Consider the following 57,541-nt stretch of genomic DNA (forward strand, 5'->3'; position numbering starts at 1 on the left):
TGGCGGTCGATCCGGGTGCGGCGCAGCCGGTGCTGGACGCCGCCACCGCGCGGGGCTGGACGATCACCGCGATCTGGAACACGCACTGGCACCCCGATCATGTCGGCGGCAACGCCGCGATCAAGGCGGCGACCGGCGCCAAAGTGACCGGGCCGGAGGCGGAGCGCGGCAAGATCGCCGACATGGACAATGGCGTGGGCGAGGGAGCGATGCTGTCGGTCGGCGACGCGCAGGCGACCGTGTGGGCGGTGCCGGGGCATACTGCCGGCCATGTCGCGTTCCACTTCGCCGACGCCGCCGTGCTGTTCAGCGGCGACACGCTGTTCGCCATGGGCTGCGGCCGGTTGTTCGAAGGGACGGCGGCCGAGATGTACGGCAATATGCGGCGCTATGCCGAACTGCCCGCCGAGACGCGGGTCTATTGCGGGCACGAATATACGCTGTCGAACGGCCGCTATGCGCTCACCGCCGAGCCGGACAATGCGGCGATCGTCGAGCGGATGGCGGCGGTCGAGGCGCTGCGCGCCAGGGGCGAGCCGACCGTGCCGACGACGATCGGCGCCGAGCTGGCGACCAACCCGTTCCTGCGCAGCCGTTCGGCCGAGGAACTGGCCCGGCACCGTGCGGCCAAGGATATGTTCTGATCGAGTTGAGGAGAGGCACGATGAAGCGAATGGCATGGACCGCGGCGCTGTTGCTGGGCGCATGTGCGACCCCGCAGCAACAGGCGGAAACGCAGGCGAAGGGCGACCGGGAGCTTGCCAAGATGCTGGAGGGGCGTGTGGCGGGCAAGCCCGAGAATTGCATCCCGACCGGCTTCGTCGACGGGCCGCAGGTGGTGGGCGATTCGCTGGTCTATCGCCAGACCGGCAAGCGGTTGTGGCGGACGCAGGTGCGCGACCGCTGTCCGTTCCTGCGTGACGACCAGATCGTGGTGTCGATCCTGTACGGGGCGCAGGTTTGCCGCAACGACCGCTTCCGGCTGGTCGATCGCGGGTCGCCGATCGCGTCGGCCGACTGCACGTTCGGGGAGTTCGTGCCGTATGACAAGGTGGGGTGAGGGGTAGCCTTTTCCCCCTCCCGTTTGGTTCGAGCTTGTCGAGAACCGAGTGCCACAAGCAACCCGTTCTCGACGGACGCTTCTCGACAAGCTCGAAGCTGCTCGAACCGCACGGGGTGGGAAGTTTCCCCGGTGAAACCCGTCCAGTTCGAGCCTGTCGAGAACCGCTTACAGCACGTAGCGGCTGAGGTCGGTATTCCGGGCGATGCTCGCCAGTTGCTTCTCCACATAGGGCGCGTCGATCGTCACCGCTTGCCCTGCGCGGTCCTCGGCGTCGAAGCTGACTTCCTCCAGCAGCTTTTCCATGACCGTCTGCAGGCGGCGGGCGCCGATATTCTCGACCTCGGCATTCACCTCCGCCGCGATGCGGGCGATGGCGGCGATGCCGTCTTCGGTGAAGGTGACCTCGACCGATTCGGTGCCGAGCAGCGCGCGATACTGGGCGGGCAGCGACGCCTTGGTATCCGACAGGATCGCGATGAAATCGGCTTCGGTCAGCCCCTCCAGCTCGACCCGGATCGGCAGGCGGCCCTGTAGTTCGGGCAGCAGGTCGCTGGGCTTGGCGACATGGAACGCGCCGCTGGCGATGAAGAGGACATGGTCGGTCTTCATCGGACCATATTTCGTCGCGACGGTCGTTCCCTCGATCAGCGGCAGCAGGTCGCGCTGCACGCCTTCGCGGCTGACGCTACCGCCGCGCACGTCGCTGACCGCGATCTTGTCGATCTCGTCGAGGAAGACGATGCCGTTCGCCTCGGCATCGGCCAGCGCGGCACGGCTGACCTCGTCCTGGTCGAGGCGCTTGTCGGCCTCTTCCTCGACCAGCTTGTCCCACGCGGCGCGGACGGTCAGCTTGCGGCGCTTCTGCTGCCCGCCGCCGAATGCCTTGCCCATCATCGCCGACAGGTCGAGCATCTGCGGCTGCGCGCCGGGGATTTCGAACGGCATCTGCGGGGCGGCGTCCAACTCGATCTCGATTTCCTTGTCGTCCATATGGCCGTCGTGGAAGCGCTGGCGGAAGGCTTCGCGGGTCGCTTCGCTGGCGCCCTTGCCGGTCAGCGCGTCGAGCAGGCGGGCCATCGCCGCCTCCTCCGCCTTGTCCTTCACCGCGACGCGGCGGCGTTCGCGCTCCAGCCGGATCGCTTCCTCGACCAGGTCGCGGGCGATCTGTTCGACGTCGCGGCCGACATAGCCGACCTCGGTGAACTTGGTCGCCTCGACCTTCACGAAGGGCGCGTCGGCGAGGCGTGCGAGGCGGCGGCTGATCTCGGTCTTGCCGCAGCCGGTCGGCCCGATCATCAGGATGTTCTTCGGGGAAACCTCGTCGCGCAGGTCGGGGCTAAGCTGCTGGCGCCGCCAGCGGTTGCGGAGCGCCACGGCGACGGCGCGCTTGGCGTCCTGCTGGCCGATGATGTGCGCGTCCAATGCGGCGACGATCGCCTTCGGAGTCAGATTGTCTTGCATGGAATGTCCGTCAGTTCGCGCTGTCGAGCGCTTCGAGGGTGACGCGATCGTTGGTGTAGACGCAGAGTTCGGCGGCGATGGCGAGCGCCTTGCGCGCGACCTTTTCGGCGTCGCCTTCATAGTCGGAGAGGGCGCGGGCGGCAGCGAGGGCGAAATTGCCGCCCGATCCGATCGCGGCGATGCCTGCTTCGGGTTCGAGCACGTCGCCATTACCGGTGACGACCAACGTCACGTCCTTGTCGGCGACGATCAGCATCGCCTCCAGATTGCGGAGGAACTTGTCGGTGCGCCAGTCCTTGGCCAGTTCGACGGCGGCGCGCAGCAGCTGGCCCTGATGGCGCTCCAGCTTGGCCTCCAGCCGTTCGAACAGGGTGAAGGCGTCGGCGGTGGCGCCGGCGAACCCGGCGATTACCTTGCCATCGCCCAGCGGGCGGACCTTGCGCGCATTGGGTTTCATGACCGTCTGCCCGGCCGAAACCTGCCCATCTCCCGCGATCACCACACGACCGCCGCGACGCACGGATACAATCGTGGTGCCGTGCCACACCGTCTCTTTGCTCATGGGCGCGGATATGGGGAGGGGTAAGGGCGGCGCAAGGTCCTCCCCGGAACGGGGAGGGGGACCAGCGAAGCTGGTGGAGGGGGTGGGCCTCGCAGCACGACGGTTCCGTATGTGGATGCCCCCCTCCACCATGCTTCGCATGGTCCCCCTCCCCGTGCCGGGGAGGAGCTTTTACTTTTCCACCCCCTTGGCCTTGCCCCAGGCGCGGGCGGCGGTGTAGCCGAGATAGCCGGTGCCGAAGAGGGCGTAGAGTTCCTCCGGGATGCCGCGCAGGTACGCGGTCATGCCGCGCGCGATGCCGGCGGCCATGTCGGGCTGTACCGCCGAGATCAGCCCCATCGGGATCGCCCAGAGCAGCAGCGCGTACATGACGTAGAGGAAGCCGGGCCTTGCGCGCGAGGTCCAGGGGTCGGTCGACTGCGCCTCCGCGACGATTGCCGATAATTGCGCCTTTACCCGGTCGAGATCGGCGGCGGATTCGAGCTTCAGCAGTTCCAGCTTGGCCGCATCGCGGGCCTTGGGATCGGGGATCAGCTTGTCGAGCAGCGCCGCGATCGGCGCGATCAGGGTGTTGAGCATCTTGTTCATCCTGTCGTGGAAGTTGGCGAAGGTTGGGCGAATCAACCGATGCGCTGCGCCAGCCAGCCGTAGAGAAAGGCTTCGTTGGCGGGGCGGGTTTCGGCGAGGTGGAGATAGCGTTCGCCTTGCAAGGCATTGATCGCCTTGACCAAAACCGCTTCTGCCGAAGGGCCGCGCGTGGCGAGCAGCGTATCGAGCGCGTGCAGCGTCCGGGCGCCGATGTTGGCGTCGACCGCGAGATCGCCCCAGTCGCGCTGCTGGCGGTTGAGGGCGTTGAGGACGCGCTGGAGAAAGGTCGCGGCGATGGCCGGCCCCATGTTGACGCCGGTGTCGAACAGTTCGGCGGCAAGCAGCGGCGCACGGGTCGCCACGCGGTCGAAATTCGGGACCTGCCAGTAGCGGCGGCGATAGATGCGCGCGGCGAGCGGGCGCGGCAGGTCGCGGATGGTGCCGGTGTAACCTTCGGCGCGGGCGACAGCCTGCGTGATGCCGAAGCGGGTCGGTCCGCCGCGGTCGGCGGGGTGATCGACATAGCCGCCTTCACGGTCGATCACGTCTTCGACGAGTTGGGTTGCGTCCATTTCTACCTCCTGCTGGAGGGAGAACGTAACCAGAACGGTTCGTTGTAGGAAAGTTGGATTGTGCGGCCGTCAGGCCGTGCGATCCAACTCCCGCGTCGGCGGGGGCGCGGGGTTTTGGTGGCGACGGCTGCGTTCGTGGCTCTGGACCCCCGCCTGCGCGGGGGGACGGGTGGAGGGCTTCACCATTTCCGTTTGGTTCGAGCAGCTTCGAGCTTGTCGAGAAGCGGCAGTCGAGAACTCGGTGTTTGGGGCGGGGCCTTCTCGACTTCGGTTCTCGACAGGCTCGAACCTGCGCTCGAAGCGAACGGGTTGTGGGGAGGGGAAGGGGGGCGACGTTACGCCGCCCCCCTTCCGGGTCACTTGAGGTCGAGCATCACCACCGACTTGGCCGGCAGCGTCACCGACAGCGTGCCGTTGGCCAACTGCGCGCCGGTGAACGCCGCCGGGGCGATCGCGTTCGGATTGTCGAAGTCGTTGTGCGCGTTCATCGTCGGGGCGGTGAGGACCCGGCCGGTGATGGTCGTGCCGGCCACGCCGGTCAGCGCGACGTTGATCGGGGTCGCCCGGTTCGGATCGGCGTTCGACAAGGCGATATGCACCGCGCCGTCCTTGCCGCGCACGGCCGAGGCCGACACCGCCGGGATCGCCCATTTGTCGCGCGAATAATAGGGGCTGTCGATCGTGATCGGCAGGACCGTGCCGTCCATGAACGGCTTGTACATTTCGAACACGTGATAGGTCGGCGTCAGGACCATCTTCGGCCCGTCGGTCAGGATCATCGCCTGCAGCACGTTCACCATCTGGGCGATGGCGGTCATCTTCACCCGGTCGGCATGTTTGGCGAAGATGTTCAGGTTGATCGCGGCGACCAGCGCGTCGCGCAGCGTGTTCTGCTGGCGCAGGAAGCCCGGCGTCGTACCCGGATCCTGCCCGTACCAGGTGCCCCATTCGTCGACGGCCAGCCACACCCGCTTCTGCGGATCATATTTGTCCATGATCGCGCTGTGCTTGGCGATCAGTTCGTCCATCTTCCACGTCAGCCCGAGCGTTTCGGCCCATGCCGATTCGTCGAACTCGGTCGGCGACGCCTTGGGCGCCCAGCCGCCGGGGACGGTGTAGTAATGGAGCGAGACGGCATCGATGTGCCGCATCGCTTCGCGCATCATCACCTCGGTCCAGTTATAGTCGTCGGAATTGGCGCCCGACGCGATCTTCAGCACGCGGCTGCCCTCGGGCGACTTGATGAAGGTCGCGAAGCGCTTCGTTTCGTCGGCACCATATTCGGGGCGCATGTTGCCGCCACAGCCCCAGAGTTCGTTGCCGATGCCGAAATAGGGGACCTTCCACGGTTCCTTGCGGCCATTGCGGGCGCGTTCGTCGGCCAGCGTGCCGGCGCGCTGGGTCATATATTCGACCCACTCGGCCATTTCGCGAGCCGAACCGTTGCCGACATTGCCCGAGATATAGGCTTCGGCGCCGACCTGTTCGGTCAGGTCCATGAATTCGTGCGTGCCGACGGCATTGTCCTCGGTCACGCCGCCCCAGTTGGTGTTGATCTTGACCGGGCGCTTGGCCTTCGGCCCGATCCCCTCGCGCCAGTGATATTCGTCGGCGAAGCAGCCGCCGGGCCAGCGGATGACCGGCACGCCAAGGCGCTTCAGCGCGGCGACGACGTCGTTGCGGAAGCCGCGCGTGTTGGGAATGCGGCGGTCGTTGCCGACCCACAGGCCGCCATAGATGCCGTTGCCGAGATGTTCGGCGAACTGGGTGAAGATGCGCCGGTCATAGGTGGGGCCGGCCTGATCGCCGCGAATGGCGATCCGTGCGGGCTGACCCGGCTGCGGCGTCGGGGCCGGCGGTGGCGTCGTCTGGGCGGCGGCGGTCGCCGCGATCAGCAGCGATGCGGTGCCGAGCGCAAAGGCGCGCGCCCGCTGGCGCAGCTTGTGGCGCATGGTGGTCCGGCCGGTCATGGGATCAATCCCCCCTATGTCAGTTTTTGTCTGACTAATGCGTAGCGGCAGCGCGGGGCGCGATCAAGTGCCGATCGGGACGCTTTGCAGCCGGGAGCGGTCGGGGTAAGAGAGGGCGTTCCCTCCACTTTATCGACAGGTCCTGATCTTTTGACGTCTTCCCCCCAGTCGTGCGGCCTTGTCGCGATCCTTGGTGCCCCGAATGCGGGCAAGTCGACATTGGTCAATGCGCTGGTCGGGCAAAAGGTCGCGATCACCAGTCCGAAGGCGCAGACGACGCGCACCCGGTTGATGGGCATCGCGATCGAGGGCGATACCCAGCTGCTGCTGGTCGATACGCCGGGCATCTTCGAACCGAAGCGGCGGCTGGACCGCGCGATGGTGTCGGCGGCATGGGAAGGCACGGCGGGGGCCGATGCGATCGCGGTGGTGGTCGACGGCAAGGGCGGGATCGGGCCGAAGGTCCGCGCGATCGTCGAGCCGCTGGCCGGCCGGAAAGAGCCGAAGCTGCTGATCCTGAACAAGGTCGATATCGCCGACAAGCCGCGTCTGCTCGACCATGCCGCGCGGCTGCACGAGATGGCGGCGTTCGAGGAAACCTTCTTCGTCAGCGCGCAGACCGGCGACGGCCTTGCAGAAATGAAGGCGGCGCTGGCCAAGCGGATGCCCGAGGGGCCGTGGCATTTCCCCGAGGACCAGGTGAGCGACGCCACCGACCGGATGCTGGCGGCCGAAGTGACTCGCGAACAGCTGTACCACCAGCTGCACGAGGAACTGCCCTATGCCAGCGCGGTCGATACCGAACGCTATCTGGAGCGTGAGGACGGATCGGTCGAGATCCACCAGCAAATCTATGTCGCGCGCGACACGCAGCGCGCGATCGTGCTGGGCAAGGGCGGGCAGCGGATCAAGGAAATCGGCGCGACCGCGCGCAAGGAATTGCAGGAATTGCTGGGCGTGCGCGTCCACCTGTACCTGCATGTGAAGGTCAAGCCGAACTGGGAAGAGGACCGGATGCTGTACCGGGATATCGGGCTGGACTGGGTGGAGTAGTTTCGCACGTGACGTCACCCCGGGCTTGACCCGGGGTCCCGCTTCTTCTTCTTCTCGACCGCAGGTAGGAAGCGGGACCCCGGGTCAAGCCCGGGGTGACGATGAGAGGGAAGCTCAGAACAGTTTCCGCACCGACAGCCGCACGATCCGGCCGTAAGGGTCGAGGAACGACGGCTGGAAGCGATAGGGTGTTGCGCCGCTCCGGTCGCGGACGTCGACGCGGTCGTTGAGCAGGTTCTGTACCTCGAACTGGAACACCATCCGCTTCGCCCATGGGGCGTTCGGGGCAATTTTGTCGGCCTGCATCTGCGAATAGAGGCCGAGGAAGGTCAGCCCCGAAAAGCGCAGGTCGGACGCGGGCAGCGGGCTGCGGATGCGGGTGCCGGGACGCCAGTTGGCATAGACGCCCATGCGGAACGCGCCCTTCGATCCGCCGATATTGCCCATGACTTCATAACGCGGCCGGCCGCTATTGCCGTCGAGCGTCTCGCCGTCGAGCAGGTCGAGTTCGCCCTGTCCCGGCCGGAGCGTCAGCCGGTCGTCGAGCCGCGCGGTGAGCGTGACGAAGGACCAGAGCTGCGGCCGTTCGGGCGGGGGCGGCGCGTCCTTGGCCGGGGGCGTGGGCGTGGGGCCGATGGGGCCGAAGAACGAGACCTCCGCCTTCAGCTTGCGCTCGACTTCGCGGAACAGGTTGACCGGGCGGATATCGGCCCGCAGCAGTCGGCCGCTATCGTCGCGGACGAAGCGGTCGGGGAAGGCCGCCTGCAACGCCGCCGTCGCGCTGCCGAGATTGGCGACCTGATCGGTGATGCGCGTGTCGATATAGCTGAGATTGAGGTTCAGCTGCTTGTCCTTGATCGGACGCCAGCCGATGCCGAGCGTGCGGATCTGCCGTTCCTCGGGCCTGAGGTCGGTGTTGCCGCCGCCGGTGACCGCGATCGGCGCGCTGGCCCCGGTCACGAAATCGAAGAACGGCGTGTTGGGCACGGTGACGATCGGCTGGGTCAGCGTGGCGATGGCGGGCGGGGTGCGGGCGGTGTTGATCGACGCGGTGATCGACACCGGGCGCTTCGGCGTCCAGTTCAGCGCGAAATTGCTGCTGGCGAGGCTGCCATAATCCGACACGCCGGTGAGGCCGAACAGGACATTGGCGGACAGCGACCCGATCGCCGACAGCACGCCGCGATCGGCCGAGGCGATCGGCAGGTCGATGCTGGCGCTGCCGCCGCGCACGGTGCGGGTCAGGTCGCTCGCCGCGCCGGCATCGTCGGCCAGCCGTCCGCTGCTGCTTGAGCGGGCATAGTCGGCGTTCAGGGTCAGCTGCGCCGGGCCGGCGGGCAGTTGCAGGACCGGGCCGGTGGCGGTCGCCTTGCCCGTCAGCGTACCGGTGACGGTGCGGCTGCGGGTGACGATCATCGGTTGCGCAGCGAGGGTCGGGCCGAGGTCGAAGGGGTTTGCGCCGGCATCGACCGCCGCCTGCAACGCATCGGCCGCGACGCCGCGATCGACGGCGGCCCGGGCGCGCACCCGGTCGTAGCCGCCGGTCACGGTCCAGAGCCAGCGGCCGAACCCGCCCTGCACCGTCGAGGCGGCGTGCAGCGTCAGGCTGTCGTTGCGCTGGGTCAGCACCGCCCCTTCGTCGAGATAGCGGTCGAGCAGCACCGGGCCGGCAAAGGGCAGCGCGGTGTCGCCGGGCACGGTGAGCGTCGCCCCCTGCAGCCCGGCGAGCGCGCGACCGCGTTCGGCCTCCATCGTCAGGTTGAGCGAGGCGAGCATCGTCCTGCCGATCGGCACGACATGGGTGCCGTCGACCTTCAGCGCGTCGCGGCTGCGCAGCGACAGGAAAGGGGCAAGATCGGTCGCGCGTGGCCCTGCGGCATAGTCGGCCAGCGTGGCGCGCCGCGTCGGGTCGAGCGGCACGGCGGCGACCGTCACCGGACGTCCGGCCAGCGCATCGAGCGCCGGGTCGATACTGCCCCCGCCGATCGCGCGGAGATTGCCGATCCGGTCGAACGGGCTGTCGCTGTCGGGCAGATAGGGCCGCTGCGTGGCGCGCAGGCGGTTCTGCCGGTCGTAGTTGATCGACAGCAGCGTGCGGCGGTCGCCCGCGATGCGGGTCGATCCCAGCTCCAGCCGCTCGGTGCCGCCGCCGCCATCGGTGGTGGTGCCGGCCCCCTGATCGACGACGATCGCGCGGAACTGCGGTTTCAGGACGAAATTGACGACGCGGACCGTCGGGGCGAAGCCGAAGCGGGCGGCATCCTGTTCGGACAGGACCTCGGTGCGTTCCAGCGCCTCGGGCGGGAGCGTCCAGATTTCGCGATAGCCCGAAATGCGCCGGCCGTTCAGCAGGAACACGGGTTCGCCGCCGCTGGCCGAGGTGGTGAGGGGGGCGATGAGCTTCGCCAGCTGTTCCATGCTGGTCGCGCCCAGCGCGCGCAGCGCGGCGGCATCCAGCACCGCGACCGGCGCGATATCGCCGATCGCCGAACCGCTCGGGCGCTTGCCGGTGACGACGATGTCTTCGCGGGAGTCGGCGGTATCGTCCTGCGCGGCGGCGGGGAGCGGCATCGCCATGACGGCGGCACCGGCCAGCGTTCGTCCGACTGCCACCCGCATCCGCCGCTCCATCATCGTTGCGGCAACCGGGCTAGGAGCGGTTTCGGACCGAAGCATGGCGAAAAACGGCAATGGCGCGGCGGGCCATGCAAAAAGGGCCGGCCCTCCCCTTGCAGGAAGGACCGACCCCATGTCCGACACCCCGTTACGCCACCGGGGGTGCCGGAAACCGGTTAGCGGTTGCAGTAGCGCGGCGGGTCGGCCCGATCGATCGCCCGGCCGGCGACCGCACCGACGCCACCACCAAGGATGGTGCCGAGCAGGCGGTTGCCGCGACCGGCAACGGTGTTGCCGAGCAGGCCGCCGGCGATCGCACCGATCACGGTGCCGCCATCGCCATTCTCGCAGCGCGCGCCGCGGCGGTTATACTGGCGGTCGTTATAGTAACCGCGGTCGCCGCGATATTCACGATAGCCGCGACCGTCGCGATAATCCCGCTCGTAGCGGTCCCCGCGCCAGCTCTGCGCCGAAGCGGCGGTGGGGGCGGCGGCGGTAGCGACCGTGGCAAGCGCGGCAGCGGCAAGCGTCAGCTTCTTGAACATGGGTCTTCTCCCTCAAAACTCGGTGACGGTGGTTGATCCCTTGTGGGGAAGTCCGTCTGTGAGTTGGGGTATGGACCGATTCGCTTGAGCGGATACTGAATGCGCCTGTTAGCTGCCGTTCAGTATCGGTGCGGGGTGGAGGGCGAGATTTCGTCACTCCCGCGAAGGCGGGAGTCCATACACGCTGTCGTTGGCGATCCTGCCGCGCCATCGGCGTTTATGGATTCCCGCCTTCGCGGGAATGACGAGCGCGGGGTGCCGAAACCACCCCGCGCCCATGCGGGTTTTGCTTTAGTTCCGCCACGCGAAACCCTATATACTCGCTATGGCAACGAACCCCAATCAGAACGACTACGGCGCAGATTCGATCAAGGTGCTGAAGGGCCTGGACGCGGTCCGCAAGCGCCCGGGCATGTATATCGGCGATACCGACGACGGCTCCGGCCTGCACCACATGGTGTTCGAGGTCAGCGACAATGCGATCGACGAGGCGCTGGCCGGGCATTGCGACCGCATCCTCATCACGCTGAACGCCGATGGCTCCGTCTCGGTCGAGGATAATGGCCGCGGCATTCCGACCGGCATCCACAGCGAAGAGGGCGTGTCGGCGGCCGAGGTCATCATGACCCAGCTGCACGCCGGCGGCAAGTTCGAGAACACCAACGACGACAATGCGTACAAGGTGTCGGGCGGCCTGCACGGCGTGGGCGTGTCGGTGGTGAACGCGCTCAGCGACTTCCTCGACCTGACGATCTGGCGCGACGGCCAGGAACATTACATGCGCTTCCGCCGGGGCGATGCCGAAGCGCCGCTGAAGGTCGTGGGGCCGTCGGAGAAGCGCGGCACCCGCGTGACGTTCCTGCCGTCGGCGGAAACGTTCAAGATCACCGAGTTCGATTTCGACAAGCTGGAACACCGCTTCCGCGAGCTGGCGTTCCTCAATTCCGGCGTGCGGCTGGTGCTGGTCGATGCCCGGCACGAGGAGCCGCGCGAGGTCGAGCTATATTATGAAGGCGGGATCGCCGCGTTCGTGAAATATCTCGACCGGACCAAGACGCCGCTGATGCCCGATCCGATCGCGATCAACGGTTTCCGCGACGATGTCGGCATCGACGTCGCGCTGGAATGGAACGACAGCTATTACGAGAACGTCCTCGCCTTCACCAACAACATCCCGCAGCGCGATGGCGGCACGCACATGGCGGCGTTCCGCGCCGCGCTGACGCGTACGCTCAACAATTACGCCGACAAGTCGGGCATGTTGAAGAAGGAAAAGGTCTCCCTCACCGGCGACGACATGCGTGAGGGGCTGACCGCGATCGTCTCGGTCAAGCTGCCCGATCCGAAATTCTCGTCGCAGACCAAGGACAAGCTGGTGTCGTCGGAAGTGCGCCAGCCGCTGGAAGCGCTGATGGCCGACAAGCTGGCCGATTATCTGGAGGAAAATCCGGGCAATGCGAAGGCGATCATCCAGAAGGTGATCGACGCCGCCGCCGCGCGCGAGGCCGCGAAGAAGGCACGTGAGCTGACCCGCCGCAAGGGCGCGATGGACATCGCGTCGCTGCCCGGCAAGCTGGCCGATTGCCAGGAGCGCGATCCCGCCAAGTCGGAACTGTTCTTCGTCGAGGGTGACTCGGCCGGTGGCTCCGCCAAGCAGGGCCGCGACCGCCATTTCCAGGCGATCCTCCCCTTGCGCGGGAAAATCCTGAACGTCGAGCGTGCGCGGTTCGACCGGATGCTCGCCAGCCGCGAGATCGGGACGATCATCACCGCACTCGGCACCGGTATCCGCGACGATTTCAACATCGACAAGCTGCGCTACCACAAGATCGTCATCATGACCGACGCCGACGTCGACGGCGCGCATATCCGCACGCTGCTGCTGACCTTCTTCTATCGCCAGATGCCCGAGATCATCGAGAAGGGGCACCTCTATATCGCCCAGCCGCCGCTGTATAAGGCGACCAAGGGCCGGTCCGAAGTCTATCTGAAGGACGACAATGCGCTCGACGAATATCTGGTCGAGGCGGGCGTCAGCGCGCATGTGCTGGAAAGCCCGGCGGGCGCGCGGAGCGGCGACGACCTGAAGGCGTTGCTGGGTCACGCCCGGCGGATGCGTACGCTGATGCGCTATGTCCCGCGCCGCTACGACATGGGCATCGTCGAGGTGCTGGCGCTCGCCGGCGTGCTGGACCCGGCGATCGGGCAGGCGGATCGCGATACGCGGTTGCAGGATGCGGTGTCGCGGATCGGCCGCACCGATGTCGAGGCGCAGTGGACCGCGCGGGTGACCGAGGATGGCGGGCTGCAGTTCCAGCGGCGCTGGCGCGGGGTCACCGATACGCACACGATCGAGCCGGCGTTCCTGTTGTCGGCCGAGGGGCGCAAGCTCCACGCCCTGGCAGCCGAGGAAGCGGCGAGCTATGCCGGCGTGTCGAAGCTGGTCAGCGCGCGCAGCGCCGGCGAAACGGTGGCCGAGGGCGAGGAAGAAGCGCCGGCGGTTGCGGGCAAGGGCGAGACGCTGGTCGCACGGCCGAGCCAGCTGCTCGACGCGATCCTGGCGGCGGGGCGCAAGGGCCTGTCGATCCAGCGCTACAAGGGGCTGGGCGAGATGAACGCCGAACAGCTGTGGGAAACCACGCTCGACCCGTCGAACCGGTCGATGCTGCGCGTCGCGATCGATCAGGCCGATGTGGCGGACGAAATCTTCACGCGGCTGATGGGTGATGTCGTCGAGCCGCGGCGGGATTTCATTCAGGAGAACGCGCTGAACGTGGCGAATCTGGACGTTTGAGGCGGCGGAGCGGGCGCTTCGGTGCGTCCGTCCGTATTCCCGCGCAGGTGGGAATCCAGAGCCAACGGCGTTGCGCTCCGTTACCCTGGACCCCCGCCTGCGCGGGGGTACGCGTAAGGGCGTAAGGGCCGTTCCCGTCCATTTCCCCGACCCAACCCCATGCACTCCGTTCGGTTCGAGCAGCTTCGAGCTTGTCGAGAAGCGGCAGTCGAGAACCCGTCCGCTTGGGGCAACCCCTTCTCGACTTCGGTTCTCGACAGGCTCGAACCTGCGCTCGAAGCAAACGGGGTTAGGGGGCGAGGGTGTGAGGGGGCGAGGGTAGGGAAGCGCGCGCCCCTCTAATCCAGCGCCATCGCCTCTGCCGCCAGCGCCTCCGCCTCGATCAGCAGTGCGTCCTCCGCCGACCCTTGCGTCACCCGTTCGCGGCCGACCAGTACCAGCACCGGCACCGCCAGCGGGCTGACCCGGTCGAGGTCGACATGGCGGATGCGCGCCTGTGCCGTTTCCAGCAGCTTCGCCAGCCGCCCGACATCGGTCATCCGCGCGCGGGCATCCTCCCACGCCGCCTGCAGCAGCAGATGGCCGGGTTCGTATTTGCGCAGCACGTCATAGATCAGGTCGGTCGAGAAGGTCACCTGCTTGCCGGTCTTGCGCTTGCCGGGATGCTGGCGCTCGACGAGGCCGCCGATCACCGCGACCTCGCGAAAGGCGCGTTTCAGCAGCGCCGATCCCTGTACCCAGTCGACGAACTCATGCTCCAGAATGTCGGGAGAGAATAGCGCGGCGGGGTCGGTGATCGGTTCGAGGCAATAGCAGGCCAGCGCATAGTCGTTCGACACGAAGCCGATCGGGTGCATGCCCATCGCCTCCATCCGGCGCGTGATCAACATGCCGAGCGACTGGTGCGCGTTCCACCCTTCGAAGCTGTAGGCGACCATATAGTGCCGCCCGTCATGCGGGAATGTCTCGACCAGCAGTTCGCCGGGCCGCGGCAGCACCGATCGCCGCGACTGGATTTCCAGCCACTCGCGCACATCGTCGGGAAAACGCGACCATTGCGAAGAATCTGCCAGAAACCCGCGCACCCGGTCGGCTAGGTTGGTCGACAGCGCCATGCGCGTGCCGCCATATTTGGGGATGCGCGCAGGCTTGCTGGTCGCGCGGACGACCAGGTCGGTCAGCTCGATCTTTTCCACCTCAAGGCTCATGCCGGAGAAGAAGAAGGTATCGCCGGGCGACAGGGTGGAGGCGAAATATTCCTCGACCGTGCCGAGGCGCCGGCCATTCTTGAACCGCACGTCGAGCGTGGGGGCATCGACGATGATCCCGGCGTTGAGGCGATGCTGCGCGATGAACGCCGGTTTGGTGACGGTCCACCGCCCGTCGCTGCCGAGCCGCAGCCGCTTGAACCGGTCATAGGCCTTCAGCGCATAGCCGCCCTCGGCGATGTAATGCAGCACGCGGTCGAACGTGTCGGCGTCGAGCGCCGAATAGGGCAGCGCGCCCTGCACCTCCGCCAGCATGTCGGCGGCGGCGAAGGGTTCGGCACAGGCACAGCCCATCAGATGCTGGGCGAGCACGTCGAGCGCACCGGGGCGGAAGACTTCGCGGTCCAGCTCGCCCGCTTCCACCGCGTCGAGTGCGGCCTGCGCCTCCAGAAATTCGAAGCGGTTGCCCGGTACCAGCAGCGCCTTCGACACTTCGTCCAGCCGGTGGTTGGCGCGGCCGATCCGTTGGAGCAGGCGCGACGATCCCTTGGGCGCGCCCATTTGGATCACGCAATCGACATCGCCCCAGTCGACGCCGAGGTCGAGGCTGGCAGTGGCGACCAGCGCGCGCAGGCGGCCGTCGGCCATCGCCGCCTCGACCTTGCGCCGCGCCTCGCGGTCGAGGCTGCCGTGATGGACGCCGATCGGCAGCTGCGCGTCGTTGGCCAGCCACAGATCCTGAAAGATCAGTTCGGCGAGGCTGCGGGTGTTGCAGAAGACGATGGTGGTGCGGTGGCGCTCGATCTCGCGCATCACTTGCTGCGCAGCATAGCGGCCGGAATGGCCCGACCACGGGATGCGGTCCTGCGGTAGGAGGATGCGGATATCGGGATCGGCCCCCGGCTCGCCCTGTACCAATGTCACCGTATCGATATCGCCATAGGGTGCGAGCCATGCGCGATAGCCGTCGGGGTCGGCGACCGTCGCCGACAGCGCGACGCGGCGGAGGCCGGGAGCATGGCGCTGCAGGCGGGTGAGGCACAGCGACAGCAGGTCACCGCGCTTGTCGGTGGCGAAGGCGTGCACCTCGTCGATGATGATCGTGCGCAGCGACGCGAACAGCCGGTCGGCATCGGGATAGGACAGCAGCAGGCTGAGTGATTCGGGCGTGGTCAGCAGGATGTGCGGCGGCTTGCTGCGCTGGCGGGCCTTGCGGTCGGACGGGGTGTCACCGGTGCGGGTTTCGACCCGGATGGGCAGGTCCATCTCGGCGATCGGGGTCAGCAGGTTGCGCTGCACATCGACCGCGAGCGCCTTGAGCGGCGAGATGTAGAGGGTGTGGAGGCCGTCACTCGGGTGCTCGATCAGGTCGGCCAGCGTCGGCAGGAAGCCGGCGAGCGTCTTGCCCGCACCGGTCGCGGCGACGAGCAGCGCGTGGTTGCCGGCACGCGCGACGTCGAGCATTTCGCGCTGGTGGCGACGCGGGGACCAGCCACGGGCGGCGAACCAGTCGGTCAGGGGGGCGGGGAGGGCTCGCACTCCCGCAGATGTAGGGTGGCGAGGGCGGGGTGCAAAGTATCGGGACTTCACACCCCCCACCATTACCGTACCCCGGCGGAGGCCGGGGTCCAGTCACGAAGCGGTGCGAAAGAGTGGCCGACGTTCACCAACTGGACCCCGGCCTTCGCCGGGGTACGGGATTTGGCGGAGGTGCGGTTTGCGTTAGACCGCCGTCATCGGCCCCGGCTTGCCCGCCGCGACCCGCCAGCGGGCGGTCGTCGCGGTCGTGAAGTCCGGCGTCGTCACGCTCGACACGGTGCGGAACTGCGCATCGGCATGGGTCGGCGTCAGGGTCAGCAGCAGATAGCCCCTGCGGTCCTGATCGCAGTAGCGGACCTCGGGCGCGTTCTTCTCGATCACCTTGCCGAGGCCGGGCAGAAGCGAGCCATAGGACGGGCTGGAGATCGCGGTCGCGCCGAATTCGTGGGCGACCAGCCGCCCGCTGTCGTCGTGCAGGTCGTTGGCCCAGCCGGCATGGCTGTCGCCCGACAGGACGACCGGGCGCGATTTGGCGCGGCGGAACGTGGCATAGAGCCGTTCGCGCGCCGGGGGATAGCCGTCCCAGCTGTCGAAATTGAACGGCAGTCCGGCGCGGTACGAGCGCTGTCCGGCGGCGATGCGCGGGGCATAGGCGGCGGGCAGGCCGTTGAGCAGGTCGGCAAAGCCCTGCGCGCCCAGTTCCTTGATGAGGTCGGGGCCGGGCACCTTCGCCATCACCACCTGGTTGCCGAGCAGCTGCCACGGGCGCTTCGCCTCGACCGAGCGGATCAGTTCGCGCTCGACCCAATCCTGTTGCCCACGCCCCAGCAATTCGCGGTCGGGTCGGGCGCGGATCGCCATCATCGTGGCATAATCCTCCGGTTCGATCCCGGCCCCCTTGGGCGCGGCCTGTTCCGAGCGGGCGAGCAGGCGGGTTTCGACCATCACCAGCGTGGCGAGGTCGCCGAAATCGAAGCTGCGGTTGATCGCGGCCCAGGGCTGGCCGGGTTTGGGATCGCGGATCGGCATCCATTCGAAATAGGCCTGCATCGCCGCCGCCTTGCGCGCCGCCCAATCGCCTTCGGTCGCCGGATCGTGATTCTCCGCGCCGCCGACCCAGGCGTCGTTGGCGCTTTCGTGATCGTCCCACACGCAGATGAACGCGGCGCGGGCGTGCGCGGCCTGCATGGCGGGGTCGCGCTTCACCTGCGCATGGCGGGTGCGATAATCGGCCAGCGTCACGATCTCATGCGTCGGTTCGGGCAGGCGGTTCAGCTTGCGGCCGATCTCCGCGCCATAGCCCTCCGCGCCATATTCGTAGATGTAGTCGCCCAGATGCAGCACCGCATCGACGCGCGGTTCGGCGGCGATCGCGGTATAGGCGTGCCAATAGCCGCCGGGATAGAGCTGGCACGACACCACCGCCAGCGCGACGTCGCGCGTGGCGCCGCGGGGCAGGGTGCGGAAGCGGCCCCGGGGCGAGGCGGTGCCGCCCGGTGCGGTGAACCAGTACCAATATTCGGTGCCGGGCTTCAGGCCGGTCGCCTCGACCTTCGCGGTGAAGTCGCGGGCGGCGCGCGCGGTCGCGCGGCCCGTGGTGATGGCCGGCCCGTCCGCGCTTGCCGCGACGTGCCAGTCGAGCGCGATATCGCCGGTGCCCTCCGCAACCGGGGTGGCGCGGGTCCAGAGGATCGCGCCGTCCGCCGCCGGATCGCCGCTGGCGACGCCATGCGCGAAGGTCGCGGCCGATGGCGCGGCATGGGCGATGGTCGGCAGGGTGAGGGCGGCACTGCTGCCCATCATTCGGAGGGCGTCGCGGCGGTTCAGCGTCATGGGGCACGGCCTTTGTGAAACGATCTGCGCGGCGTCCTATGGCCGACATGCGACAGGTCCGTGACGTCATCGACCTGTCATTCCGCCCCCCTAGAGGCCGCGCCGTCATTAGGGGGATATTGCATGAAAACCTGTTTGCGTTCGACCATCGCCATGCTGGCGATCACCAGTTCGACCACTGCGTTTGCCCAGGCCAATGTCCAGCCGGCGGGCGACGATGCCGACGAAATCGTCGTCACCGCGCAAAAGGTCGAGCAGCGAATCGAGGACGTGCCGGTCACCGTTACCGCCGTGACGGGGCAGAAGATGGCCGATCTCGGCGTCTCCACGCTGGCCGATGTCGCGCAATATATTCCGGGGCTGGTCGTGCAGGAGCAGAGCGCGAACAATCCGGGCTTCGTCATTCGCGGCATCACGTCGGATTCCGGATCGGCGCAGCAGGGCGCGCGCGTCACCTTCTATTACAACGGCGTAGACATCAGCCGGTCGCGCGGGGCGTATCAGGACCTGTTCGACCTCGAACGGATCGAGGCGGTGAAGGGGCCGCAGGCGACGTTGTTCGGCACCGCCGCCGCGGTCGGCGCGGTGTCGATCCTGTCGGCCAGACCCAAGCCGGGGTTCGAAGCCGACCTCGCCGCGTCCTACGGCAATTTCAACCGGACGCAGGTGTCGGGTATGGTCAATGCCGGCAACGACACGCTCGCCGCGCGCTTGGCCTTCGCGTATAAATTTCGCGACGGCTATGTCCGCAACATCGCGGGCGATCCCAAGGTGCCGAACCAGAATCAGGGGCGAGTCGATCAGGACGACCTGAACGGGCAGGACCAGCGCGGCATTCGCGGGTCGCTGCGCTGGACGCCGACCGACGCCGTCACCGCCGACCTCGTGCTGACCTATGACGGGCAGCGCAATCCGGGCACCGCGTTCAAGAGCCGCGCCTTTGCACCCACCGGCGGGCAGACCGGCGATTACGGCACCGCCGAACTGTCGGGATCGCCCTATTCGCTGGAAGTGCTGGGCAAGCGCAAGCTGGGCCTCGACCGCGATGTGTATGACGCGAACCTGACCGTCTCGGTCGATCTGGGGCGTGGCGTCACCTTCACCACGGTCAACGGCTATCGCCGGTTCAACAGCCTCGAAACCTTCGATGCCGATGGCGGCCCGGCCTGGTATCTGGAGTTCGCCGAGGATGCGAAGGGCGATCAGTGGAGCCATGAAGGCCGCTTCAACTTCACCGGGGAACGCGCGCGGGCGTCGTTCGGGTGGAACGCCTTCTTCGAAAACGGTTTCCAGCGCGTGCCGTTCTCGACCGAGGAGGGGACCTATCTCGCCTGTTCGGTGACCGCCGGCTTTGCGCCGATCCGGGCGATCCTGAATCGGGCCGGCATTACCACAGGGCCGAACTGCGTCGCGGCCAACGGCACGGTGCCTGGCGCGCGGGCGACGGCGGTGCTGTCGCGGGGCGCACTCACCGAACTGCCCTATGCGGCGGTGTTCACCAATTTCGGCAACAACGACACCTATTCGATGTTCGCCGATGCGACGTGGATTCCGCTCCCCGCGCTGGAACTCACCGCCGGTGCGCGGGTGCTGATCGAGGATCGGAAATCGGGCTACAGCTCGGTCCAGCCCTTCTCCCGGCTGCTCGCCGGGGCGGGGGTGTTCACCAGCCTGCTCGGCACCGCCAACACCAATGGCGCGCAGTTCGAGGCACAGCGCAGCTTCGCCGCCGTGCTGCCGCGCTTCAATGCGCTGCTGCGGCTGTCCGATGCGGTGAACCTGTATGCGACGGTCAGCAAGGGCCGCCGGTCGCCGGTGGTGCAGCTGGGCGCTGCCCGCACCGGCAGCAGCGCGACGGCCAGTGTCATTCCGAACCTGCAGATCGTGCCCGAGGAACTGGTGTGGAATTACGAAGGCGGCATCAAGGGACGCGTCGGCCCGTTCAGCGGTGCGGCGTCGGTCTTCTACCAGCGCTATGACGGGTTCCAGGTGTCGGTGACTGAAAACGGCGTGACCACCACGCGCTCGGCCGGCTCGGCGGACAATCTGGGCGTCGAGCTGGAGGGGACGTTGCGCGTCGGGCCGATGCTGTCGCTGTTCGGGACCTTCGCCTATCTCGATGGCGGGATCGGCGACGATGCGACCAACGGCGTGTTCGCGGGCGACCGCTTCCGCCTGCAGCCGGACATGACCGCATCGGCCGGTGCGAACCTGCGGGTGCCGATGGGGTCGGCGACCTTCTATGCCGTGCCGAACCTGACCTATCGGTCGAAGGTGTTCTTCGAAGTGCCGAACCGGGCGGCGATCTCGACGCCGGGCTATACGCTGTTCAACCTGCGCGCCGGCGTGGAGCTGGGCGAGCGGTTCACCATCGGCGGCTTCGCGCGCAACCTGACCAACGAGCGCTATCTGATCGATGCGGGCAATACCGGTGGCGGGTTCGGCGTGCCGACCTACATCCGGGGCGAGCCGCGCTTCTATGGCGTGGAGCTGGGCGCGCGGTTCTGACGGGCAAAGAAAACGCCGGTGCCACGGGGAGTGGCACCGGCGTTGCAGTTTAGGGAGGTCAGAAGCTGAAGCGGGCGGTCGCCGAAATGGTGCGGCCGTTGATCGAGCGGGCGCGGACGATGCCGTTGGCCGGGATCGCGCCTTCCTCCGCCTCGGTCAGGCCGATCGTGTCGAACAGGTTGTTCGCATTGACCGAGAACTGGACCTGATCGGCCGGGCGGAACTGGACGAAGGCGTTGACCTGCGTATAGCCCGGCAGCTTCAGCTGGTTGCTGTCCTGCGCATAGCTCGACGTGGTGCCGATGACGTTGGCACCGATGGTGAAGCGGTCGACATCGATCTGCGGCGTGGCGGAGAAGACGAATTCCGCCTGGCGGCGCGGGCGGTTGCCGACGGTCGCCGGGTTCACCGCGTCGCTGACGATCTTCGCATCGGTCCAGGTGCCGCCTGCGGTCAGGCTGAACGGCCCGCGCTTGATATTGCCCTCCAGCTCGACGCCGTAGGCGCGATAGTTGCGGTCGAAGAAGCGCTGGGTCGTCGCCTCGAAATTCTGCTCCTCGGTCCGTGCCCAGAAGCCGGTGGCGTAGAAGGCGACGCCGTTCGCGCGATACTTCATGCCGGCCTCGGCCTGGCGGACGATATCGACCGCCGCGTCGGCATTGAGCAGGCCGCCGGTGGTGGTGCTGACGGCGGGGCCGAACAGCAGCCGGTCGGCATTGGCGCGCCCGCCCCGGCTGTAGCGGCCGAACACCGCGAGGTCGGGGCTGATGCGATAGTTCGCACCCAGCGAATAGGACCAGTAGTTGAAGTCGTAATCGACCGGGGCCGGGCTGCCGAGCGGGAGGATCGCGACGCGGCGTTCGGCGTCCGCGATCACGCCGTCGCGATTGATGTCGCGGGTGGTGATGCCGACGCGTCCGCCGCCCAGATCGGCACCGGTGACGGTGCCCTTCGCCTGGCCGAAGTCGTAGCGGACCGACCCGTCGAGCGTCAGCGCGCCACCCGACCAGTTGAGCGAGGCGAAGGGCGCGTTGGTGTCGTAGTTCAGGTCATAGCTGCGGCGGCAGCATCCACCGAAATAGCTGGCGGCATAGCCATACACGCCGTTCTGCGTGATCGAGGTGCCGACCGCGTTGCGGACATTGACCAGCGCGGCATTGCCGCCGCCCACCACGTCGGACAGCAACGACGTCCACAGCCAGTCGGTATCGATCGTCTGGCGCGACTTGTAGAAGCCGGCGGTCACACCGAGCGTCCCGCCGCCGAGCGCGATGTCATGCGTCAGGCGGAAATCGTTGGTGATGTTGTCGAGGCTGTTGAGCTTGGTGTCGAACACCACGATCTGCGCCAGCAGGCCGTTGCCGTTGAGCGCCGCCGGGTTGGCGATCACGCGGCCGGCATTGGGGCCGGTCGCGTAGCTGAGCGTCGATCCCGCACCGGCCAGCGCGGTGGCGATGGTCGCCGCCGAATCGACGTTCGCCGGGAAGTTCGAGATGAAGCGTCCCGAAATATCCGAATAGCGGAAGCGGTTGGTGACGCTCCACCCCTCGGCCAGGTCGAACTTCGTTTCGAAGCCGACCGCCTTGACCAGCGGATGCTGCCCGTCGCGAATGTCGTTGGTGACGGGATTGTTGTTGCCGTCCAGCGTCAGGTTGCGGGTGATGTTGGGCGAATGCAGCGTGTCGCGGTTGATCGAGAAGCCGGCGATCTCGGTGAACTTCGGATCGTCGTTGGTGCCGCTGACCCGGATCGGGTTGGGCAGATAGGCGATGGCGCGGTCATCGAGATATTTGCCGTAGACGCGGACATAGCCGCCGGCGAATTCCTTGGTCACGTTCAGCTTGATCTGTCCGCCGCGATTGGCGTCGTAGCCCGCCTCGCGCGGGCCTTCGCCGAAACGGTAGAAGCCGCCGACATGGACGCGCAGGCTGTCCGACAGATGCTTGCTGTAGGAAAAGTCGGTGCGGAAATCGCGATAGTCTATGCCGAACGACCCCTGCACCACGCCGCCTTCGCGTTCACCGGTGTCGGAGATCATGTTGATGACGCCGCCGGGCGAGTTGGAGGCGAAGGTCGAGGCGGAACCGCCGCGAATGGCCTCCACGCGAGCGACGTTCAGATCGGCGCGCAGGAAGATGTCGGCATTGCCGAAGGTGATGTCGCCATATTCGAGGATGGGGAGGCCGTCTTCCTGCAGCTGCAGGAATTTCGACCCGCCCGAGGCGACCGGCAGGCCGCGCACCGCGATATTGGCATTGCCTTCGCCGCCCGAGCTTTCGGAACGGACGCCGGGGATGTTGCGGAACAGTTCGGCGACCGACCGCGGCGCGGTGGTCTGGAGCGTCGCCTGGTCGAGCGAGCTGACCGAGACCGAGCTGTCGAGCCGGTTCTGGCCGCGCGCCACGCCGGTGACGATGATGTCGGCATCGGCGGCGGCGGTGTCCTCGGTCAGCTGGGCGGTGTCGGTCGCGGGTGCGTCGGCGACCTGCGCCATTGCCGGCAGCGGCAGGGCGAGCGCGGTCGATGCAAGCAGAATATGGAACGCCTTCATGGTCCCCTCCTTGGGAAATGGCCCGATCATTGCCGGTTCACGAATCGCAGATATCTATTACTGCAAACGATTGCAACGTTCTGACACATAGCTATTGCAATGGATTGCAGTGGGTGTGGCCGGGATGTCACAGGCGTCCGCGCCGCCGGGGTGTCACCGATCGGTAACGCAGGCGTAACCAACCTGCCACCGCGCTGCGGCAGGGGCGGCGGTGAGGGGGAGCCGGGGCGCTTCCCAAGGGGAATTTACATGGTTGCTATCTTCGCGCGGTCCTCGCGGGCCTTGTTCGTGCGTGCGCTGCTGAGCGGTGTCGCGATCCTGCCGGCGGCCGCCATCGCCGCGCCGATCGAGGAAGCGCCGGTGGCGGCGGAAACCGTGCCGGGCGACGACGATGCGCCGGAAATCGTGGTGCAGGGCAGCCGCCCGATCGCCGAATCGGAAGCCGCCGCGCTGGAAATCCAGCGCAACAGCCCGGCACTGGTATCGGTCATCGCCTCCGACGCGGTCGGCCGCCTGCCCGACCAGAATGTGGCGCAGGCGATCAGCCGCCTGCCCGGTGTCGGGGTCGAGCGCGACCAGGGGCAGGCGCGCTATGTCAACCTGCGCGGCGCGCCCAAGCGCTGGACGACGCTGTCGTTCGACGGCGTCAACGTCGTCAGCCCCGAAGGACGCGCGGCCCGCTTCGATTCGATCCCCTCGGCGATCGCCAAGCAGATCATCGTGCGCAAGGCGGTGACGCCGGACATGGTCGGCGAGACGATTTCGGGCAATGTCGACATCATCACCCGCTCGGGCTTCGACCGGAACGGCTTCCACGTCGCGGGCAAGGCCGGATACGGGCTGGTCGAACTGGGCGACCGGCGCGAATTCGAAGGGTCGCTGGTCGTGTCCGACCGGTTCGATACCGGCATCGGCGAATTCGCGGTATCGTCCTCGGCCAGCCTGTACCGGCGCGGCATGGTGACCGACAATTTCGAAACCGATTGGGAAACGGTCAAGGAAGATATCCGTCCGGGCAATGCCGACCGCATCTGGGCGCGCGAGACGGAGAACAAGCTCTATCGCCTCGTCCGCAAGAATTACGCGCTGTCGACCCGGCTCGACTGGAAACCGGCACCCGGCCACCGCATCTTCGCCGAAACCATCTATTCAGCGTTCCAGGACGACGAACAGCGCAACAACTATATCTTCGACCTCGACGATCAGCAGAAGCTGTTGAAGGGGAATACGGCGTCGTGCGCGGTCAACGCCACCCCGGCGGCGGGCACCACCGGCTATGCCGATGTCTGCACCGGCAACACGCCGCTGAAGGGCGCGGTGTACGGTATCGACCTGAATTCCAACTTCACCGTCCGTGCCTATAAGCAGTCGGTGTTCACCAATACCCTGGGCGGCGACCATGATCTCGACACGTGGCGCGTGTCGTGGCGGGCCAACTACACCCGCTCGATCGACGACCGGACCCAGCCGGCGCAGCTGAACTTCGAAAGTCCGTCCTATGGCAGCAACGGTGCGAACGCCGCCAACCGGCTGACCGTCGCCTATGACCTGACCGACCCGCAACTGGCGAAGGTCGAGCTGTATCGCACGATCCGCAACGCCAATGGCACGTTCTCCCGCGGTGCGCGGGTCACGTCGATCGGCGATTTTCCGATGAACCCGTTCCGCCTGCGCTCGACGCTCGCCGCCGACACGACCGACGCCTATACTGCGCGGGTCGACGTGCAGCATGACGTCGACGGCCTGCTGGGCGACAAGACGACGCTGGCGTTCGGCGTCCGCTTCGACGACCGTACCAAATCGGTCGACGAACGCCTGCTCGAACTGACCACCGCCGCGCAGTTCGCCGCCGCGGGCATCAGCAGCTATTCGCAGATCGCCATCCCCGGCGGGTTCCAGGGCAAGCTGCCGCTAGGCTACACCTTCCAGTATTTCAGCCGCGACAAGCTGCTCGGGCTGGTCGACAATGCCAGGAAGGTCGGCAGCTATCAGAACGCGACCGCCAACCTGTACGACGTGAACGAGCGGATTTATTCGGCGTACGGCATGGCCACCGTCACCACCGGCTGGGGCAACCTCGTTGGCGGGGCGCGGATCGAGCATATCCGCAACAAGTCGTCGGCGTTCGTCACTGATGGCAAGACCTTCACCCCGCTGACCGTCGATCGCGACATGACCTTGGTCTATCCCAGCCTGCACATCAATTACGACGTTACGCCCCGGATGAAGGCGCGGCTGTCGTTCAACACCGGCGCGGCGCGGCCCGATTACGACCAGCTGCGCCCCAACCTGTCGTTCAACGACGCCAACCTGACCATTTCGGGCGGTAATCCCGATGCGAAGCCGGAAAAGGCGATGGGCGTCGATGCCTATGTCGAATATTATGTCGCGCCCGCCGGCTTCCTGTCGTTCGGTGCCTATTACAAGCGGCTGCGCGACGTGCTGTTCGACACCAGCCGCACCTTTGGCAGCGACATCCTGAACTTCGGCGGCACCGATCGGTCGCAATATGACTTCGCGACCATCGACAATGGCGGCAACGGGTCGATCGTCGGCATCGAAGGCGCCATCCAGCAGCAGCTCGACCCGTTCGTCGGCGATCTGGGCCTGCCCGACTGGATGGGCGGGTTCGGCGTGCAGCTGAACGCGACGCTGAACCGCAGCCGCGCGGAAACGCCCGATGGCCGCCGCGTGCCGCTGCCGGGTGCGTCGGACGCGGTCTATAATCTGGGCGTCTATTACGAGAAATACGGCTTCTCGGCGCGCGTCCAGTATCAGAACCGCTCGCGCTGGCTGGACGAGCTGGGCGACTTCCAGGTCATCAACGGCGTCAATCGTGGCGTCGACGGCGGCGACTTCTATTGGGCGAAGGACGACGAACTCGACGCGTCGGTGCGCTATGCGGTTACCCGCAACGTCGAGCTGTTCGGCAATTTCAGCAACCTGCTGGGCGGTCCGGGCCGTCGCTATGTGCGGGACACCCGCTACACGATCGAGCATGAGACGTTCGGCCGCCGCTATCAGGCCGGCCTGCGGGTGAATTTCTGATGCGGCGGTTCCTCGTGGCGGCGGCGTTGCTCGGCGGATGTGCGGTGACGCCCCCGCCGGCGGCCACGCCCACTGCGGTGCCGATGGTCGCGGCGGTAGCGGAGACCGATCCGGTCGATACCGCCGCCGACGCCGCCGACGATCCCGCCATCTGGCGCAACCGGCGCAACCCCGCCGCCAGCCTGGTGATCGGGACGGACAAGAAGGCCGGCATCCACGTCTATGACCTGTCGGGCAAGCGGCTGAGCTTCACGCCCGCCGCGCGGCTGAACAATGTCGACCTGCGCGAGATCGGCGGACGGGTGATCGCGGCGGCCAGCGACCGGGCGGACGAGGCTCAGGCGCATGTCGCGCTGTTCACCCTCGACACCGTGGCGAAGAAGCTGGTGCCGATCGGTCGGTATCCGGTCGGCGCGGGCGAGGCCTATGGCATGTGCCTGTGGACCCGCAAGGCGGACAAGGCGCTGTTCGGCTTCGTCGTGATGAAGGACGGGCGGATCGATCAGGTGTCGATCGATACGAGCGGCGCGACGCCGGTGGTGCGCACCGTGCGATCGATGAAGGTCGCCAGCCAGGCCGAGGGCTGCGTGGTCGATGACCGCACGGGCCTGCTCTATGTCGCGGAGGAGGATGTCGGGCTGTGGCGCTTCGCCGCCGATCCCGCGGCTCCGGTCGGCGGTACGCCGATCGCACGGGTCGACGGCCGGACGCTGGTCGCCGATGCGGAGGGGCTGGCGCTGGCCCCGGCCGGGCGCGATGGCGGCTATCTGGTCGCGAGCAGCCAGGGCGACAATGCCTATACCCTCTATCGCCTGCCCGGCGTCACCTATGCTGGGCGCTTCCGTATCGGTGGCGGGGCGATCGACGGGACCAGCGAAACCGACGGCATCGACCTGATCCCCGGCAATTTCGGGCCGAACTACCGCAAGGGGCTGATGGTCGCACAGGACGGCGACAATGCGCCCGACACGCAGAACTTCAAATATGTGTCGTGGGCGGAGGTGCTGAAGGCGTTGCGGCTCAAATAGCCCTCTCCAAATACGTCACCCCAGCGCAGGCCGGGGTCTCCCCGTGATAACGCGCCGCAGGAGCCGCGAGAGACCCCAGCCTGCGCTGGGGTGACGTTTCATTTGAGGAGGATCACCGCTGCGCGCGGGGCTTCCAGGTGAGGACGCGGTAGATATAGCCGATCACGATCGCCGCCGACATGGCGATGGCGACCGGCCCGACATAATGGTCGAGCTGTTCGAAATTCGACCCCAGCCACAGTCCGGCATAGGCCAGCACCGCGTTCCACACGATGCTGCCGGTGAAGGTGGCGAGGAAGAAGCGCCAGCGCGGCATACAGGCCATGCCGGCGGGCAGCGAGATCATCGTGCGGAACGTCGGCATGAAGCGGAAGATGAAGACCGTCTTGCCGCCATGTTTGCGGAAGAAGCGGTGCAGCTTTTCCACATCCTCCCACTCGACCGTCAGCCACCGGCCCCAGCGGTCGACGAACGGCTTCAACCCCTGATAGCCGAAGCGCCGCCCGATCGCGTACCAGAAATAATTGCCGGCGGTGGTCCCGGCCGTGCCCCACAGCAGCAGCGGCACCATCGCCATGTCGCCGCGCGCCACCGCCATGCCGCCCAGCCCCATGATGACCTCCGACGGGATCGGCGGCACGACATTTTCCAGCGCCATCAGCAGGAAGATGCCGAGATAGCCGCCGCGCGCGATCGCATCGAGGATGAAGGTCGTCATGGGGGTTCCGAACGTGCGGGGCGGGGTTTCGTGCCGTGAAAGGCTGGGCACCGCGTCGCCCCGACCCGCCACGGGCGTCACCCCAGCGCAGGCTGGGGTCTCCCCGTGATAGCGCGGGGCAGGAGCCGCGAGAGACCCCAGCCTGCGCTGGGGTGACGCTTTTAGTGAATGGGCGGGCGGTTACTTCGCCGCCACCCGTGCCTCGATCGCGTCCCAGATCATGCCGGCGACGTCGGTCCCGTCGAACTTCTCGATCGCGACGATGCCGGTGGGCGAGGTGACGTTGATCTCGGTCAGCCATTCGCCGCCGATCACGTCGATCCCGACGAAGATCAGCCCGCGCCGCTTCAGCTCCGGGCCGAGTTCGGTGCAGATTTCGCGTTCCCTGTCCGTCAGCTCGGTTTTGGCTGCGGTGCCGCCGACCGCCAGGTTCGACCGGATTTCGCCCGCCCCCGGCAGGCGGTTGACCGCGCCCGCGACCTCGCCATCGACCAGCACGATGCGCTTGTCGCCCTTTGCCACGGCGGGCAGGAACGCCTGCACCATATGCGGCTCGCGGTACGCGGTGTTGAACACTTCGATCAGCGAGGACAGGTTCTGCGCATCGGCATCGATCTTGAAGATCGCCTTGCCGCCATTGCCGTGCAGCGGCTTGACCACGATCGAGCCGTGTTCGTTGAGGAACTTGCGCGCTTCCTCGACCGAGCGGGTGATGAGGGTAGGCGGCATGAAGTGCTGATAGTCGAGCACGAACAGCTTTTCAGGCGCATTGCGCACCGATGCCGGATCGTTGACCACCAGCGTCCGGTCGCTGATCCGCTCCAGCAGATGCGTCGCGGTGATATAACCGAGGTCGAACGGCGGGTCCTGCCGCATCAGCACGACATCGGCCTGCACGCCGAGATCAAGGCTGGCGGGATCGCCGAACGCGAAATGGTCGCCGACGACGCGCTGCACCGTCACCGGGCGGGCCTCCGTCCACACCCGGTCGCCCGACTGGTTGAGGTCCTCGGGCGCGTAATGGAACAGCCGGTGCCCTCGCGCCTGCGCCGACAGCATCAGCGCGAAGGTGGAATCGCCCGCAATGTTGATGCCGGCAAGGGGGTCCATCTGGACGGCGACGGTCAGCGACATGGGGCAAACTCCGGTTGGTTGCCGCTCAGGTAGGAGGCTGGCGGGGGAAAGTCACGGGTGAGCGAGAAAGGCCGGTCCTACCGCAGCGGCTTGCCCGAATCCTTCCACCGGTCGAGGACCTGCGATTCCGGCGGCAGCGTGTCCTTCGACTCGGCCGCCGGGGTCGCGCTGGCGACCGGCGTCGGCGGCGCGACGAATGTCGGCGGGACCAGCGGCACGGTCGGGACCGGCACCGCCTCCAGCGTCGGCGGCGGGGGCAGGGGACGCAGTGGCCCCGGCATCGGCTCCATGCCGATATAGCGGTCGCGGAAGGCGGCGGGGGTGCCCCACCACCCCTTCCAACGGTGAAAGAAATGCGCGCCGAACACGCCGGTCATCACCAGCGCGCGGTTCCACGACGGGGTGACGGCATAGGTGTGGTAATGCGTCGCCAGCCCGACGGGGGCGAACACGTCGCCCGACAGCGCGCGGGCGGCGACCCGGCGGGAGCGCAGCCAGACCGAAGGCACCGGCACCCGCGCCATCGCCCCGTCGCACGCAAAGCTGAACTGGCACACCGGCCGGTCCGACCCCTGGAACACCACGCCGCACACCGTCGCGGGAAAGGCGGGATGGCGCACGCGGTTCAGCACGACCTGCGCCACCGCCCGCTGTCCGTCATCAGGTTCGTTGCCGGCTTCGTAATAGATGGCGGTGGTCAGACATTGCAGCGCCCGCGCCCGGTCGAGCTGGCTGCCGCGCAGGACGAACGGCCGCGCCGGCTGGATCGAGGCGTCGCCGATCGCGTCGGCATCGGCATGCGCGGGAAGTGCCGGCAGGGGGGCGGTGCCGGTTTCCCCCCGTCGCACAGGCGCGTCGAGCAGCAGTTGCGCCGCGCCGGGAAAATGGTCGTCCGCTTCATATCCGGTGACGACCGGCGGGGGCGGGGCGGGGGTATCGCGATGCTCGCGCGCAGCGATCCCCGCCCGCACGGCGATCGCCCCACCGACGATCAGCAGGACGCTGCCGATGACCTTGCGCGCACGCCGCGACAGGGGGGGAAGGGCCGCCATCGGGGGTGGCTGTAGCGGGAAATGGTTTGGAAAGTCGCAAGATTATCGGGGGCTTTCCCCCATCACCGCGGATAAAACCGTGCCCTTCGCGAAGTTCCGTAGCCTGCCACAGATACGCCGTACCCCCGCGCAGGCGGGGGTCCAGAGCCAAGCAAAACACCGGCTCGTGCCTGGAACCCTGGACCCCCGCCTGCGCGGGGGTACGCGATACGCCAAAAAATCAATACTTCTGAACAAGCATCGGTTCATGTCCGGGACGACGACACGACAGCGCTTACTTCACCCCCAGATCGGCGCGACTCAGGTCCACCGATGCCGCCGGGATCACGACCAGTTGCGGATAGGCGGCGCGGAGCGGTTCGACGAACTGCTTCGCGTCGCCGACCACGACGATGCTCGCCGCCTTCGGGTCCATGACCTGTGCCGCCGCCTGCTGCACCGCCGCCGGACCGACCGCTTCGATCGAGGGGAGGAAGGTCGCGATGCGTGCCAGCGGTACGCCGTCCGACACATAGGTGACGATCGTGCCCGCGATGCCGCTGGTCCGTTCGATGGTGCGGCCGAAATTGCCGGTCAGCACCGCCTTGCGCGTCGCCAGTTCGGCCTCGGGGGCGGGTTCGGTGCCCAGCCGACGCAGTTCGTCGGTGATGATCTTCACCACTTCGGGTGCGGACGGGTTCTTGGTCTGGGTCGACGCACTCACCGCCCCGCCCTTCGCCCGCGCGTCCAGTTCGGAACGCGCGCCATAGGCGAGGCCGCGCTTGATGCGGATTTCCTGGTTGAGGCGTGAGGAGAAGCCGACGCCGAGCGTCGCATTGGCGACGGCGGCGGGGAAATACGCCGCGTCGCTGCGCGCGATGCCCGGCCGCGCGACGACGACGCCCGCCTGTCCGGCACCGGGCATGTCGACGACGATCACGCGGGGGGCGGGGGTGGCGACCTGCGGAGCCGGCGCGGGCGTCGCGCCCGGCTGGCCGCGCCAGTCGCCGAACAGCTGCGTCGCCAGTGCCATCCCGGCGTCGGGCGTGATGTCGCCGACCAGCACCAGCGTCGCCTTTTCCGGCTGCCATGCGCGGGCATAGGCGCTGGTGATATCGGCGCGGGTGATCGCCTTCAGCGTGGTCGGCGTACCGCTGGCCGGGTGGCCGTACGGCGCACCGCCGAACACCGCGCGGTCGGCGACGAGGCCCGACAATTGCCCCGGATCGGTCAGTGCGACGCTGACGCCGTCGATCGTCCGCGTGCGCAGCCGGTCGATCTCCTCCTGCGCGAAGGCCGGATTGCGCGCGACATCGGCGAGGATGCCGAGCGCCGGCGCGACCTGACCCGACCCGACGGTCAGCGTGACGTTCTGCGAATCCCATCCGGCACCGCTGCCGATGCTGCCGCCCAGCGATTCGACCGCGCGGGCGATCTCGGTCGCCGAGCGGGTCTTGGTCCCCTGTGTCAGCAGCCCGGCGGTCAGTTCACCCACGCCGGCGCGATCGTCGGGATCGGCCGCCGCCCCGCCGCCGGCGACCAGCGCGGCGGTCACGACCGGCAGCCCGCGCTTTTCGACCAGCACGACGCGCATCCCGTTGGGCAGGCGGCGTTCGACCGGCACCGGGATCGCGACCTGCACCGGCGCGCTGGGCGCGGGCGGCAAGACGCGCTGGCCTTCTGCGGCGGGCGTGTGGATCGCGATGCCCGGCGGCACGGCCAGCGGCGCGGTGACGACGCTGTCGGCGATCGCAATCGCATCGCTCGCTGCGTTCGCCGGCTTGGCCGTGTCGGGCAGGTAGCGGATCGTGGCGGCGCGGTTGGCGGCAAGCCAGCTCCGGGCGACGCGCTGCACATCGGCGGCGGTCACGCGGCCGATCGCCGCCAGCGCCTTGTCGGCGGCCTTCGGATCGCGCTCGACGATGACGCCCTGCGCCAGTGCGGACGCTTTCCCTTCCGCCGTTTCGCGCGACAGCAGCTCGGCGGTCGTGATCTCGTTCTTCGCTTCGGCCAGTTCGGCGGCGGTGGGCGGGGTGGCGATGATGCGCGCGACCTCCCGCTCCAGCGCCGCTTCGCCGTCCGCGACCGACTTGCCGCCCGCAAGGATCGCATAGAGCGACAGCGTGCCCGGACCCTGCTTCGCATCGACCTGTACGCCGACATCCTGCGCGATCTGGTCGCGATAGACCAGCGCCTGGTGCAGGCGCGAATTGTCGCCGCCCGACAGGATCGCGTCGAGGACCTTCAACGCCGCCTGATCGGGATGATTGGCCGGCGGCAGCGGATAGCTGATGAGGATCGCGGGCAGCGGCGTGTTCGCCTCGTACACCGTCTTCGTCACCGGCTGCTGGCGGACCGGTTCGTCGACGGTCACACGCGGGATCGGGCGATTGGGCTTCGCGATGGGCGCGAAATACTGGTCGACCCAGCGGTTCAGCTGCGCGGGATCGAAATTGCCCGCGACGACCAGCACCGCATTGTCGGGCCGGTAATAGGTCGCATGGAAGGCGCGGATGTCGTCGATCGTCGCCGCATCCAGATCGGCGATCGATCCTATGCCCGGCCGCGCATAGGGGTGGCGGCTATACGACACCATCGGCGCATAGAGGCCGAACAGCTTGCCATAAGGCTGGGCAAGGATGCGGCTGCGCAGTTCCTCCTTCACCACTTCGCGTTCCGACGCGAAGGTCTTCGGATCGACGACCAGCGTCGCCATCCGGTCGGCCTCGGCGAACAGCAGCCGCTGCAGGTGGTTGGCGGGCACCACCTCGTAATAATTGGTATAGTCGTCGGCGGTCGACGCGTTGTTGTACCCGCCGACATCCTCGGTCAGCCGGTCGAGCTGTTCGGGCACGAGGTTCCGCGTCGCCTTGAACATCAGATGTTCGAACATGTGCGCGAAGCCCGACCGCCCGGCAGGGTCGTCCTTCGACCCGACATCGTACCATACCTGCACCGACACGTTCGCGCTCGACGTGTCGCGAATGGCATAGACGCGCAGGCCGTTGGCGAGGGTGCGTTCGGTGTAGGCGATCGGCGGAACGGTCGCGCTGGCGGCGGGGGGCGTCGGGGCGGGGCGCTGCTGTGCGTATGCAGGGGTCAGCAGGGCGGTCGAGATCAGCAGCGCGAGGCCGAAACGCATGGGGGACACTCTCCGAACGGGTGATGCGGCACGGTGTGGGCCGCATCGGGTCGGGGTGTCAACGTATCGTCGGTTACGACGTCGCGATCGAACCGAAATGCCTCGTCACTCCCGCGCAGGCGGGAGTCCATACACGCGGGCGTCGCCGAAAAGGCGCAACCGTCAGCGGTTATGGATTCCCGCCTTCGCGGGAATGACGAGAAGAAATCAGCCCTTCTTGCGTCCAGAATTGGCGTAGAGCAAAGCGGCAGCCAGCGCGGCGGAACCGATGCCGATGCCGATCGGCACCAGCGGCCACGCCTGCCCCTTCGACGGCTGCTTCGTATCGGCGGCGGCATCGGCGACGCGCTTCATATCCTTGGCGGCGGCGGTTACTTCGTTCAGTTCGGTCTTGTCGGTCATGATCCTCTCCCTCTTGCCGGGGTTCAATGCTTGGGGGCGGTGTAGCGTGCCCGGAAATCGTCGGCGAAGACGGCCAGCGTATCGTTCGCGATTGCCGCGCGCAGATCGGCCATCAACGCCTGATAGAAATAGAGATTATGCTCGGTCATCAGCATCGCCCCCAGAATTTCGCCCGCGCGGACGAGGTGGTGGAGATAGGCGCGGCTGTGCCCCGCACATACCGGACAGGCACAGTCGGGATCGACCGGGCCAAGATCCTCGGCAAATTTGGCGTTACGGATGTTGATCGGGCCTGAACGGGTAAAGGCCTGTCCGGTGCGACCCGACCGGGTCGGCAGCACGCAGTCGAACATGTCGATGCCGCGTTCGACCGCGCCGACGATATCGTCGGGCTTGCCGACGCCCATCAGATAGCGCGGCTTGTCGACCGGCAACTGCTGTGGCGCATAGTCCAGCACGCCGAACATCGCCTCCTGCCCCTCGCCGACCGCGAGGCCGCCGACCGCATAGCCGTCGAAACCGATATCGATCAGCGCATCGGCCGAAGCCTTGCGCAGTTTTTCGTCGAGCGCGCCCTGCTGGATCCCGAACAGCGCGGCGCGGCTGGCATGGTCCTCGCCCGAATCGAACCCGGCGCGGCTGCGGCGTGCCCAGCGCATCGAGCGTTCCATCGCGCGCGCCTGTACCTCGCGGGTCGAGGTGGTCGGGACCAGTTCGTCGAACGCCATCACGATGTCGGAGCCGAGCAATCGCTGGATTTCCATCGAGCGTTCGGGACTCATCAGGTGGCGGGTGCCGTCCAAGTGGCTCTTGAACTCGACGCCATCCTCCGACCGCTTGGTCAATTCGGACAGGCTCATCACCTGATAGCCGCCGCTGTCGGTCAGGATCGGCCGGTCCCAGCCCATGAACTTGTGCAGGCCCCCCAGCCGCGCGACCCGCTCGGCGCTGGGGCGCAGCATCAGGTGATAGGTGTTGCCGAGCAATATGTCGGCGCCCGATGCACGAACGTCCTGCGGCTTCATCGCCTTCACGGTAGCGGCGGTGCCGACCGGCATGAAGGCGGGCGTGCGGATGTCCCCGCGCTGCATGGCGATGGTGCCGGTGCGGGCGCGGCCGGACGTGGCGGTGACGGTGAAGGCGAAACGGGGAGCCATAAGGCGAGCCGTCATGCCGGACCTTCCCCCCGCTGTCGACCGTTGTTGCGGTTTCACGGGAGCAAAGATGATGGCCGAACCGATGAACCCCGGCGACGATGCCCTGCCCGGTACGCCCGGGACCGGCGAGGATGTGTGTCCGCGTTGTGGCGGCAGCGGTACGATCGACGGCGGCGAGTGCGCCAATTGTGGCGGCACCGGGAAGGTGATCGAAGGAATAGGTGGCGGCTGAAATCCTCCCCGGCACGGGGAGGGGACCAGCCGCAGGCTGGTGGAGGGGGGTGTCCGCAAGCGCACCACCTGCGGCTCGCCCCCTCCACCACTCGCTTGCGCGAGCGGTCCCCCTCCCCGTGCCGGGGAGGAGCTTGGTTCAGATCGCCGCCAGCGCCTGTTCGAAATCGGCGATCAGGTCGTCGGCATCCTCGACCCCGATCGAGATGCGCACGAGATTGTCGGTGATCCCCAGCGCCGCCTTGCGTGCATCGGGCACCGACAGATGCGTCATCCCCGCCGGATGGCTCGCCAGCGTTTCGGTGCCGCCGAGGCTCACCGCCAGCTTGGCGATGGTCAGCGCGTCGAGGAAGGCGAACGCCTCGCGCTCGCCGCCCTTCAGGTACAGCGAGAAGGTCGATCCGCCGCCGGTGCAGTGGCGGGCATAGATATCGGCCTGGCGTTCCATGCCCTTGGCGTCCTTCAGGAAGCCGAGATAGCCGACGCGCTCGACCTTCGGGTGGTCGCGCAGGAAGGCGCAGACCTTTTCGGCATTCTCGCCCGCGCGGCTCATGCGCAGTTCGAGCGTCTCGAGCGAGCGCAGCAGCATCCACGCCGTGTTCGGGTCGCAGATCGTGCCGATGGTGTTGCGCATCGATCGGATGGTGTTGATGTGCGCCTTCGATCCCAGCACGCCGCCCGCGACCAGATCGCTATGCCCGCCGGCATATTTGGTCAGCGAATAGACGACGAGGTCGGCGCCATGCTGCAACGGCTGCTGCCACAACGGCCCGAGGAAGGTGTTGTCGATCGCGATCGGCGGCTTGTCTTGCGCAGAGCCGAACACCGCGTCGCGGGCGGCCGCGACCGCTTCGATATCGACCAGCGCGTTGGTCGGGTTGGCCGGGCTTTCGAGATAGATCAGCGGCACGCGCCCTTCCGCCTTGCGCAGCACCGCCTCGATCTCGTCCTGCGTCGCGCCGGCCGGGAAGTCGAGATAGTTGACCCCGAAGCGCCCCAGCACGCGGCCGATCAGCGTCTCGGTCGCGGCATAGAGCGGGCCGGAATGGATGATCGTGTCGCCCGGCTGGACCATTGACAGGAACAGCGTGGCGATGGCCGACATGCCGCTGGAAAAGACCAGCGCGTCCTCCGCCGCTTCCCAGACGCCGAGGCGGTCTTCGAGGATTTCCTGGTTCGGGCCGTTGAAGCGCGAATAGACGAGGCCCTCCGCGCCGCCGGGACGCTTGCCGGTCACCCCTTCGAAATGGCGCTTGCCCGCCGCGGCGTTGGGGAAGACGTAGGTCGAGGTCGCGAAGATCGGGGGTTTCAGCGATCCTTCGGACAGGACCGGGTCATAGCCATGGCCCATCATCAGCGTGGCGGGCTTCAGCCGGCGTCCGCCGACCGTGTCGACCGGAGGCTTGGGGCGGCGGCGCGGCGGAACGCCGGTCAGGTCGGCTTCGGTTTCGTCGGTCACGAATCTCTCCTATTTTCGGAAGAGCCTAACGATAGTTACGAAAGAAACCAACTCGCCCGATCACCCCAACGCGTCACCCCAGCGCAGGCTGGGGTCTCCCTGTGGCAGGCGCACCGCTGGAGCCGGGAAAGACCCCAGCCTTCGCTGGGGTGACTCTATAGACCGGACACAGCCCACCCGTCATTCCGTCGAAGGCCGGAATCCATGGATGGTGTGACGTTGCGACAGGATCGCCAGCACCCGACACGATGGATGCCGGCCCGCGCCGGGATGACGAAAGGGTCAGGGTTGCGCCAACCCGATCACCGACAACTGCCGCCCATAATCCGCTTCGCCGCGATGCGTCGCGCGGCGGAAGCTGAAGAAGCGGTCCTCCTGCGCATAGGTGTCCTGCCCCAGCGCCTCGATCCGCCGCACGCCTGCTGCCGCCAGACGATGGACGACATAGGCCTCGAGGTCGAACCGGGCATGGCCGGGGCGGTTCTCGGCAAAGAAGCGCTCATTTTCGGGATCGGTCGAACAGAAGCGTTCGACGAAGCCCATATCGACCTCATAGCTCGCCCGCGCGATGCACGGGCCGACGGCGGCGGCGATGCGGTCGGCCCGCGCGCCGAGCTTTTCCATCTGGGCGATGGTCGCATCGGTCACGCCGGCCAGCGCGCCCTTCCACCCGGCATGGGCAGCCCCCACGACGCCGGCTTGCGCGTCGGCGAGCAGCACCGGCGCGCAATCGGCGGTCAGGATGCCGAGCAGGATGTTCGGCCGTTCCGTGACCATCGCATCCCCCTGCGGCCGTTCGCCATCGGGAAAGGCGGTGAGGACGCGCACGACCGAAGCGGAATGGACCTGATACAGCCCGCACAGCGCCGCGCCGGGTAGCACCGCGTCGACGACCCGCGCTCGATTCTCGGCGATGGCGGCGGGATCGTCGCCCGATCCCAGCCCGGTGTTCAGCCCGGCGACGACTCCCGTCGACACCCCGCCGCGCCGCCCGAGAAAGCCATGCGCCACGCCGTCCAGCGCCTGTGCGCGCAACACCTCGACCGTCATAGCGCCACCCGCATCACGTCATCCTCGTCCCGGTGGTTGCCGACCATGAAGTCATAGGTGCCGACCCGTTCGAACCCATAGCGTTCGTAGAAGCGCCGCGCACGGTGGTTGTCGACGAATACCGACAGGAACAGCTCGTCCGCGCCCGTCGCCCGCGCCTTGGCCAGCATATGCTCCATCAGCGTCGCGGCAAGGCCGGTGCCCTGAGCTTCCTTACGGAGATAGAATTGGCGCAGCTCGATCGGCCTGCCGGTGGGTTCGAACGGCAGCGACGGCGGGCCGAGCTTGGCATAGCCGACCGCCTCGTCACCGGCCATCGCCAGCACGACGTGATAGCGCGGGTCGGACAATTCGCCCTCCCACGCCGCGACCGTGAACTTCGCGAGGAAGGCGGCAAGGTCGTCGGGGTGATAGAGATGGCCGAAGGTGTCGGTAAACGTCTCGGTCCCGATCTTCACCAGCAGCGGCGCATCGGCGACGGTCGCGTCGCGCAGGGTCGGCGTCATGCCGCGAACCCCGCCGGCACCGGCCAGCCGGGCGAGGTGATCGCAATCGCCTTGAACAGCGTGCCCATCTGTTCCTCCTCCACCAACCGGTCGCGATCGGCGCGCAGCGATTCGGCGCGTTCGGGCCTTCGCGTCGCAAGCGCTTCGGTCCGCGCGTCGATGCCCAGCGCCTTCAGCAACGCGCCCTGATCGACCGGGCCATAGGCGACGGCATCCTCGGCCCGCGCCGCTTCGATCAACGTGCCGAAATCGACATGCGCGGTCAGGTCCTGCTCGCCCGGATCGTCATAGGGATTGACGAAGCCATGCCCGCGCACCGCCTGCAACGTATCGCCCAGCGCGGGGCCGGCATAGCCATAGTCGATGACGATCGCGCAGCCGCCCTGGGCGACGATCCGCTTCGCCAGTTGCCGCATGATCGCCACCGCGGCGGGGGCGGTTTCCAGCACCGATCCCACGGCCGCGTCGCGAAACTGATACGGGATGATCGGATCGAAGCCGCGCTGGCCCATCACCGGCAGGAACAACGTATCCTGACACGTGACCAGCCGCTCCCGCCAGCCGTCCGCCGTCTTCACCAGCTGTCGGATCGGCAGCGCGTCAAAGAATTCGTTGGCGACCACCAGCAGCGCGCCGTCTTCGGGCAGACCGACGGTATCGACTGCCCATTCCGCCTGCGGCACGCGCTTCGCCTGTTCGTCGCGCAGGGTGGGGCTGGTTTCGATCAGGTGCACCGGCGGCGTGCATCCCGCCGACGCCATCGAACGCAGCGCATCGGCGGCGAGCGTGCCCCGGCCGGGACCGAACTCGACATAGCGTGCCGCCGGGCGCCCGGCCCGGTCCCAGCTGTCGGCTAGCCCCAACCCGATCAGCTCGCCGAACATCTGGCTGATTTCGGGTGCGGTGGTGAAATCGCCGTTCGCGCCCAGCGGATCGCGCGTCGCATAATAATGTGCGTTGGCGGCACCCATGAACTGGGCGAGGCTGATCGGCCCGGCCAGCGTGATCGCGCGGGCCAGCCGTTCGGGCAGCGCAGGGTCGGCGGCGGTGACGACGGGTTCGGTCAAGCCACGCTCTCCGACCCCGCGATCGGTTCGACGCGCACCCGGCGGCGCTTCGACGTGACCATCAGGTAGATGCCGATCGCGATCATCGGCAGGGTCAGCCACTGGCCCATGTGCAGGCCGGTCGCCTGGGCGAATTCGACCAGCTGCGCGTCCGGCTCGCGCCAGAATTCGATGATGAAGCGCGCGACGCCGAACCCGGCCATGCCGGTGCCGAGCAGGAAGCCGGGCTTGTACCGCGCATCGGTGCGCCAGAAGAGGAAGGACAGGATCAGGAACAGGATCAGCCCTTCGCCCAGTCCTTCATAAAGCTGGCTGGGGTGGCGTGCCGGGTCGAGTCCGCCGGGCACGGTGCGCGGGAACACGATCGCCCAGGGTGCGTCGCTCGGCTTGCCCCACAATTCGCCGTTCACGAAATTGGCGATACGGCCGAGGAACTGGCCGATCGGCGCGACGCAGGTAACGTAATCGGCGACGCGCAGGGGGCGCAGGCCATGTTTGCGCGACAGCCACCAGATGCCGAGGATCAGCCCGACCATGCCGCCATGGAACGACATGCCGCCATCCCACAGCCGCAGGATCTTGATCGGGTTGGCGAACATTTCGGGCGCATAGAAGATCGCATAGCCCAGCCGCCCGCCAAGGATGATGCCGAGCGTCGCGTAGAAAACGAAGTCGTCGGCGTGACGCCGCGCCATCGGCGCGCCCGGCTGGTCGAGCAGCTTGAGCAGATACCACCATCCGGCGAGGATGCCGGTGATATAGGCCAGCGAATACCATTTCAGCTGGAAGAAGCCGAGGTCGAGCGCGACCGGACTAAGCCCCAGATCGACATAGCGGATATGGCCGGCGGCCATGCCGACTTCGCCGGTGGCGGCGGCGAGGGTGGATAGGATCAAGGGAATAGGCTCCGGCTGTGGTGCCGGGCGTAATATCGGGGTTGGCGGGTGAGGGGAACCACCGACCGTCATTCGGGAACCCGGGGTGGGCGGACCGGCACATGGGGGGAAGCGCCTTGGTCCGCCCGGATTGAAGCGCGAACGCATCGGGTGGCTCTACCCCTGCAGACGCCGTGCCAGTTCAATGCTCTTGCGGTTTTCCGGCATCGGACTGGTTAACGTCGCGCACACCAACGGGGCGGGTGTAAACATTCCCGACAGCATGGCGGGGCGCAAAGATTACGCTTGTAAACGAAATGACCACGGGTGTAGTCATTGCTCATGGCCGAACGAATCAGCGATGCCGAGCACGCCGTGATGGAAGTGCTCTGGGACAGGAACCCGCTCACCGCGCAGGAGGTGGTCGAACGCGTCGCCCCGGCGCGGGGCTGGACCGCGAACACCGTCAAGACCCTGCTCGGCCGGCTGCTGGCCAAGGACGTGGTCGGCGCGGAGGAGGACGGGCGGCGCTATCGCTATCGCCCGCTGGTCGCGCGCGAGGAATATGTCGCGGGTGAGTCGCAGCGGTTCATCGACAAGCTGTTCGGCGGCAGCCTGACGCCGCTGGTCGCGCATCTGGCCGAACGCGACCAGCTGAGCGCGAAGGAAATCGACGAGATCGAGGCTCTGTTGAAGGCGCTGAAACAATGATCGGATGGGCGGTGGAGACGATCGCGGCGACCACGCTGCTGATGCTGCTGGTGCTGATGTTGCGCGGCCCCGTCGCGCGACGCTTCGGTCCGCAGGCGGCCTATGCGCTCTGGGCGCTGCCGGCGCTGCGCATGATCCTCCCGCCCATCCCCGAAAGCTGGCGTCCGGTGGAGTTCCACCCGATCGGCGCGGCGACCGAACCCGGCATCATCATGCTGGGCGTGCCGGTCGCCGAGGTGCCCGCCCTGCCACAGGGTTGGGGCATGGCCGACGTGCCGCTGATCGTCGTCGCGTTGTGGCTGCTGGGCGCGGTCGCGTTCGTCGCGTGGCATATCGTGCAGCATCAGCGTTTCTGCGCGAAGGTGCTGGCATCGGGCCGGGCCAGGGGCGTGGCGGGCGGCCATGTCCGCATGATCGAGACGCGCCATGCCGCCGGGCCGCTCGCCTTCGGGGTGATCCATCGCTACGTCGCGATGCCGGTCGATTTCCGCGAACGCTATGACGAGCGGGAACAGGCGTTGGCGCTGGCGCACGAGCTGGGCCACCATGCGCGCGGCGACCTGCTGGCGAACTGGGTCGCGCTGGTCGTGCTGGGCTGCCACTGGTTCAATCCGGTCGCGTGGCGGGCCTTCCGCGCATTTCGCGCGGACCAGGAAATGGCGTGCGACGCGATGGTGCTGGCCCGCGCCACGCCGGGCGTCCGTCACGCCTATGCCACCGCCATCGTCAAGTCCGCGCATGGCCAGGGGCTGTCCGCCGCCTGCCATCTGCACAGTGTCAACGAACTGAAAGGGAGACTCATCATGTTGTCGAAGCACCGGGTGATGTCGCCCGCCACCCGCCGCGTTGCCGGCGGTGCGACGCTGGCGCTGGCCATCGTCGGTCTGGGAATGACCGCGTCGGGGACGAAGGCGGCGGAGACGATCCGTTCGAAGGTCGAAACCGCGACCGGCGTCGACATCGCCCAAGTCGAGGCGCAGGCCGCCGACGTCCTCGCTCCCGTAGCGGCGATCGTCCCGGCGCAGGCGGCGACGCTGCCGGTGATCGCGGCCGAGCCGGCACCCGAGACACAGCCGACGGTGCCAGCCACCGTGGCTACCCCGAAAATCATCGTCGTTCCCGCCGCATCGGGCCTGAGCGCGCAGTCGAAGCCCTCCGCAGCCGGTGCCAAGCCCCGTCAGTTCACGATGCGCAGCGACGATGGCGTGCGCAAGATCGTCGTCCAGCGTTTCGACGCCAACGGCAAGCTGCTGGGCCAGACGGTCAACGACATTCCTGAAATCCAGGTCAAAACTGCCGATTGCGGCCCCGGCAACCCCCAGCAGACCAGCATCACCCGCACCGAAGGCGGCAAGCAGGTCACCGTCATCTGTTCGGACCGCATCCGCATCATCACCCGCGACGCCGAATTCCGTGCCGGACAGGGCGTGAAGATGGCGGAGCTGGCCATGGCCCGCGCCATGCAGGGCGAGGCTCGCGCTGCGCAGGGCCAGGCACAGGCCATGCAGGGTGCCGCCTATGCCCGGCAGGGATTGCAGGCGGCGCTGGCCGGACTGCGTTCCGCCCGGGCGTCGATCGTCGCGAACGGCGACATGCCGGCGGGTGCGCGGACCAGCGCGCTGCAGGGCATCGACGACAGCATCCGCGAAGTGCAGGCCGAACTCTCCGCAAAGCAATAATCCGGGTTCGCGGACGTTCTGCCCCGTTCGTCCGCGACAGGGCCGGTCGGCACCATGCCGGCCGGCCCATCGTCTTGCCCATCTGCTTGCATCGCGCCCGCCCGACCGCCATCTGATACGGTAATGGCTGAATATCCCCCCGGCATCGCCCAGCCGCTCGAACCGCTGGTGACCCGCGTGCTGGCGCGCAACGCATCGCCCTATACCCATAGCGGCACGCAGAGCTTCGTCGTCGGCGGCACCGGCGCAGTCGCGATCATCGATCCGGGGCCGGTCGACGATGTGCATCTCGACGCGCTGCTGGACGTGGTCGGCGACCGGCAGGTCGCGGCGATCCTGTGTACCCATACCCACCGCGATCACAGTCCGGCGGCGCGCCCGCTGGCGGAGCGGACCGGCGCACCGATCATCGGCTGCGCCGCGCTGACGATGGACGATGCCGGCCCGCGCGCCGATGCCGCATTCGATGTCGACTATCGTCCCGACCGGGTGCTGGGCGATGGCGAGGTGTTGGCGGGCGATGGCTGGACGCTGGTCGCGGTCGCGACGCCGGGCCATACCTCGAACCACCTCGCCTTCGCCCTGCCGGAAACGGGCGCGTTGTTCAGCGGCGATCATGTCATGGGCTGGTCGACGACGATCGTCTCGCCGCCCGATGGCGACATGGGCGATTACATGGCCAGCCTCGACAAGCTGCTGGGGCGTGAGGACCGGGTCTATTACCCCGCGCATGGCGATCAGGTCGACAATCCCCGCCGGCTGGTGCGCGGGATGCTGGGCCATCGCAAGCAGCGCGAGGGACAGATCGCCCGCGCCATCGAACGCGGCACCCATGACGTGCCGACGATGGTCGCCGGCATGTATGTCGGGCTGCATCCGAAACTGCTGGGCGCGGCGGAGCGGTCGGTGCTGGCGCATCTGATCGACATGGAACGGCGCGGGATGGTGCGACGGGAGGGCGCGACATGGCATCGCATGTAAGGCCGCAGGCAGTCCGGCTGGCGGTGGCGGTCGTCGTCCTGCTGGCGCTGGGCGTCGGCGGCTGGATCGGGTGGCAGCGCTATCAGGAACGCTACACCGTCACCACCGAGCCGGACAGCGGACAGGCGGTCACCCGGATCATCACCGCGCGGCTGTCGGGGGCGAGTGCGCTCAAGGTCGCGTCGCTCAGCGGCACGTTGCAGGCCACGGCCAGCGACGTGCGCGGCTTTGGCTGGCTGCGCAGCGATCAGGTGGTCAAGATGCCCTATACGGTCGATTATTTCGTCGATCTGGGCGGGATCGGCGAGGGGCAGTTGAGCTGGTCGGCCGATACGCGGACGCTGGTGGTCGACGCGCCCGACGTGACGGTTGCGAAGCCGAACATCGACGAGGCGGGGCGGACGCTCAGCGAAACCCACGGGATGATCGTCACCCGCGACGCCGCCGCCGCGCTGGCGCAGCGTGTGTCGGCGGTGGCGCAGGGCCGTGCCGAGCGCGAGGCGCGCAGTCCCGAACGGCTGGCACAGGCGCGCGAACTGGCGCGGGCCAGTCTCGCCCGCGTGCTGGCCGCCCCGCTCGCGGCGGCGGGTGAGGGCGATGTGCGGGTCGTCGTGACCTTCCCGGCGGAGCGCGGCGTGCGCAATGCCGAACGCTGGGACGTATCCGCGCGGCCGGCCGACGTGTTGGGCAATCGGCGGTGATTTGCGGCCCTTTGTGCAACGGAGGGGCGGATGTCCCGCTTGCGGTGCGGTCGGGACCGACCTAGGGGCAGGGCCACAGGGAGACGATGATGAACGCGCGCACCGAATTGCCCACCGGCACCGACCTGCTGGCCGAAATCGACCGGCTGCGCCGTGAGCGCAACGCCGTCATCCTCGGCCATTATTACCAGAAGCCCGAGATTCAGGACCTGGCGGACTTCGTCGGCGACAGTCTCGACCTCAGCCGCAAGGCGGCGGCGACCGATGCCGATGTCATCGCCTTCTGCGGCGTGCGCTTCATGGCGGAAACGGCGAAAATCCTGTCGCCCGACAAGACGGTGATCCTGCCCGACATGGATGCCGGCTGTTCGCTGGAGGATAGCTGTCCGCCCGAACAGTTCGCCGCCTTCCGTGCGCAGCATCCCGACCACATCGCGCTGACCTATATCAACTGCTCGACCGAGGTGAAGGCGCTCAGCGACATCATCGTCACCTCGTCCTCGGCGGAAAAGATCCTGGCGCAGCTGCCCGCCGACCAGAAGGTGATCTTCGGTCCCGACCGCAATCTCGGCGGCTATCTGATGCGCAAGACCGGGCGTGACATGCTGTTGTGGCCGGGCGTCTGCATCGTCCACGAAGCGTTCAGCGAAACGGAACTGCTCAAGCTGAAGGCGCAGCACCCCGGCGCCCCGGTCGCGGCGCATCCCGAATGCCCGGCGATCATCCTCGACCATGCCGATTATGTCGGGTCGACCAGCGGCATCCTCGATTATGCCAAGGCGATGGCCGGCGACACGCTGATCGTCGCGACCGAACCGCATATCATCCACCAGATGGAAAAGGCGGTGCCGGAAAAGACGTTCATCGGCGCACCGGGCGCGGACGGCAACTGCAACTGCAATATCTGCCCGTATATGGCGCTCAACACGCTGGAAAAGCTTTATATCGCGCTGCGCGACCTGTCGCCGCGGATCGAGATCGAGGAAGGGCTGCGCGTCAAGGCGAAGGTATCGCTCGACCGGATGCTGGCGATGGCGAGCGGCACGGTCGGGCTGGGCGATCTGGGGCCGCTGCGCGTAAGCTGACCCATAGCCGCACGTCACCCCGGCCTTGCGCCGGGGTCCCGCTTCTTCTTCTACGATGCGCGGTCTGCCTTACCGCCCCAGCCAGTGCCGCACGCCACCGCGCGACAGCCCGGTGAGCGTCCCGACGACCACCAGCAATGCCGCGGCGAGGACGGCCAGCGCCACCAGCGTCGCGGCCTGTCCGCCCGCCGCCCAGATCGCCGCCAGCGCCCACAGGAACACCAGCGCATAGGGCGGACAGCCGCGCGTCGCGATCAGCGCCGCCGCGGCGATTGCGCCGGCAACGACCAGCAACAGCGCCGAAACCAGCGGCGCGGACGCTCCGGCATCGATCCCGTGGAAGCGCAGCGACGCGGCGATGTTGACGATCGACGCGACCGTCAGCCAGCTGGCGAGCGCGGTCAGCGGCAGCGCGGCGGACCAGCGCTCTCCGGCGGAAAAGCCGTGCGGCCAGCCGGCAAAGGTCCTGAGCGTCGCGAGCAGGCAGGCGAGCGTGAACAGGATGATGATCGCCGAGGGAAAGCTCAGCCCGAACAGCTGCGTATAGGCGGCCCAGAGCGCATTGCCGAGAAACGCGCCCGAGGCGGGCATCCGCAGCCGTGCGAGCAGCGGATTGCCGCGTTGCTTCGGCAGTGCCTGATACACCGCAAAGACCAGCGTGCCGGTATAGAGCGCGCCCCAGATCGCGAATGCCCAGCCGGCCGGCGTCACCAACGTGCGCACCATGTTCGACTGTTCGCCGATGCTGCGCCCGATGCCGATGGCCGGCAGGAGCGGGGTCAGCAGCTGCGATACGGTGCAGAGGATCGGGATGGCGCGGGCGAGCGGCGACGCATCGCTGGTTCTGAGGGCACGGGTCGGCATGTCCCTGCAAACTCGTTACGCGGCGTTCGGTTGCCGGAGACGGAAACCGTTCGATCCGGGCTTTCGGAGCCGGGACGCTTGCCCCCTTGCCGTATCCCCGCGCAGGCAGGGATTCAGGGTTGCAGGCGCCAACCGCTCCCCAAATCCGTCATTCCCGCGCAGGCGGGAATCCATAGACACTGCCGGTTCGGCTGGAGTCGCAACGTCGGCGTCTATGGACTCCCGCCTTCGCGGGAGTGACGATTGCGATTGCGATTGCGATTGCGATTGCGATTGCGATTGCGATTGCGATTGCGGAAGAGGTGCCCTTTACCGCTCCAGCGCGTTCAATGCCGCGACAAACGCCCGCGCGCGTTCGCCGACCGTCGCCGCGTCCATGCCCGGCACGTACAGCGCCGAACCGAGGCCATAGCCCGCCGCGCCCGCCTTGTGCCAATCCTCCAGCACCGACGGCACGATCCCGCCGACCGGCAGCATCCTGACGTCGCGCGGCAGGACGGCGCGCATCGCCTTCAGCACGACGGGGCTGGCGGCTTCGGCGGGGAACAGCTTCAGCGCCGCCGCACCCGCCTCCAGCGCGGCAAAGGCTTCGGTGGGGGTGGCGATGCCGGGCATGGCGACCAGCCCGCGCTCGGCCGCCGCCGCAATGACGGCGGTATTGGCGTTGGGGGAGATGATGAGCGTGCCGCCCGCCGCCTCGACCTGCGCGACCTGATCGACGCTCAGCACGGTGCCCGCGCCGACGACGGCATAGCCTTCCAGCTTCTTCGACAGGCGGGTGATGCTCTCATAGGGATCGGGCGAGTTCAGCGGCACCTCGACGATGGTGAAGCCGGCGTCGAGCAGCGCGTCGCCGATGGCTTCCACCTCGTGCGGCTGTACTCCGCGCAGGATCGCGACGAGGGGGCAACGGGCAAAGGCGGCGTCGAAGGCGGTCAGGTGGCTCATGCGGACAACTTTCGAATCTGGGTGATGCCGGCGATAAAGGCTGCCTCGCACCCGCTGGCAAGGGCGCGACCGCCCAGCGTTTCGATCGCGGTGGCGTAGAGGGTGGCGAGATCCCCATCGGCGACGAGATGGACGTCGCGTCCCCCGCCGATCCGTGCGGCGACGTCGCTGCCGATCAGCACGCCGCTGGCATAGGAGGCGGCGTCCGCATCGCTGCGCAGGCCCAGGACATGGGCCGCGCGAACGCCGAACAGGCTGGCGGCAAGGTCACGCTTCGCCCCTTCGCGCACACCCTCGCGATACGCATCGCCGGCGGAGACCGGCGCGGTAAGCTGCGGGGCGAGCACGCCGCCGCCCTTCAGCAGCGCGAACAGCTCGCCGGTCATCGCGGTGGTAAAAGCGGAGACCTTGCCCCCGGTCAGCTCGACCCATTTGCAATGGGTGCCCGGCTGGCACAGCAGCGCATCGGCGGGCACCTGTCCGGCGAGCGCTGCGCCGAGCAACTGTACTTCCTCGCCGCGCATCACGTCGCCATGGTGGCCGTCGGTGAAGGACAGACCCGGCACGATCGCGGTGCGGTCGTCGATCCATGTCAGTCGCGCGGCGATGTCGGCGATATCGGCCGGCACCGCGACGTACGGCGCGACGCGCCAGCCGATGGTCGATCCGACCATGCCGGCCATCAGCGCCGGCAGGTCGCCCAGCTCGGCGCGGATCGCCGCCAGTTCGGCCGGATAGGCGTCGGCCGGGGTGGTCGACACCCCCTGCGGGCTGCGCAGCGTGGCGGCGATGCGCCCGTCCTCGACCCGGTAAGCCCGCCGGTTGGTCGTGCCCCAGTCGATGGCGATGAACGGGCTCACCACCATGTCGCGTACAGCGCGATGAGGATCAGGACGACGCCCAGGCTGGCGATGTTGAACCCGGTCGAAGTGTTGAAGCGCACGCCCTCCATCGTGATCCGGTCGGCATCCCCGCGTCCCTTGATCGCCAGCGACAGGACGATGGCGAGGCCGAGGCTCAGCAGGAACACGATCCCCATCCGGTCCATGAACGGGATGCCCGGTGCGACGGTGCGCAGCAGCCACGACAGCACGACCGAGGCGATCGCCGCGCCGATCGCACCCGCTTCGGTCGCGCGCTTCCAGAACAGGCCGAGCAGGAAGATCACGGTGATGCCCGGCGTGAAGAAGCCCGAAAATTCCTGGATGAACTGGAACGCCTGGTCCGCGCCGCCCAGCAATGGCCGTGCGGCGACGATCGCGATCAGGATCGCGATGGTGGCGGCGATGCGGCCGATGCGGACCAGCTTGCGCTCTGTCGCCTTGTCCATCGCGCCGCTCTCGCTGGTGCGCTTGGCATAGAGGTCGAGGGTGAAGATCGTCGCGATCGAATTGATCTTGGACGCGGTCGACGCGATGATCGCGGCGATCAGCGCGGCAAAGACGAGGCCCAGCAACCCGGAGGGCAGCAGCCGCATCATCGTGGGGTAAGCTTCGTCGGGCTTGGCGAGATCGGGGGCCAGCACCACCGCGGCGATGCCCGGCACCACGATCACCAGCGGCATCAGCAGCTTCAGATACGCGGCGAACACGATGCCCTTCTGCGCCTCGGGCAGCGATTTCGCGGCGAGCGCGCGCTGGATGATATATTGGTTGAAGCCCCAATAGCTGAGGTTCGCGATCCACATGCCGCCGATCAGGACCGACAGGCCGGGCAGATCCTTGTAGAAGGGATTGTCGGCGGTCAGGATCATGTCGAACTTTTCGGGCGCGCGGCGACCGAGTTCCGCAAAACCGCCCAGCACGCCCGCATCGCCGCCGATCTGCGACAGGGTCAGGTAGGAGATGGTCAGGCCACCGAACACCAGCAGCGTCACCTGCACGATATCGGTCAACGCCACCGCCTTCAAACCGCCGCGCAGCTGATACAGGAGTGCGAACAGGCCGAGGCCGACCAGCGCCACCGTCTGGTCGACGCCCGCGACCTTGGTGACCGCGATCGAGCCGAGCCAGATGATGCTGGTCAGGTTCACGAACACGTACAGCGCCAGCCAGAACACCGCCATCAGCGTGCGGATCGACGGGCCGTACCTTTGTTCGAGGAACTGCGGCATCGTGTAGATTTCGTTGTGCAGGAAGATCGGCAGGAAGAATTTGCCGACGATCAGCAGGGTCAGCGCCGCCATCCATTCATAGGAGGCGATGGCCAGACCGATCTGATAGCCCGACCCGGCCATGCCGACGATCTGTTCGGCGGAGATGTTGGCCGCGATCAGCGACGCGCCGATCGCCCACCACGGCAGCGACTTGGACGCGAGGAAGTAATCGGACGAATCCTTTTCCTGCCCGCCCTTGTCGCGGCTGACCCATTGGGCCAGACCGAAGATGCCGATCGCGTAGATCACGACCACGATCAGGTCGATCGTCGACAGACGCATGCTATTCCTCCCCCGCCCACTGGCGCTTTGGGTATGACAATTATACGATGAATGGCGAGTGTCCAGCACGAAGCGGCAACAAGGGGGAGAGAGACGGACCATGGCGGCGCGGATGACCGGGATGCCCGGCGGCAATCTGACGCGGGCGACGCTCGACACGCTGGGGCGTGCGATCGTCACCGGCGAATATGACGAGCGCCCGTTCCCGACCGAGGCCGATATCGGCAAGGCGCATGGCATCAGCCGGTCGGTCACGCGCGAGGCGGTGAAGATGCTGACCGCGAAGGGATTGGTGAGCGCCCGCCCGCGACAGGGGACGGTGGTCCGCCCGGCATCGGCGTGGAACCTGTTCGACCCCGATGTGCTGCACTGGCTGCTCGACCGCAAATTCTCGGTCGAATTGCTGCGCCAGTTCAACCAGCTGCGCGTGGCGATCGAGCCGGAGGCGGCGGCGCTGGCGGCAGTGGCGGCGGACGACGACGATCTGGCGCGCATCGCGCAGGGACTGGCGCGGATGGCGGCGGCCGAACGTGGCGAGGATGACGCGCTCGATTCCGATATCGAGTTCCATGTCGCGATCCTGCTGGCGGCGAAGAACCCGTTCTACGCCCAGTTCCGCGAGATGGTGTCGACCGCGCTCAACACCTCGATCCGTTTCACCAACACCATCGTCGGTCGATCGGCCAGCGTCGCGCAGCACGCTGCCGTCGCCGACGCGATCGCCGCCCGCGATCCCCATGCGGCACGCGCCGCGATGCGCGCGCTTATCGGCGACGTGCTGGAGTTGATCGAGGATCGCGGGGAGGGGTAGGCGACCGGCCCGTACCTCCGCGTCCTCTGACCGTCATTCCCGCGCAGGCGGGAATCCATACACGCCGGCGTTGCGCCTCTTTCACGACCGGTAGCGGCAATGGATTCCCGCCTGCGCGGGAATGACGAAAATGGCTACCCCTCCGCCGTCAACCGCTCGCCATGCCAGCGCACATGATCGGGCAGGAAGGTCGAGATGAAGTAATAGCTATGATCGTATCCCGGCTGCATCCTGAGCGTGCAGTCGATCCCGGCATCGGCGCAGGCCTTGGCCAGCAGTTCCGGCCGCAGCTGTTCGGCCAGGAACTGGTCGGCATCCCCCTGATCGATCAGCAGTTCGCGCACCCGCGCGCCATCCTCGATCATCGCCACCGCATCCGCCGCGCGCCATGCCGAACGGTCCTTGCCCAGATAGCCGCCCAGCGCCTTTTCCCCCCACGGCACCTGGCTCGGTGCGACGATCGGCGCGAAGGCGGAGATGGAGCGGAAGCGGTCCGGGTTGCGCAGGCCGATGGTCAGCGCGCCATGTCCGCCCATCGAATGGCCGGTGATCGATTGCCGCGCGCAATCCAGCATCGGGAATTCCGCCGCGATCAGCGCGGGCAGCTCATCCTCGATGTACGAGCGCATCCGATAATGCTTGGCCCACGGTTCCTCGGTCGCATCGACATAGAAGCCCGCGCCCAGCCCGAAATCCCACGCGCCGTCAGGATCGTCGGCGACGCCCTCGCCACGCGGCGAGGTGTCGGGCGCGATGAAGGCGATGCCGGCTTCGGCACACGCCGCGCGAAACTCGCCCTTGTCGGTCACATTGGCATGGGTGCAGGTCAGGCCCGACAGATACCACAGGATCGGCGCGCGCTGCCCTTCCTCCAGCGGGGGCACGAACACCGAAAAGGTCATGGTCGTGCCGGTGGCGGTCGATTCATGCGAATAGACGCCCTGCGTGCCGCCATGGGCGCGGGCGGTCGAAACGGTCTTCATGGACGCTCTCCGTCAATGGCTGTCGTCGCGCTATAGGCGACGGACGGGTGGACGGGATAGCCGGTTCCCCGAACCCTCGACAGCGCGGGGCAGATCGTCGACAGGACGGGCATGGCGCGACTGATCCTGCTCAACAAACCCTACGGCGTGCTGTCGCAGTTCACCGATCGCGGGACGGAGGGCGCGCGCGCCACGCTGTCGGATCATGTCGCGGTGCCCGGTGTCTATCCCGCCGGGCGACTGGATCGCGACAGCGAGGGATTGCTGCTACTGACCGATGACGGCCGTCTGCAGGCGCGGATCGCCGATCCCCGGTTCAAGCTGCCCAAGACCTATCTGGTACAGGTGGAGGGCGCGCCGGACGAAGCCGCGCTCGACCGGCTGCGGCGCGGCGTGGTGTTGAACGACGGCCCGACCCGCACGGCCGAAGTGAGGGCGATCGATCCGCCGGAACTATGGGATCGGGTGCCACCGGTGCGCTTTCGCAAGTCGGTGCCCGATCACTGGCTGTCGATCACCATCCGCGAAGGCCGCAACCGGCAGGTGCGGCGGATGACGGCAGCGGTCGGCCTGCCGACGCTCCGGCTCGTGCGCTGGCGGATCGGCGAGTGGAGTGTCGAGGGGCTGGTACCGGGGGAATGGCGGGAAGTAGTCGCCTGACGCAGCCGATCCGTATCACCGCGCAGGCGGGGATCCAGGGTTGCAAAGCGCGACGCCCATGGCTCTGGATCCCCGCCTGCGCGGGGATAGGGCCTGTCGCAGGTCGAACCCAACCTTTCGTCACTCCCGCGAAGGCGGGAGTCCATAGACGCTGCCGTCCCGGATCGAGCCGAACCGGCGGCGGCAATGGATTCCCGCCTGCGCGGGAATGACAGAAGCCCCCACCCGTCACCCCGGATCAAGTCAGGGGTGACGAAGCGGAAAGGCCGACCCCCTCACGCCGCGTTTTGGTCGATCCCCAGTTCCCCCAGCTTGCGATACAGCGTCGACCGCCCGATCCCCAGCCGGCGGGCGACCTCGGTCATCCGTCCGCGATAATGACCGATGGCGAGGCGGATGACATCGGCCTCGATCTCCTCCAGCGCGCGCAGATTGCCGTCGGGACGGAACAGCGTGACGCCGCCCGCGACATCGTGGCGGTGGACCGGGCGCACGGGCTGTGGCGCGCCGCCCGCCGCGATCTGCGCGATCTCCGGGAAATCGGCGCGGGTCAGCGCATCGCCGTCGCACAGCACCGCCGCGCGGAACAGCGCGTTCTGCAACTGCCGCACATTGCCCGGCCAGGGATAGGTGCCCAGCAGCGCGATGGCCTCGTCGGTGATGCCGAGCGGCCGCAGCCCCGGTTGCTGCGCGATCCGTGCCATCAGGTGGCGGGCGAGCGCCGGAATGTCGCCGATCCGGTCGCGTAAGGGCGGGATCGTCACCTGCACGACGTTGAGGCGATAATAGAGGTCCTCGCGGAAGCGCCCGGCCTCGACCTCCTGCGTCAGCGTCTTGTTGGTCGCGGCGACGACACGCACATCCACTTCGCGCGGGTGGCGCGCGCCGACCGCATGGACCTCGCCCGATTGCAGCACGCGCAGCAGCTTGACCTGCGTCTCGAACGGCATCTCGCCGATCTCGTCGAGGAAGATCGTGCCGCCGTCCGCTTCCTGGAACCGCCCGATCTTGCGTTCGAATGCGCCGGTGAACGCGCCCTTTTCGTGACCGAACAGCTCGCTTTCGACGAGATTGGCAGGGATCGCGCCGCAATTGACGCGGACCATCGGCTTGCGGGCGCGGGGGGAGGCGGCATGGATCGCTTCGGCCACCACTTCCTTGCCGACGCCGCTCTCACCCTCGATCAGCACGGGTACCCGTGCCCGCGCCGCCTTGGCCGCGATGGCCAGTGCCGCGCGGAACTGCGGGGCGGACCCGACGATCTCGTCGAACGCCAGCGTCATCGACAGTTTTTCGGTCAGCGGGCGCAGCTCGCCGCGCGTCGCTCCGCCGGCCGCCGCCTCCAATGCGGTCAGCAGCCGTTCGGCGGCGATCGGCTTGACCAGGAAATCGCTTGCCCCCGCCCGCATCGCCGCGACCGCCCCGGCGACCGATTCATTGGCGGTCAGCAACAGAATCGGCAGCGCCGGGCGGTTGCGGCGCAGCTCGGCGATCAGCGCGGTGGCATCGGCATCCGGCGACCAATGGTCGAGCAGCACCGCATCCAGCGCCATGCCGTCGGGCGTGCCGAGCATCGCCAGTGCCGCTTCGCCATCGCGCGCGAACATCGTACGCCAGCCGCGCCGCGCCGCAATCGCCGCGACCAGCCGTCGCTGGGCCGGTTCGTCGTCGATGACCATCAACAGCCTTTGCCCGTCACGCGTCATATGCTGTCCATGTGTCCCTATCGTCCCGTAACGATGCAACCATGCGCCAACGTTCGTAAAATTCGGCTTAAGCAGAGGACGATGCTGCGATTCTCCGGTTCGTCGGACGGGAGGTTTCGCGCGGGGCTTGGCGGGCCGGTGGCGGCGCGCTAGGCTGCCGGGACAAGAATAACGATCGAGGGGAGATCGAATGGCCATCGACAGCCGCCCGCCCGCCCATGCCGGGACCTATACCGGCTTCCTGCGCTGGTTCACCTGGGGCGCGATCGTCTGCGCCGCGCTTGCCGCATTGGTCATCTATCTGATCGCCGGCTGACGTGAAGGTCGCGCTGCTCGCCGAACAGGCCGCCGGCGAACGCCGGGTCGCCGCGACACCCGAAACGGTCAAGAAGCTGATCGGCCTCGGGGCCACGGTGGCGGTGGAGGCCGGTGCGGGGGCGGGGGCGTCGATCGACGATGCCGCCTATGCCGCCGCCGGTGCGACGGTCGGTCCGCGGGCGCAGGTGCTGGCCGATGCCGATATCCTGCTGTCCGTGGCCGCACCCGCGCCCGACAGCCTGGGCGGCGTAAAGCCGGGCGCGTGGCTGGTGGGGGCGCTCAACCCGTTCGGCGACCGCGCCCGGATCGATGCCTATGCCGCGCTGGGCGTGGAGGCGCTGGCGATGGAATGGATGCCGCGCATCACCCGTGCCCAGTCGATGGACATATTGTCGTCGCAGGCGAACCTGTCGGGGTACAAGGCGGTGCTGGACGCCGCGGCCGAATATGGCCGCGCCTTTCCGATGATGATGACCGCCGCCGGTACGATCAGCGCGGCGCGCGTGTTCGTGATGGGCGTGGGCGTGGCCGGGCTGCAGGCGATCGCCACCGCCCGGCGGCTGGGCGCACAGGTCAGCGCGACCGATGTGCGCTCGGCGACGAAGGAACAGATATTGTCGCTCGGCGCCAAGCCGATCTTCGTCGAGAAGGTAGCGGGCATCGAGGGCGAGGGCGCAGGCGGCTATGCCGGCGAAATGAGCGCGGAATATCAGGCGGCACAGGCCGAACTGGTTTCCGCCCATATCGCCCGGCAGGACATCGTCATCACGACCGCGCTGATCCCCGGCAGGCCCGCCCCCCGGCTGGTCAGCGATGCGCAGATCGCATCGATGCGACCGGGCAGCGTCATCGTCGATCTGGCGGTCGAGCAGGGCGGCAATGTCGAAGGGTCGGTCGCAGGAGAGGTCGTGCAGCGTCACGGTGTCAACATCGTCGGCCATCGCAACGTGCCCAGCCGCCTTGCCGCCGATGCATCGGCACTGTTCGCGCGCAACCTTTACAACTTTCTGGCGGCCTATTGGGACAAGGACGCCGGCCGCCCGGTCCTGCCCGCCGATGACGAGGTAACGCAGGCGATCCGCCTGACGCAGAACGGCCAGGTCGTGAACGCGCGCCTGACCGCTTGAAGGGGGAAATAATGGGTCTGTTCAGCAGCCACGAGGTCGATCCGGCCGAAATTCACGAGAAATACGGTCATGCCCTGATCGCGGGGGAGGAGGTGCTGGCGGCGTTCCGTTCGCTGCGCGACACCGCGTTCCTGACCAACCTGCGTTTCGTGCTGGTCGATGTGCAGGGGATTACCGGTTCGAAGATCGCGTTCCGCAGCGTGCCGTACCGCTCGATCACCGGCTTCTCGGTCGAAAGCGCCGGGACCTTCGACCTCGACAGCGACCTGCATTTGTGGGTCACCGGACAGGCGACGCCGATGGTGCTGAAGGTCAGCCGCAACGCCGACCCCGCCGCGATCCAGCGGTTGCTCGCGGAACTGGTGCTGGCAAAACGGTGAGGGGGGCAGCTCCCCTTATCCTCCCCGGCACGGGGAGGGGGACCGGCGCAGCCGGTGGAGGGGGGCTTCCGCGCGAGGTGCGGCCGGAGGTGAAGGTAGCCCCAAATCCTCCCCATGCTGGGCATGGGGAGGGGGACCACGCGCAGCGTGGTGGAGGGGCTTTCACGGTCCTGCAGGCGCGACGCCTGCGGCGCGAAATGAGCTTGCCCGAAGTGCTGCTGTGGCAACGGCTGCGACTTGAACCCTATGGCTTGAAGTTTCGTCGCCAGCACCCGGTGTTGAAGTACGTCGTCGATTTCTACTGTGCCCGAGCGAAGTTGGCGATTGAGATCGATGGCGAGGCGCATGATCGGGGGAGCCACCCTGCGCGCGATGCCGAGCGGGACGCCGTCCTCGCTGCGCACGGCCTGACGGTTCTGCATATCCCCGCTCGTGACGTCCTAGCCGCCCCTGGTGTCGCGGCCGAAGCGATCGCGGCCACCGCGCTGCCCCTCCACCCCCGGCTGCGCCGGCGGTCCCCCTCCCCAAGCGTGCTTGGGGAGGATCTTGAAGGATAACCCGATGGACTTCCTCTCGATCCTGTCGATCTTCGTCCTCGCCTGCTTCGTCGGCTATTATGTCGTCTGGTCGGTGACGCCGGCACTGCACACGCCGTTGATGGCGGTCACCAATGCCATTTCCTCGGTCATCATCGTCGGCGCGCTGATCGCCGCCGCAGCAGCCGGCGTGCCCGGCGCGAAGTGGCTCGGGCTGCTGGGCGTGGTGTTGGCCAGCATCAATATCTTCGGCGGGTTCGCCGTGACCGAGCGGATGCTCGCCATGTACAAGAAGAAGGGGTGAGCGCGATGCACGAGGCTGCGCCGGTCAATCCATGGGTCGCCTTCGCCTATCTGGCGGCGGGGGTGTGCTTCATCCTCGCGCTGCGTGGCCTGTCGTCGCCCGCGACCAGCCGGCGGGGCAACCGGCTGGGCATAGTCGGCATGGGGATCGCGGTGCTGACCACGATCTTCACGCATTTGCCGCAGCAGGACGTAACTGTATTCGCCCCGGCTGGCGACTATACATACTGGACGCAACTGACGCTGATCGACAGCGTCACCTTCGCCGAAATCCTCGCCGCCATCGCCATCGGCGCGGTCATCGGCCTGACCACCGCCAAGCGGATCGCGATGACCGCGATGCCGCAACTGGTCGCCGCCTTTCACTCGCTGGTCGGGCTGGCGGCAGTGCTCGTCGGGATCGCTGCCTATCTCAATCCGGGGGCGTTCGGCATCTCGTCGGTCGTCGTGCCGATGATCGGCGAGGCGTTCAACGTCATCAATCCGGTCAGCAAGGTCGAGATGGGCCTCGGCGTTGCGATCGGCGCGATCACCTTTTCCGGCTCGGTCATCGCCTTCCTGAAGCTGAACGGCAGCATGTCGGGCAAGCCGATCCTGCTGCCCGGCCGGCACGTCATCAACCTCGCCACGCTGGCTGCGATCCTGCTGCTGGTCGCACAGTTCGCGCATACGCAGGATACGTGGCCGTTCTGGGCGGTGGTCGTGCTGTCGTTCGCGATCGGATTCCTGCTCATCATCCCGATCGGCGGGGCGGACATGCCGGTCGTCGTGTCGATGCTCAACAGCTACTCTGGCTGGGCGGCAGCGGCGATGGGCTTCACGCTTGGCAATACCGCGATGATCATCACCGGCGCGCTGGTCGGATCGTCGGGCGCGATCCTCAGCTACATCATGTGCCGCGCGATGAACCGCAGCTTTATCAGTGTCATCGCCGGCGGCTTCGGTGCGACCGACAGTGGCGGCGGCGATGCGGCGGCGATCGATCGCCCGTGGAAGCGCGGCAGCGCCGAGGACGCCGCCTTCCTGATGCAACAGGCCGAACAGGTCATCATCGTCCCCGGATACGGCATGGCGGTGGCACAGGCGCAACACGCGCTCCGCGAAATGGGCGACAAGCTGAAGGAACATGGCGTCCGCGTGAAATATGCGATCCACCCGGTCGCCGGGCGGATGCCGGGGCATATGAACGTGCTGCTCGCCGAGGCGAACGTGCCCTATGACGACGTGTTCGAGTTGGAGGACATCAACAGCGAATTCGCACAGACCGACGTCGCCTTCGTCATCGGTGCCAACGACGTGACCAACCCGGCGGCCAAGACCGACAAGACCTCGCCCATCTATGGCATGCCGGTGCTCGACGTCGAAAAGGCGAAGACCGTGCTGTTCATCAAGCGGTCGATGGGCGGTGTCGGCTATGCCGGGGTCGATAACGAAGTCTTCTATCGCGACAATACGATGATGCTGCTGGCCGACGCCAAGAAGATGGTCGAAGAGATCGTCAAGTCGATGGAATAAGCGGGGCCGGGCACGGCTCCACCATACAGAGGCTCGCCAACGCGGTCCGTTCACCCTATCGGGTCCGTATACGGTCGCGGCGGGA

At 67.4% G+C, this 57,541-nt stretch carries 48 protein-coding genes (1 of these 48 cut by a window edge); 21 read left to right on the top strand and 27 right to left on the bottom strand.

The genetic code is table 11. The annotated features are described in order from the left end of the window. Positions 1–644, top strand: the 3' portion of a protein-coding gene (gene gloB / locus MF609_RS16060; protein WP_242417162.1) for a hydroxyacylglutathione hydrolase. Its footprint begins 79 nt before the window's first position; 644 of the gene's 723 nt are visible here — the last part of the coding sequence; its start codon lies off the left edge, out of view; it ends in the stop codon at positions 642–644. Positions 645–664: 20 nt separating this feature from the next. Then, positions 665–1,060, top strand: a complete 396-nt coding sequence (locus tag MF609_RS16065) for a hypothetical protein (protein ID WP_242417163.1) — start codon at positions 665–667, stop codon at positions 1,058–1,060. Between the two features lie 168 nt (positions 1,061–1,228). On the opposite strand, the gene hslU is transcribed toward MF609_RS16065, so the two are convergent. The 5 genes from hslU to MF609_RS16090 form a co-directional block, all read right to left on the bottom strand. Then, on the bottom strand, positions 1,229–2,524 hold the full coding sequence (gene hslU / locus MF609_RS16070; RefSeq protein WP_242417164.1) for an ATP-dependent protease ATPase subunit HslU: 1,296 nt from the start codon (positions 2,522–2,524) through the stop codon (positions 1,229–1,231). 10 nt (positions 2,525–2,534) lie between these two features. Further along, positions 2,535–3,086: an ATP-dependent protease subunit HslV gene (gene hslV, locus MF609_RS16075; RefSeq protein ID WP_055757729.1), complete on the bottom strand. Its 552-nt coding sequence runs from the start codon at positions 3,084–3,086 to the stop codon at positions 2,535–2,537. Positions 3,087–3,257: 171 nt separating this feature from the next. Beyond that, positions 3,258–3,674 (bottom strand): holin family protein, encoded by a 417-nt coding sequence (locus tag MF609_RS16080; RefSeq protein ID WP_242417165.1) that lies wholly within the window; start codon positions 3,672–3,674, stop codon positions 3,258–3,260. A gap of 32 nt (positions 3,675–3,706) precedes the next feature. After that, entirely contained in the window at positions 3,707–4,246 is a 540-nt protein-coding gene (locus tag MF609_RS16085; RefSeq protein WP_242417166.1) for a glycoside hydrolase family 108 protein, read from the bottom strand. Positions 4,247–4,602: 356 nt separating this feature from the next. Then, a complete protein-coding gene (locus MF609_RS16090) occupies positions 4,603–6,198 on the bottom strand; it encodes an alpha-N-arabinofuranosidase (protein WP_242417240.1) in 1,596 nt (531 codons plus the stop codon). Between the two features lie 168 nt (positions 6,199–6,366). Between MF609_RS16090 and era the strand changes: the two genes are divergently transcribed. Beyond that, complete coding sequence (era, locus tag MF609_RS16095; RefSeq protein WP_242417167.1) at positions 6,367–7,269, top strand: GTPase Era; 903 nt, start codon at positions 6,367–6,369, stop codon at positions 7,267–7,269. Between the two features lie 114 nt (positions 7,270–7,383). Here era and MF609_RS16100 read toward each other — a convergent pair whose 3' ends face one another. Together MF609_RS16100 and MF609_RS16105 are read right to left on the bottom strand one after the other, a co-directional pair. Next, on the bottom strand, positions 7,384–9,945 hold the full coding sequence (locus tag MF609_RS16100) for a TonB-dependent receptor (protein WP_242417168.1): 2,562 nt from the start codon (positions 9,943–9,945) through the stop codon (positions 7,384–7,386). 116 nt (positions 9,946–10,061) lie between these two features. Then, on the bottom strand, positions 10,062–10,430 hold the full coding sequence (locus tag MF609_RS16105; RefSeq protein ID WP_242417169.1) for a glycine zipper 2TM domain-containing protein: 369 nt from the start codon (positions 10,428–10,430) through the stop codon (positions 10,062–10,064). 325 nt (positions 10,431–10,755) lie between these two features. Here MF609_RS16105 and gyrB point away from each other — a divergent pair, with 325 nt between their 5' ends. After that, positions 10,756–13,224, top strand: a complete 2,469-nt coding sequence (gene gyrB, locus MF609_RS16110) for a DNA topoisomerase (ATP-hydrolyzing) subunit B (protein ID WP_242417170.1) — start codon at positions 10,756–10,758, stop codon at positions 13,222–13,224. Positions 13,225–13,562: 338 nt separating this feature from the next. On the opposite strand, the gene MF609_RS16115 is transcribed toward gyrB, so the two are convergent. Further along, positions 13,563–15,971, bottom strand: a complete 2,409-nt coding sequence (locus MF609_RS16115) for a ligase-associated DNA damage response DEXH box helicase (protein WP_336944910.1) — start codon at positions 15,969–15,971, stop codon at positions 13,563–13,565. A 183-nt stretch (positions 15,972–16,154) separates the two neighbouring features. Continuing rightward, positions 16,155–17,804: an alkaline phosphatase D family protein gene (locus MF609_RS16120; RefSeq protein WP_242417171.1), complete on the bottom strand. Its 1,650-nt coding sequence runs from the start codon at positions 17,802–17,804 to the stop codon at positions 16,155–16,157. Positions 17,805–17,927: 123 nt separating this feature from the next. On the opposite strand from MF609_RS16120, the gene MF609_RS16125 reads away from it, so the two are divergent. Continuing rightward, positions 17,928–20,312, top strand: a complete 2,385-nt coding sequence (locus MF609_RS16125) for a TonB-dependent receptor (protein WP_242417172.1) — start codon at positions 17,928–17,930, stop codon at positions 20,310–20,312. A 58-nt stretch (positions 20,313–20,370) separates the two neighbouring features. On the opposite strand, the gene MF609_RS16130 is transcribed toward MF609_RS16125, so the two are convergent. After that, positions 20,371–22,863 (bottom strand): TonB-dependent receptor domain-containing protein, encoded by a 2,493-nt coding sequence (locus MF609_RS16130; protein WP_242417173.1) that lies wholly within the window; start codon positions 22,861–22,863, stop codon positions 20,371–20,373. Between the two features lie 288 nt (positions 22,864–23,151). On the opposite strand from MF609_RS16130, the gene MF609_RS16135 reads away from it, so the two are divergent. Together MF609_RS16135 and MF609_RS16140 are read left to right on the top strand one after the other, a co-directional pair. Continuing rightward, complete coding sequence (locus tag MF609_RS16135; protein WP_242417174.1) at positions 23,152–25,911, top strand: TonB-dependent receptor; 2,760 nt, start codon at positions 23,152–23,154, stop codon at positions 25,909–25,911. Continuing rightward, a complete protein-coding gene (locus tag MF609_RS16140) occupies positions 25,911–26,939 on the top strand; it encodes a phytase (protein WP_242417175.1) in 1,029 nt (342 codons plus the stop codon). Before MF609_RS16135 ends, MF609_RS16140 begins: the two co-directional genes overlap by 1 nt. Before the next feature lie 112 nt (positions 26,940–27,051). Here MF609_RS16140 and MF609_RS16145 read toward each other — a convergent pair whose 3' ends face one another. From MF609_RS16145 to tgt, 6 genes are all read right to left on the bottom strand, one after another. Beyond that, complete coding sequence (locus MF609_RS16145; protein ID WP_242417176.1) at positions 27,052–27,657, bottom strand: DedA family protein; 606 nt, start codon at positions 27,655–27,657, stop codon at positions 27,052–27,054. A 180-nt stretch (positions 27,658–27,837) separates the two neighbouring features. Next, positions 27,838–28,791, bottom strand: a complete 954-nt coding sequence (gene gshB / locus MF609_RS16150; protein ID WP_242417177.1) for a glutathione synthase — start codon at positions 28,789–28,791, stop codon at positions 27,838–27,840. 77 nt (positions 28,792–28,868) lie between these two features. Continuing rightward, the gene (locus tag MF609_RS16155) at positions 28,869–29,843 is read right to left on the bottom strand and encodes a cell wall hydrolase (RefSeq protein ID WP_242417178.1); all 975 of its coding nucleotides are present in this window, start codon (positions 29,841–29,843) and stop codon (positions 28,869–28,871) included. Between the two features lie 274 nt (positions 29,844–30,117). Continuing rightward, positions 30,118–32,964, bottom strand: a complete 2,847-nt coding sequence (locus MF609_RS16160; RefSeq protein WP_242417179.1) for a M16 family metallopeptidase — start codon at positions 32,962–32,964, stop codon at positions 30,118–30,120. A gap of 207 nt (positions 32,965–33,171) precedes the next feature. Then, entirely contained in the window at positions 33,172–33,366 is a 195-nt protein-coding gene (locus MF609_RS16165; protein WP_242417180.1) for a hypothetical protein, read from the bottom strand. A gap of 23 nt (positions 33,367–33,389) precedes the next feature. After that, positions 33,390–34,523 carry a tRNA guanosine(34) transglycosylase Tgt gene (tgt, locus tag MF609_RS16170; protein WP_419723112.1) on the bottom strand — a complete coding sequence of 378 codons (1,134 nt, stop codon included), beginning with the start codon at positions 34,521–34,523 and terminating at the stop codon, positions 33,390–33,392. A gap of 67 nt (positions 34,524–34,590) precedes the next feature. Here tgt and MF609_RS16175 point away from each other — a divergent pair, with 67 nt between their 5' ends. Beyond that, positions 34,591–34,755, top strand: a complete 165-nt coding sequence (locus tag MF609_RS16175) for a hypothetical protein (RefSeq protein WP_242417182.1) — start codon at positions 34,591–34,593, stop codon at positions 34,753–34,755. A gap of 138 nt (positions 34,756–34,893) precedes the next feature. On the opposite strand, the gene MF609_RS16180 is transcribed toward MF609_RS16175, so the two are convergent. From MF609_RS16180 to lgt, 5 genes are all read right to left on the bottom strand, one after another. Next, complete coding sequence (locus MF609_RS16180) at positions 34,894–36,213, bottom strand: cystathionine gamma-synthase family protein (RefSeq protein WP_242417183.1); 1,320 nt, start codon at positions 36,211–36,213, stop codon at positions 34,894–34,896. 282 nt (positions 36,214–36,495) lie between these two features. Continuing rightward, positions 36,496–37,263 (bottom strand): peptidoglycan editing factor PgeF, encoded by a 768-nt coding sequence (gene pgeF, locus MF609_RS16185; protein WP_242417184.1) that lies wholly within the window; start codon positions 37,261–37,263, stop codon positions 36,496–36,498. Beyond that, positions 37,260–37,769 carry a GNAT family N-acetyltransferase gene (locus tag MF609_RS16190; protein WP_242417185.1) on the bottom strand — a complete coding sequence of 170 codons (510 nt, stop codon included), beginning with the start codon at positions 37,767–37,769 and terminating at the stop codon, positions 37,260–37,262. The genes pgeF and MF609_RS16190 overlap by 4 nt, the downstream gene beginning before the upstream one ends. Beyond that, positions 37,766–38,836: a class I SAM-dependent methyltransferase gene (locus tag MF609_RS16195; RefSeq protein ID WP_419723108.1), complete on the bottom strand. Its 1,071-nt coding sequence runs from the start codon at positions 38,834–38,836 to the stop codon at positions 37,766–37,768. The genes MF609_RS16190 and MF609_RS16195 overlap by 4 nt, the downstream gene beginning before the upstream one ends. Then, a complete protein-coding gene (gene lgt, locus MF609_RS16200; RefSeq protein WP_419723109.1) occupies positions 38,833–39,732 on the bottom strand; it encodes a prolipoprotein diacylglyceryl transferase in 900 nt (299 codons plus the stop codon). Before lgt ends, MF609_RS16195 begins: the two co-directional genes overlap by 4 nt. Before the next feature lie 321 nt (positions 39,733–40,053). Between lgt and MF609_RS16205 the strand changes: the two genes are divergently transcribed. The 5 genes from MF609_RS16205 (at position 40,054) to nadA (ending at position 44,868) form a co-directional block, all read left to right on the top strand. Continuing rightward, positions 40,054–40,422: a BlaI/MecI/CopY family transcriptional regulator gene (locus tag MF609_RS16205; RefSeq protein WP_242417186.1), complete on the top strand. Its 369-nt coding sequence runs from the start codon at positions 40,054–40,056 to the stop codon at positions 40,420–40,422. Beyond that, positions 40,419–42,101, top strand: coding sequence for a M56 family metallopeptidase (locus tag MF609_RS16210; RefSeq protein ID WP_242417187.1), 1,683 nt, complete (start codon positions 40,419–40,421; stop codon positions 42,099–42,101). The genes MF609_RS16205 and MF609_RS16210 overlap by 4 nt, the downstream gene beginning before the upstream one ends. 123 nt (positions 42,102–42,224) lie before the next feature. Further along, a complete protein-coding gene (locus tag MF609_RS16215) occupies positions 42,225–43,082 on the top strand; it encodes an MBL fold metallo-hydrolase (RefSeq protein ID WP_242417188.1) in 858 nt (285 codons plus the stop codon). After that, positions 43,067–43,783 carry a DUF4230 domain-containing protein gene (locus MF609_RS16220; protein ID WP_242417189.1) on the top strand — a complete coding sequence of 239 codons (717 nt, stop codon included), beginning with the start codon at positions 43,067–43,069 and terminating at the stop codon, positions 43,781–43,783. The genes MF609_RS16215 and MF609_RS16220 overlap by 16 nt, the downstream gene beginning before the upstream one ends. Before the next feature lie 89 nt (positions 43,784–43,872). After that, a complete protein-coding gene (nadA, locus tag MF609_RS16225; RefSeq protein WP_242417190.1) occupies positions 43,873–44,868 on the top strand; it encodes a quinolinate synthase NadA in 996 nt (331 codons plus the stop codon). A gap of 69 nt (positions 44,869–44,937) precedes the next feature. Here nadA and MF609_RS16230 read toward each other — a convergent pair whose 3' ends face one another. The 4 genes from MF609_RS16230 to MF609_RS16245 all read right to left on the bottom strand — a co-directional run bounded on the left by MF609_RS16230 (position 44,938) and on the right by MF609_RS16245 (position 49,117). Further along, a complete protein-coding gene (locus tag MF609_RS16230) occupies positions 44,938–45,732 on the bottom strand; it encodes a hypothetical protein (RefSeq protein ID WP_242417191.1) in 795 nt (264 codons plus the stop codon). Between the two features lie 309 nt (positions 45,733–46,041). Continuing rightward, a complete protein-coding gene (locus MF609_RS16235; protein WP_242417192.1) occupies positions 46,042–46,680 on the bottom strand; it encodes a 2-dehydro-3-deoxy-6-phosphogalactonate aldolase in 639 nt (212 codons plus the stop codon). Beyond that, positions 46,677–47,546 (bottom strand): 2-dehydro-3-deoxygalactonokinase, encoded by an 870-nt coding sequence (locus tag MF609_RS16240; RefSeq protein ID WP_242417193.1) that lies wholly within the window; start codon positions 47,544–47,546, stop codon positions 46,677–46,679. Before MF609_RS16240 ends, MF609_RS16235 begins: the two co-directional genes overlap by 4 nt. After that, positions 47,537–49,117 (bottom strand): sodium/sugar symporter, encoded by a 1,581-nt coding sequence (locus MF609_RS16245; RefSeq protein ID WP_242417194.1) that lies wholly within the window; start codon positions 49,115–49,117, stop codon positions 47,537–47,539. The genes MF609_RS16240 and MF609_RS16245 overlap by 10 nt, the downstream gene beginning before the upstream one ends. Before the next feature lie 100 nt (positions 49,118–49,217). Between MF609_RS16245 and MF609_RS16250 the strand changes: the two genes are divergently transcribed. Further along, positions 49,218–49,928, top strand: a complete 711-nt coding sequence (locus MF609_RS16250; protein ID WP_242417195.1) for a FadR/GntR family transcriptional regulator — start codon at positions 49,218–49,220, stop codon at positions 49,926–49,928. Between the two features lie 134 nt (positions 49,929–50,062). Here the strand turns inward: MF609_RS16250 and fghA are convergent, their stop codons facing one another. Further along, positions 50,063–50,911 (bottom strand): S-formylglutathione hydrolase, encoded by an 849-nt coding sequence (gene fghA, locus MF609_RS16255; RefSeq protein WP_242417196.1) that lies wholly within the window; start codon positions 50,909–50,911, stop codon positions 50,063–50,065. Positions 50,912–51,022: 111 nt separating this feature from the next. Here fghA and MF609_RS16260 point away from each other — a divergent pair, with 111 nt between their 5' ends. Next, complete coding sequence (locus tag MF609_RS16260) at positions 51,023–51,571, top strand: pseudouridine synthase (RefSeq protein ID WP_242417197.1); 549 nt, start codon at positions 51,023–51,025, stop codon at positions 51,569–51,571. 275 nt (positions 51,572–51,846) lie between these two features. Here the strand turns inward: MF609_RS16260 and MF609_RS16265 are convergent, their stop codons facing one another. Beyond that, positions 51,847–53,277 (bottom strand): sigma-54-dependent transcriptional regulator, encoded by a 1,431-nt coding sequence (locus tag MF609_RS16265; RefSeq protein ID WP_242417198.1) that lies wholly within the window; start codon positions 53,275–53,277, stop codon positions 51,847–51,849. A gap of 190 nt (positions 53,278–53,467) precedes the next feature. Here MF609_RS16265 and MF609_RS16270 point away from each other — a divergent pair, with 190 nt between their 5' ends. The 6 genes from MF609_RS16270 (at position 53,468) to MF609_RS16295 (ending at position 57,456) form a co-directional block, all read left to right on the top strand. Continuing rightward, positions 53,468–53,593: an aa3-type cytochrome c oxidase subunit IV gene (locus tag MF609_RS16270; protein ID WP_242417199.1), complete on the top strand. Its 126-nt coding sequence runs from the start codon at positions 53,468–53,470 to the stop codon at positions 53,591–53,593. A gap of 1 nt (position 53,594) precedes the next feature. Further along, positions 53,595–54,722, top strand: a complete 1,128-nt coding sequence (locus MF609_RS16275) for a Re/Si-specific NAD(P)(+) transhydrogenase subunit alpha (protein ID WP_242417200.1) — start codon at positions 53,595–53,597, stop codon at positions 54,720–54,722. Positions 54,723–54,733: 11 nt separating this feature from the next. Continuing rightward, positions 54,734–55,102, top strand: a complete 369-nt coding sequence (locus MF609_RS16280) for a PH domain-containing protein (protein ID WP_242417201.1) — start codon at positions 54,734–54,736, stop codon at positions 55,100–55,102. A 197-nt stretch (positions 55,103–55,299) separates the two neighbouring features. Continuing rightward, entirely contained in the window at positions 55,300–55,659 is a 360-nt protein-coding gene (locus MF609_RS16285; protein WP_242417202.1) for an endonuclease domain-containing protein, read from the top strand. Between the two features lie 4 nt (positions 55,660–55,663). Continuing rightward, positions 55,664–55,942: an NAD(P) transhydrogenase subunit alpha part 2 gene (locus MF609_RS16290; protein WP_055757824.1), complete on the top strand. Its 279-nt coding sequence runs from the start codon at positions 55,664–55,666 to the stop codon at positions 55,940–55,942. A 5-nt stretch (positions 55,943–55,947) separates the two neighbouring features. After that, positions 55,948–57,456 carry an NAD(P)(+) transhydrogenase (Re/Si-specific) subunit beta gene (locus tag MF609_RS16295; RefSeq protein ID WP_242417203.1) on the top strand — a complete coding sequence of 503 codons (1,509 nt, stop codon included), beginning with the start codon at positions 55,948–55,950 and terminating at the stop codon, positions 57,454–57,456. Positions 57,457–57,541 lie beyond the last annotated feature (85 nt).

The sequence above is a fragment of the Sphingomonas panni genome (assembly GCF_022664435.1).
Classification (GTDB): Bacteria; Pseudomonadota; Alphaproteobacteria; order Sphingomonadales; family Sphingomonadaceae; genus Sphingomonas; species Sphingomonas panni.

Excerpts from the sequence above, each read along its gene's own strand:
- MF609_RS16065 (WP_242417163.1), top strand. The coding sequence starts at position 665 with ATGAAGCGAATGGCATGGACCGCGGCGCTGTTGCTGGGCGCATGTGCG.
- hslU (WP_242417164.1), bottom strand. The coding sequence starts at position 2,524 with ATGCAAGACAATCTGACTCCGAAGGCGATCGTCGCCGCATTGGACGCG.
- hslV (WP_055757729.1), bottom strand. The coding sequence starts at position 3,086 with ATGAGCAAAGAGACGGTGTGGCACGGCACCACGATTGTATCCGTGCGT.
- MF609_RS16080 (WP_242417165.1), bottom strand. The coding sequence starts at position 3,674 with ATGAACAAGATGCTCAACACCCTGATCGCGCCGATCGCGGCGCTGCTC.
- MF609_RS16085 (WP_242417166.1), bottom strand. The coding sequence starts at position 4,246 with ATGGACGCAACCCAACTCGTCGAAGACGTGATCGACCGTGAAGGCGGC.
- MF609_RS16090 (WP_242417240.1), bottom strand. The coding sequence starts at position 6,198 with ATGCGCCACAAGCTGCGCCAGCGGGCGCGCGCCTTTGCGCTCGGCACC.
- MF609_RS16100 (WP_242417168.1), bottom strand. The coding sequence starts at position 9,945 with ATGCTTCGGTCCGAAACCGCTCCTAGCCCGGTTGCCGCAACGATGATG.
- MF609_RS16105 (WP_242417169.1), bottom strand. The coding sequence starts at position 10,430 with ATGTTCAAGAAGCTGACGCTTGCCGCTGCCGCGCTTGCCACGGTCGCT.
- gyrB (WP_242417170.1), top strand. The coding sequence starts at position 10,756 with ATGGCAACGAACCCCAATCAGAACGACTACGGCGCAGATTCGATCAAG.
- MF609_RS16120 (WP_242417171.1), bottom strand. The coding sequence starts at position 17,804 with ATGACGCTGAACCGCCGCGACGCCCTCCGAATGATGGGCAGCAGTGCC.
- MF609_RS16125 (WP_242417172.1), top strand. The coding sequence starts at position 17,928 with ATGAAAACCTGTTTGCGTTCGACCATCGCCATGCTGGCGATCACCAGT.
- MF609_RS16130 (WP_242417173.1), bottom strand. The coding sequence starts at position 22,863 with ATGAAGGCGTTCCATATTCTGCTTGCATCGACCGCGCTCGCCCTGCCG.
- MF609_RS16140 (WP_242417175.1), top strand. The coding sequence starts at position 25,911 with ATGCGGCGGTTCCTCGTGGCGGCGGCGTTGCTCGGCGGATGTGCGGTG.
- MF609_RS16145 (WP_242417176.1), bottom strand. The coding sequence starts at position 27,657 with ATGACGACCTTCATCCTCGATGCGATCGCGCGCGGCGGCTATCTCGGC.
- gshB (WP_242417177.1), bottom strand. The coding sequence starts at position 28,791 with ATGTCGCTGACCGTCGCCGTCCAGATGGACCCCCTTGCCGGCATCAAC.
- MF609_RS16155 (WP_242417178.1), bottom strand. The coding sequence starts at position 29,843 with ATGGCGGCCCTTCCCCCCCTGTCGCGGCGTGCGCGCAAGGTCATCGGC.
- MF609_RS16160 (WP_242417179.1), bottom strand. The coding sequence starts at position 32,964 with ATGCGTTTCGGCCTCGCGCTGCTGATCTCGACCGCCCTGCTGACCCCT.
- MF609_RS16165 (WP_242417180.1), bottom strand. The coding sequence starts at position 33,366 with ATGACCGACAAGACCGAACTGAACGAAGTAACCGCCGCCGCCAAGGAT.
- tgt (WP_419723112.1), bottom strand. The coding sequence starts at position 34,523 with ATGGCTCCCCGTTTCGCCTTCACCGTCACCGCCACGTCCGGCCGCGCC.
- MF609_RS16175 (WP_242417182.1), top strand. The coding sequence starts at position 34,591 with ATGATGGCCGAACCGATGAACCCCGGCGACGATGCCCTGCCCGGTACG.
- pgeF (WP_242417184.1), bottom strand. The coding sequence starts at position 37,263 with ATGACGGTCGAGGTGTTGCGCGCACAGGCGCTGGACGGCGTGGCGCAT.
- MF609_RS16190 (WP_242417185.1), bottom strand. The coding sequence starts at position 37,769 with ATGACGCCGACCCTGCGCGACGCGACCGTCGCCGATGCGCCGCTGCTG.
- MF609_RS16205 (WP_242417186.1), top strand. The coding sequence starts at position 40,054 with ATGGCCGAACGAATCAGCGATGCCGAGCACGCCGTGATGGAAGTGCTC.
- MF609_RS16210 (WP_242417187.1), top strand. The coding sequence starts at position 40,419 with ATGATCGGATGGGCGGTGGAGACGATCGCGGCGACCACGCTGCTGATG.
- MF609_RS16215 (WP_242417188.1), top strand. The coding sequence starts at position 42,225 with ATGGCTGAATATCCCCCCGGCATCGCCCAGCCGCTCGAACCGCTGGTG.
- MF609_RS16220 (WP_242417189.1), top strand. The coding sequence starts at position 43,067 with ATGGCATCGCATGTAAGGCCGCAGGCAGTCCGGCTGGCGGTGGCGGTC.
- nadA (WP_242417190.1), top strand. The coding sequence starts at position 43,873 with ATGAACGCGCGCACCGAATTGCCCACCGGCACCGACCTGCTGGCCGAA.
- MF609_RS16230 (WP_242417191.1), bottom strand. The coding sequence starts at position 45,732 with ATGCCGACCCGTGCCCTCAGAACCAGCGATGCGTCGCCGCTCGCCCGC.
- MF609_RS16235 (WP_242417192.1), bottom strand. The coding sequence starts at position 46,680 with ATGAGCCACCTGACCGCCTTCGACGCCGCCTTTGCCCGTTGCCCCCTC.
- MF609_RS16240 (WP_242417193.1), bottom strand. The coding sequence starts at position 47,546 with ATGGTGGTGAGCCCGTTCATCGCCATCGACTGGGGCACGACCAACCGG.
- MF609_RS16245 (WP_242417194.1), bottom strand. The coding sequence starts at position 49,117 with ATGCGTCTGTCGACGATCGACCTGATCGTGGTCGTGATCTACGCGATC.
- MF609_RS16250 (WP_242417195.1), top strand. The coding sequence starts at position 49,218 with ATGGCGGCGCGGATGACCGGGATGCCCGGCGGCAATCTGACGCGGGCG.
- fghA (WP_242417196.1), bottom strand. The coding sequence starts at position 50,911 with ATGAAGACCGTTTCGACCGCCCGCGCCCATGGCGGCACGCAGGGCGTC.
- MF609_RS16260 (WP_242417197.1), top strand. The coding sequence starts at position 51,023 with ATGGCGCGACTGATCCTGCTCAACAAACCCTACGGCGTGCTGTCGCAG.
- MF609_RS16265 (WP_242417198.1), bottom strand. The coding sequence starts at position 53,277 with ATGACGCGTGACGGGCAAAGGCTGTTGATGGTCATCGACGACGAACCG.
- MF609_RS16270 (WP_242417199.1), top strand. The coding sequence starts at position 53,468 with ATGGCCATCGACAGCCGCCCGCCCGCCCATGCCGGGACCTATACCGGC.
- MF609_RS16280 (WP_242417201.1), top strand. The coding sequence starts at position 54,734 with ATGGGTCTGTTCAGCAGCCACGAGGTCGATCCGGCCGAAATTCACGAG.
- MF609_RS16285 (WP_242417202.1), top strand. The coding sequence starts at position 55,300 with ATGAGCTTGCCCGAAGTGCTGCTGTGGCAACGGCTGCGACTTGAACCC.
- MF609_RS16290 (WP_055757824.1), top strand. The coding sequence starts at position 55,664 with ATGGACTTCCTCTCGATCCTGTCGATCTTCGTCCTCGCCTGCTTCGTC.
- MF609_RS16295 (WP_242417203.1), top strand. The coding sequence starts at position 55,948 with ATGCACGAGGCTGCGCCGGTCAATCCATGGGTCGCCTTCGCCTATCTG.